The 56360-nt window shown below is 56.7% G+C and carries 57 protein-coding genes (2 of these 57 cut by a window edge); 36 read left to right on the top strand and 21 right to left on the bottom strand.

Annotated elements, in window-relative coordinates:
• Together ACQG0S_RS20785 and greB are read right to left on the bottom strand one after the other, a co-directional pair.
• Positions 1 to 656: the beginning of a Tex family protein gene (locus ACQG0S_RS20785; protein WP_048966618.1), read on the bottom strand. 1675 nt of this gene lie to the left of the window's left edge; only the first 656 of its 2331 coding nucleotides appear in the window; its start codon is at positions 654 to 656; the stop codon falls past the left edge of the window.
• Positions 657 to 743: 87 nt separating this feature from the next.
• On the bottom strand, positions 744 to 1217 hold the full coding sequence (greB, locus tag ACQG0S_RS20780) for a transcription elongation factor GreB (RefSeq protein ID WP_022649631.1): 474 nt from the start codon (positions 1215 to 1217) through the stop codon (positions 744 to 746).
• Positions 1218 to 1445: 228 nt separating this feature from the next.
• Between greB and ompR the strand changes: the two genes are divergently transcribed.
• Complete coding sequence (gene ompR / locus ACQG0S_RS20775) at positions 1446 to 2165, top strand: two-component system response regulator OmpR (protein ID WP_001157751.1); 720 nt, start codon at positions 1446 to 1448, stop codon at positions 2163 to 2165.
• Positions 2162 to 3508 carry a two-component system sensor histidine kinase EnvZ gene (envZ, locus tag ACQG0S_RS20770; protein ID WP_003861615.1) on the top strand — a complete coding sequence of 449 codons (1347 nt, stop codon included), beginning with the start codon at positions 2162 to 2164 and terminating at the stop codon, positions 3506 to 3508. Before ompR ends, envZ begins: the two co-directional genes overlap by 4 nt.
• Positions 3509 to 4038: 530 nt before the next feature.
• Here envZ and pckA read toward each other — a convergent pair.
• The gene (gene pckA / locus ACQG0S_RS20765; RefSeq protein WP_032626808.1) at positions 4039 to 5655 is read right to left on the bottom strand and encodes a phosphoenolpyruvate carboxykinase (ATP); all 1617 of its coding nucleotides are present in this window, start codon (positions 5653 to 5655) and stop codon (positions 4039 to 4041) included.
• Positions 5656 to 6031: 376 nt separating this feature from the next.
• On the opposite strand from pckA, the gene ACQG0S_RS20760 reads away from it, so the two are divergent.
• A complete protein-coding gene (locus ACQG0S_RS20760) occupies positions 6032 to 6880 on the top strand; it encodes a hypothetical protein (RefSeq protein WP_225303530.1) in 849 nt (282 codons plus the stop codon).
• Positions 6881 to 6908: 28 nt separating this feature from the next.
• Positions 6909 to 7778, top strand: coding sequence for a DUF4153 domain-containing protein (locus tag ACQG0S_RS20755; protein WP_225303531.1), 870 nt, complete (start codon positions 6909 to 6911; stop codon positions 7776 to 7778).
• A 122-nt stretch (positions 7779 to 7900) separates the two neighbouring features.
• Here ACQG0S_RS20755 and hslO read toward each other — a convergent pair whose 3' ends face one another.
• The 4 genes from hslO to ACQG0S_RS20735 all read right to left on the bottom strand — a co-directional run bounded on the left by hslO (position 7901) and on the right by ACQG0S_RS20735 (position 12088).
• Positions 7901 to 8785 (bottom strand): Hsp33 family molecular chaperone HslO, encoded by an 885-nt coding sequence (gene hslO, locus ACQG0S_RS20750; RefSeq protein ID WP_162268585.1) that lies wholly within the window; start codon positions 8783 to 8785, stop codon positions 7901 to 7903.
• A gap of 18 nt (positions 8786 to 8803) precedes the next feature.
• Positions 8804 to 9205 carry a ribosome-associated heat shock protein Hsp15 gene (gene hslR, locus ACQG0S_RS20745; RefSeq protein WP_003861618.1) on the bottom strand — a complete coding sequence of 134 codons (402 nt, stop codon included), beginning with the start codon at positions 9203 to 9205 and terminating at the stop codon, positions 8804 to 8806.
• Positions 9202 to 9885, bottom strand: a complete 684-nt coding sequence (yrfG, locus tag ACQG0S_RS20740; protein ID WP_426750740.1) for a GMP/IMP nucleotidase — start codon at positions 9883 to 9885, stop codon at positions 9202 to 9204. Before yrfG ends, hslR begins: the two co-directional genes overlap by 4 nt.
• 64 nt (positions 9886 to 9949) lie before the next feature.
• On the bottom strand, positions 9950 to 12088 hold the full coding sequence (locus tag ACQG0S_RS20735; RefSeq protein ID WP_169440809.1) for an intracellular growth attenuator family protein: 2139 nt from the start codon (positions 12086 to 12088) through the stop codon (positions 9950 to 9952).
• A gap of 327 nt (positions 12089 to 12415) precedes the next feature.
• Here ACQG0S_RS20735 and nudE point away from each other — a divergent pair, with 327 nt between their 5' ends.
• Entirely contained in the window at positions 12416 to 12976 is a 561-nt protein-coding gene (gene nudE / locus ACQG0S_RS20730) for an ADP compounds hydrolase NudE (protein ID WP_003861622.1), read from the top strand.
• Between the two features lie 93 nt (positions 12977 to 13069).
• Here the strand turns inward: nudE and mrcA are convergent, their stop codons facing one another.
• Positions 13070 to 15622 carry a peptidoglycan glycosyltransferase/peptidoglycan DD-transpeptidase MrcA gene (gene mrcA, locus ACQG0S_RS20725; protein WP_048966608.1) on the bottom strand — a complete coding sequence of 851 codons (2553 nt, stop codon included), beginning with the start codon at positions 15620 to 15622 and terminating at the stop codon, positions 13070 to 13072.
• A gap of 120 nt (positions 15623 to 15742) precedes the next feature.
• On the opposite strand from mrcA, the gene ACQG0S_RS20720 reads away from it, so the two are divergent.
• From ACQG0S_RS20720 to trpS, 12 genes are all read left to right on the top strand, one after another.
• Complete coding sequence (locus ACQG0S_RS20720; protein ID WP_426750737.1) at positions 15743 to 16516, top strand: DNA utilization protein HofM; 774 nt, start codon at positions 15743 to 15745, stop codon at positions 16514 to 16516.
• Positions 16516 to 17010, top strand: coding sequence for a PilN domain-containing protein (locus ACQG0S_RS20715; protein WP_023307110.1), 495 nt, complete (start codon positions 16516 to 16518; stop codon positions 17008 to 17010). The genes ACQG0S_RS20720 and ACQG0S_RS20715 overlap by 1 nt, the downstream gene beginning before the upstream one ends.
• A gap of 3 nt (positions 17011 to 17013) precedes the next feature.
• On the top strand, positions 17014 to 17466 hold the full coding sequence (locus ACQG0S_RS20710; RefSeq protein WP_023298776.1) for a hypothetical protein: 453 nt from the start codon (positions 17014 to 17016) through the stop codon (positions 17464 to 17466).
• On the top strand, positions 17456 to 17860 hold the full coding sequence (locus ACQG0S_RS20705; RefSeq protein ID WP_048966610.1) for a HofP DNA utilization family protein: 405 nt from the start codon (positions 17456 to 17458) through the stop codon (positions 17858 to 17860). The genes ACQG0S_RS20710 and ACQG0S_RS20705 overlap by 11 nt, the downstream gene beginning before the upstream one ends.
• Positions 17772 to 19010, top strand: a complete 1239-nt coding sequence (gene hofQ / locus ACQG0S_RS20700) for a DNA uptake porin HofQ (RefSeq protein ID WP_045308978.1) — start codon at positions 17772 to 17774, stop codon at positions 19008 to 19010. The genes ACQG0S_RS20705 and hofQ overlap by 89 nt, the downstream gene beginning before the upstream one ends.
• Before the next feature lie 286 nt (positions 19011 to 19296).
• Entirely contained in the window at positions 19297 to 19818 is a 522-nt protein-coding gene (gene aroK / locus ACQG0S_RS20695; protein WP_003861630.1) for a shikimate kinase AroK, read from the top strand.
• A gap of 57 nt (positions 19819 to 19875) precedes the next feature.
• Positions 19876 to 20964, top strand: coding sequence for a 3-dehydroquinate synthase (aroB, locus tag ACQG0S_RS20690; protein WP_022649622.1), 1089 nt, complete (start codon positions 19876 to 19878; stop codon positions 20962 to 20964).
• A gap of 92 nt (positions 20965 to 21056) precedes the next feature.
• Complete coding sequence (damX, locus tag ACQG0S_RS20685; protein ID WP_046620338.1) at positions 21057 to 22355, top strand: cell division protein DamX; 1299 nt, start codon at positions 21057 to 21059, stop codon at positions 22353 to 22355.
• A gap of 67 nt (positions 22356 to 22422) precedes the next feature.
• Positions 22423 to 23235 carry an adenine-specific DNA-methyltransferase gene (gene dam, locus ACQG0S_RS20680; protein ID WP_022649620.1) on the top strand — a complete coding sequence of 271 codons (813 nt, stop codon included), beginning with the start codon at positions 22423 to 22425 and terminating at the stop codon, positions 23233 to 23235.
• Between the two features lie 39 nt (positions 23236 to 23274).
• On the top strand, positions 23275 to 23952 hold the full coding sequence (rpe, locus tag ACQG0S_RS20675; protein WP_003861634.1) for a ribulose-phosphate 3-epimerase: 678 nt from the start codon (positions 23275 to 23277) through the stop codon (positions 23950 to 23952).
• Complete coding sequence (gph, locus tag ACQG0S_RS20670; RefSeq protein WP_017384158.1) at positions 23945 to 24706, top strand: phosphoglycolate phosphatase; 762 nt, start codon at positions 23945 to 23947, stop codon at positions 24704 to 24706. The genes rpe and gph overlap by 8 nt, the downstream gene beginning before the upstream one ends.
• Positions 24699 to 25703 (top strand): tryptophan--tRNA ligase, encoded by a 1005-nt coding sequence (gene trpS, locus ACQG0S_RS20665; RefSeq protein ID WP_023298773.1) that lies wholly within the window; start codon positions 24699 to 24701, stop codon positions 25701 to 25703. Before gph ends, trpS begins: the two co-directional genes overlap by 8 nt.
• A gap of 135 nt (positions 25704 to 25838) precedes the next feature.
• Here trpS and ACQG0S_RS20660 read toward each other — a convergent pair whose 3' ends face one another.
• The 5 genes from ACQG0S_RS20660 to tsgA all read right to left on the bottom strand — a co-directional run bounded on the left by ACQG0S_RS20660 (position 25839) and on the right by tsgA (position 31975).
• On the bottom strand, positions 25839 to 26009 hold the full coding sequence (locus ACQG0S_RS20660) for a YhfL family protein (protein WP_003861638.1): 171 nt from the start codon (positions 26007 to 26009) through the stop codon (positions 25839 to 25841).
• 146 nt (positions 26010 to 26155) lie between these two features.
• The gene (gene cysG / locus ACQG0S_RS20655) at positions 26156 to 27529 is read right to left on the bottom strand and encodes a siroheme synthase CysG (RefSeq protein WP_023298772.1); all 1374 of its coding nucleotides are present in this window, start codon (positions 27527 to 27529) and stop codon (positions 26156 to 26158) included.
• A gap of 134 nt (positions 27530 to 27663) precedes the next feature.
• Positions 27664 to 27990 carry a nitrite reductase small subunit NirD gene (gene nirD, locus ACQG0S_RS20650; protein WP_022649617.1) on the bottom strand — a complete coding sequence of 109 codons (327 nt, stop codon included), beginning with the start codon at positions 27988 to 27990 and terminating at the stop codon, positions 27664 to 27666.
• Entirely contained in the window at positions 27987 to 30530 is a 2544-nt protein-coding gene (gene nirB, locus ACQG0S_RS20645; protein WP_426750734.1) for a nitrite reductase large subunit NirB, read from the bottom strand. Before nirB ends, nirD begins: the two co-directional genes overlap by 4 nt.
• Before the next feature lie 260 nt (positions 30531 to 30790).
• The gene (tsgA, locus tag ACQG0S_RS20640) at positions 30791 to 31975 is read right to left on the bottom strand and encodes an MFS transporter TsgA (protein ID WP_038416837.1); all 1185 of its coding nucleotides are present in this window, start codon (positions 31973 to 31975) and stop codon (positions 30791 to 30793) included.
• Between the two features lie 277 nt (positions 31976 to 32252).
• On the opposite strand from tsgA, the gene ppiA reads away from it, so the two are divergent.
• The 4 genes from ppiA to argD all read left to right on the top strand — a co-directional run bounded on the left by ppiA (position 32253) and on the right by argD (position 35417).
• Positions 32253 to 32825 (top strand): peptidylprolyl isomerase A, encoded by a 573-nt coding sequence (ppiA, locus tag ACQG0S_RS20635; protein WP_022649614.1) that lies wholly within the window; start codon positions 32253 to 32255, stop codon positions 32823 to 32825.
• Positions 32826 to 32930: 105 nt separating this feature from the next.
• Positions 32931 to 33515 (top strand): putative adenosine monophosphate-protein transferase Fic, encoded by a 585-nt coding sequence (locus tag ACQG0S_RS20630; protein WP_023298771.1) that lies wholly within the window; start codon positions 32931 to 32933, stop codon positions 33513 to 33515.
• Between the two features lie 30 nt (positions 33516 to 33545).
• On the top strand, positions 33546 to 34109 hold the full coding sequence (gene pabA / locus ACQG0S_RS20625) for an aminodeoxychorismate synthase component 2 (protein WP_048966611.1): 564 nt from the start codon (positions 33546 to 33548) through the stop codon (positions 34107 to 34109).
• 87 nt (positions 34110 to 34196) lie between these two features.
• Entirely contained in the window at positions 34197 to 35417 is a 1221-nt protein-coding gene (argD, locus tag ACQG0S_RS20620) for a bifunctional acetylornithine/succinyldiaminopimelate transaminase (protein WP_169440803.1), read from the top strand.
• Here argD and ACQG0S_RS20615 read toward each other — a convergent pair.
• Both ACQG0S_RS20615 and crp read right to left on the bottom strand, forming a co-directional pair.
• A complete protein-coding gene (locus ACQG0S_RS20615; RefSeq protein ID WP_023307103.1) occupies positions 35414 to 37501 on the bottom strand; it encodes a YccS/YhfK family putative transporter in 2088 nt (695 codons plus the stop codon). The two genes, argD and ACQG0S_RS20615, sit on opposite strands and share 4 nt — an antisense overlap.
• Before the next feature lie 57 nt (positions 37502 to 37558).
• Entirely contained in the window at positions 37559 to 38191 is a 633-nt protein-coding gene (crp, locus tag ACQG0S_RS20610) for a cAMP-activated global transcriptional regulator CRP (RefSeq protein WP_000242758.1), read from the bottom strand.
• A 310-nt stretch (positions 38192 to 38501) separates the two neighbouring features.
• Here crp and ACQG0S_RS20605 point away from each other — a divergent pair, with 310 nt between their 5' ends.
• Positions 38502 to 38906, top strand: a complete 405-nt coding sequence (locus ACQG0S_RS20605) for an OsmC family protein (RefSeq protein WP_022649609.1) — start codon at positions 38502 to 38504, stop codon at positions 38904 to 38906.
• 85 nt (positions 38907 to 38991) lie between these two features.
• Here the strand turns inward: ACQG0S_RS20605 and ACQG0S_RS20600 are convergent, their stop codons facing one another.
• The 3 genes from ACQG0S_RS20600 to ACQG0S_RS20590 are packed head-to-tail and all read right to left on the bottom strand — an operon-like array spanning position 38992 to position 41128.
• Complete coding sequence (locus ACQG0S_RS20600; RefSeq protein WP_003861663.1) at positions 38992 to 39861, bottom strand: phosphoribulokinase; 870 nt, start codon at positions 39859 to 39861, stop codon at positions 38992 to 38994.
• 29 nt (positions 39862 to 39890) lie between these two features.
• Complete coding sequence (locus ACQG0S_RS20595) at positions 39891 to 40109, bottom strand: YheU family protein (RefSeq protein ID WP_022649608.1); 219 nt, start codon at positions 40107 to 40109, stop codon at positions 39891 to 39893.
• On the bottom strand, positions 40106 to 41128 hold the full coding sequence (locus ACQG0S_RS20590) for a hydrolase (protein WP_048966613.1): 1023 nt from the start codon (positions 41126 to 41128) through the stop codon (positions 40106 to 40108). Before ACQG0S_RS20590 ends, ACQG0S_RS20595 begins: the two co-directional genes overlap by 4 nt.
• A 228-nt stretch (positions 41129 to 41356) precedes the next feature.
• Between ACQG0S_RS20590 and mdcA the strand changes: the two genes are divergently transcribed.
• From mdcA to mdcH, 8 genes are all read left to right on the top strand, one after another.
• Positions 41357 to 43012, top strand: coding sequence for a malonate decarboxylase subunit alpha (gene mdcA, locus ACQG0S_RS20585; protein WP_023298766.1), 1656 nt, complete (start codon positions 41357 to 41359; stop codon positions 43010 to 43012).
• Positions 43012 to 43869, top strand: coding sequence for a triphosphoribosyl-dephospho-CoA synthase (locus tag ACQG0S_RS20580; protein ID WP_048966614.1), 858 nt, complete (start codon positions 43012 to 43014; stop codon positions 43867 to 43869). The genes mdcA and ACQG0S_RS20580 overlap by 1 nt, the downstream gene beginning before the upstream one ends.
• A gap of 9 nt (positions 43870 to 43878) precedes the next feature.
• Entirely contained in the window at positions 43879 to 44178 is a 300-nt protein-coding gene (mdcC, locus tag ACQG0S_RS20575) for a malonate decarboxylase acyl carrier protein (RefSeq protein WP_000411786.1), read from the top strand.
• On the top strand, positions 44171 to 45004 hold the full coding sequence (locus ACQG0S_RS20570) for a biotin-independent malonate decarboxylase subunit beta (RefSeq protein WP_003861672.1): 834 nt from the start codon (positions 44171 to 44173) through the stop codon (positions 45002 to 45004). Before mdcC ends, ACQG0S_RS20570 begins: the two co-directional genes overlap by 8 nt.
• On the top strand, positions 45004 to 45804 hold the full coding sequence (gene mdcE / locus ACQG0S_RS20565) for a biotin-independent malonate decarboxylase subunit gamma (protein ID WP_003861675.1): 801 nt from the start codon (positions 45004 to 45006) through the stop codon (positions 45802 to 45804). Before ACQG0S_RS20570 ends, mdcE begins: the two co-directional genes overlap by 1 nt.
• A gap of 123 nt (positions 45805 to 45927) precedes the next feature.
• The gene (locus tag ACQG0S_RS20560; protein ID WP_023307100.1) at positions 45928 to 46887 is read left to right on the top strand and encodes an AEC family transporter; all 960 of its coding nucleotides are present in this window, start codon (positions 45928 to 45930) and stop codon (positions 46885 to 46887) included.
• 2 nt (positions 46888 to 46889) lie between these two features.
• Complete coding sequence (locus tag ACQG0S_RS20555; protein WP_048966615.1) at positions 46890 to 47507, top strand: malonate decarboxylase holo-ACP synthase; 618 nt, start codon at positions 46890 to 46892, stop codon at positions 47505 to 47507.
• The gene (gene mdcH, locus ACQG0S_RS20550) at positions 47507 to 48403 is read left to right on the top strand and encodes a malonate decarboxylase subunit epsilon (protein ID WP_048966616.1); all 897 of its coding nucleotides are present in this window, start codon (positions 47507 to 47509) and stop codon (positions 48401 to 48403) included. The genes ACQG0S_RS20555 and mdcH overlap by 1 nt, the downstream gene beginning before the upstream one ends.
• A 102-nt stretch (positions 48404 to 48505) precedes the next feature.
• Here the strand turns inward: mdcH and ACQG0S_RS20545 are convergent, their stop codons facing one another.
• The gene (locus ACQG0S_RS20545; RefSeq protein WP_022649599.1) at positions 48506 to 49438 is read right to left on the bottom strand and encodes a LysR substrate-binding domain-containing protein; all 933 of its coding nucleotides are present in this window, start codon (positions 49436 to 49438) and stop codon (positions 48506 to 48508) included.
• Between the two features lie 15 nt (positions 49439 to 49453).
• The gene (locus ACQG0S_RS20540; protein ID WP_023298762.1) at positions 49454 to 51358 is read right to left on the bottom strand and encodes an ABC transporter ATP-binding protein; all 1905 of its coding nucleotides are present in this window, start codon (positions 51356 to 51358) and stop codon (positions 49454 to 49456) included.
• A 132-nt stretch (positions 51359 to 51490) separates the two neighbouring features.
• Here ACQG0S_RS20540 and kefG point away from each other — a divergent pair, with 132 nt between their 5' ends.
• The 4 genes from kefG to slyD all read left to right on the top strand — a co-directional run bounded on the left by kefG (position 51491) and on the right by slyD (position 54746).
• Entirely contained in the window at positions 51491 to 52042 is a 552-nt protein-coding gene (kefG, locus tag ACQG0S_RS20535) for a glutathione-regulated potassium-efflux system ancillary protein KefG (protein ID WP_003861686.1), read from the top strand.
• The gene (gene kefB, locus ACQG0S_RS20530) at positions 52042 to 53847 is read left to right on the top strand and encodes a glutathione-regulated potassium-efflux system protein KefB (protein WP_003861688.1); all 1806 of its coding nucleotides are present in this window, start codon (positions 52042 to 52044) and stop codon (positions 53845 to 53847) included. Before kefG ends, kefB begins: the two co-directional genes overlap by 1 nt.
• Positions 53848 to 53860: 13 nt before the next feature.
• Positions 53861 to 54061: a YheV family putative zinc ribbon protein gene (locus ACQG0S_RS20525; protein WP_022649597.1), complete on the top strand. Its 201-nt coding sequence runs from the start codon at positions 53861 to 53863 to the stop codon at positions 54059 to 54061.
• A 94-nt stretch (positions 54062 to 54155) separates the two neighbouring features.
• Positions 54156 to 54746, top strand: coding sequence for a peptidylprolyl isomerase (gene slyD, locus ACQG0S_RS20520; protein WP_003861691.1), 591 nt, complete (start codon positions 54156 to 54158; stop codon positions 54744 to 54746).
• A 51-nt stretch (positions 54747 to 54797) separates the two neighbouring features.
• On the opposite strand, the gene ACQG0S_RS20515 is transcribed toward slyD, so the two are convergent.
• Positions 54798 to 55016 (bottom strand): protein SlyX, encoded by a 219-nt coding sequence (locus ACQG0S_RS20515; RefSeq protein WP_023298761.1) that lies wholly within the window; start codon positions 55014 to 55016, stop codon positions 54798 to 54800.
• A gap of 238 nt (positions 55017 to 55254) precedes the next feature.
• On the opposite strand from ACQG0S_RS20515, the gene fkpA reads away from it, so the two are divergent.
• Entirely contained in the window at positions 55255 to 56073 is an 819-nt protein-coding gene (gene fkpA, locus ACQG0S_RS20510) for an FKBP-type peptidyl-prolyl cis-trans isomerase (RefSeq protein ID WP_003861695.1), read from the top strand.
• A 167-nt stretch (positions 56074 to 56240) separates the two neighbouring features.
• Positions 56241 to 56360, top strand: the beginning of a protein-coding gene (locus tag ACQG0S_RS20505) for a helix-turn-helix transcriptional regulator (RefSeq protein WP_003861697.1). Its footprint extends 603 nt past the window's final position; 120 of the gene's 723 nt are visible here — the first part of the coding sequence; the start codon lies at positions 56241 to 56243; its stop codon lies off the right edge, out of view.

Below are 56360 nucleotides of genomic sequence, written 5' to 3'. Positions count from 1 at the left end.
GGCGCGGTAGAAATGGGTTCGTGGTGATCGAAGTAGTCGCGGAATTTCGCGCCTTCGTCCTCTTTGCCGGACACCACGGTGGAGACGATATGGGCGTTCTTCCACAGGTAATCACGCACTTTGGCCAGCAGTGCCGCGTCTTCGGCGAAGCGCTCCATCAGAATGTAGCGAGCGCCGTCCAGCGCGGCTTTGGTGTCCGCTACGCCTTTTTCGGCGTCGATAAATCTGGCGGCTTCGGTTTCCGGATCGTGAGACGGCTCGTTCCACAGCAGGTCGGCCAGCGGCTCAAGGCCGGCTTCGATCGCAATCTGCCCGCGCGTGCGGCGCTTCGGTTTGTACGGCAGATAGAGATCTTCAAGTTCGGTTTTGCTCAGGGTACCGTTAATGGCTTTTTCCAGGTCACTGGTCAGCTTGCCCTGCTCGCCGATAGATTTGAGGATCGCCTGACGTCGGTCTTCCAGCTCGCGCAGATAGCCCAGACGGGTCTCAAGGTTACGCAGCTGCGTGTCATCCAGACCGCCGGTGACTTCCTTACGATAACGTGCAATAAACGGCACGGTGTTCCCTTCATCAAGCAGACGAACGGCAGCTTCTACCTGTTCGGCTCTGGCCTGAATATCACCCGCAATAATGCGGCAGAGCGACTCTTTCATCATGGTCAGTTCATCTTGTGGATCGAAAATCAGGGGGATAGTTATACGGGCTGACACCAAAAAATGCCAGCCGGGGAGGGCGCTCTCGGACTATTTAACATACTCGATTTCGTTGACGTACCAGCTTGCTTCACCCGCGGGCGTCTGGACAACGGCTAAATCGCCCACCTCTTTTTTCAGCAGGGCGCGGGCCATGGGTGAATCGATAGAAATGTAATCCTTACGACCGAAAATTTCATCATAGCCGACGATACGAAAACGCAGGGTGTCGCCGTTGTCGTTTTCAATTTCGACCCACGCGCCGAAGAACACTTTACCTTCCTGCTGCGGGGAGTAATCGACAATTTTGAGATTCTCGAGGCATTTCGTCAGGTAGCGTACCCGGCGATCGATTTCGCGCAGTCGCTTTTTATTGTACTGATAGTCCGCATTCTCGCTGCGGTCGCCCAGACTTGCGGCCCAGGTGACTTTTTTGGTCACTTCCGGACGCTCTTCGCGCCACAGGTAATCCATCTCTTTTTTGAGTTTCTCGTACCCTTCGCGGGTGATCAGAGGCGTTTTCATGGTGCTGCCTTTAATGCCGGTTAACTGTCTTTGCGCACAATACGTAGCGCACAGTGTAACAGACAAGATTAATAATGATTTATGTGATGAAATGAACAGATAAGCTGCTGTTAAATATGCTTTGTAACAATTTCGTCTAGAATTTATACCAGAATTTGCTGGTCGAACCCGTGCACTTTTTTAGAATACGCTGTTCCAGGCTTATCCGAACCTTTGGGAGTACACACAATGCAAGAGAACTACAAAATTCTGGTCGTAGATGACGACATGCGCCTGCGTGCGCTGCTGGAACGTTATCTGACCGAGCAGGGCTTCCAGGTTCGTAGCGTCGCGAACGCGGAACAGATGGATCGTCTGCTGACGCGTGAATCCTTCCACCTGATGGTGTTGGACCTGATGCTGCCTGGCGAAGATGGGCTCTCTATTTGCCGTCGTCTGCGTAGCCAGAGCAACCCGATGCCAATCATCATGGTGACGGCGAAGGGTGAAGAAGTTGACCGTATCGTCGGCCTTGAGATTGGCGCTGATGACTACATTCCTAAGCCGTTCAACCCGCGTGAACTGCTGGCGCGTATTCGCGCCGTGCTGCGTCGTCAGGCGAACGAGCTGCCGGGTGCGCCGTCTCAGGAAGAGGCCGTCATTGCATTCGGTAAGTTCAAGCTGAACCTCGGCACCCGTGAAATGTTCCGTGAAGATGAGCCAATGCCGCTCACCAGCGGCGAGTTTGCGGTACTGAAAGCGCTGGTCAGCCACCCGCGTGAACCGCTTTCACGTGACAAGCTGATGAACCTGGCGCGCGGCCGTGAATACTCCGCAATGGAACGTTCTATCGACGTGCAGATCTCTCGTCTGCGCCGCATGGTGGAAGAAGATCCGGCGCATCCTCGTTATATTCAGACCGTGTGGGGTCTGGGCTACGTGTTTGTCCCGGACGGCTCTAAAGCATGAGGCGAATGCGCTTCTCGCCGCGAAGTTCGTTTGCCCGCACGCTGTTATTGATCGTCACCCTGCTGTTTGTCAGCCTGGTGACGACCTACCTGGTGGTGCTGAACTTTGCGATCCTGCCGAGCCTTCAGCAGTTTAATAAGGTGCTGGCATACGAAGTGCGTATGCTGATGACCGACAAACTGCAACTGGAGGACGGCACGCAGTTGGTTGTTCCCCCGGCATTCCGTCGGGAAATCTACCGTGAGTTGGGCATTTCTCTCTATTCGAACGAAGCGGCGGAAGATGCCGGCCTGCGCTGGGCGCAGCACTATGAATTCCTTAGCCAGCAGATGGCGCAGCAGCTTGGCGGCCCGACTGAAGTGCGCGTTGAGGTCAATAAAAGCTCGCCGGTTGTCTGGCTGAAAACCTGGCTGTCACCCAACATCTGGGTGCGTGTTCCGCTCACAGAGATTCATCAGGGCGACTTCTCACCGCTGTTCCGATACACCCTGGCGATCATGCTGCTGGCCATCGGTGGCGCATGGCTGTTTATTCGTATCCAGAACCGACCGCTGGTCGACCTGGAGCATGCGGCATTGCAGGTTGGTAAAGGTATTATCCCACCGCCGCTGCGCGAGTATGGCGCATCGGAAGTGCGCTCGGTAACGCGTGCTTTTAACCACATGGCGGCAGGCGTTAAACAGCTGGCTGACGACCGTACGCTGCTGATGGCGGGGGTTAGCCATGACCTTCGCACCCCGCTGACACGTATCCGGCTGGCAACAGAGATGATGGGCGAGCAGGATGGTTATCTTGCAGAGTCCATCAACAAGGATATCGAAGAGTGTAACGCCATCATCGAGCAGTTTATCGACTACCTGCGTACCGGGCAGGAGATGCCGATGGAGATGGCGGATCTGAACGCGGTTCTGGGCGAAGTTGTTGCCGCCGAAAGCGGTTATGAACGTGAAATTGCGACCGACCTTCAGGCGGGCGAGATTCAGGTACGTATGCACCCGCTCTCCATCAAACGCGCGGTGGCGAATATGGTGGTCAACGCGGCGCGCTACGGCAACGGTTGGATTAAAGTCAGCAGCGGTACGGAACTCAACCGCGCCTGGTTCCAGGTGGAAGACGATGGCCCGGGCATCAAGCCTGAGCAGCGTAAGCACCTGTTCCAGCCGTTTGTGCGCGGCGACAGCGCGCGCAGCACCAGCGGAACCGGTTTAGGCCTGGCGATTGTGCAGCGTATTGTTGATAACCATAACGGACTGCTGGAAATTGGCACCAGCGAACGGGGTGGTTTGAGCATTCGCGCATGGTTACCGGTGCCGGTTTTACGGGGGCAGGTGAAAGAGAGTTAAAAAAGGGTGGGGCCTGATGCCCTCACCCCGGCCCTCTCCCACGGGGCTGAGGGTTCCCCACAAATTAATGCGAGCACTGAGCAATCCCCTCGCCCCTCCGGGGAGAGGGTTAGGGTGAGGGGAATATACGGCGGTGGTGGTCATTCCGTTCACTTAATGTTCCTTGCTACTCTGTAACGACATGACCGGTGAACGTGCCAGGGTGGCTCAGTCGCCACCACCCTGGCGACCCGGGCTCCCGGCGGTAAATCGCCGCTTCGCGGTGCCCTCGGCTTATTCCTTCCGGCTTATCGGGTACGGGCGGAGGCAACGTCCCTGTAAAGCCGCCCTCTCGGCGCATCCCTGCGCCTCGCCCCGGCCTGCAGGAAACGCCTCAGCGATTTACAGCCGGACCAGGGCATCGCTGACAGCCCTCAGTCATTTAGAAAGCAACTTTATTGCTTCTGCATAAAAAAATTACTGGGGATCCCTCAGCCCACGGGGAGAGGGAGAAAACATTAAAAAAGGCAACTTTCGTTGCCTTTTTGCTTTTACCTTGGTCCCGCACTCACCAGCGCAGCACCCGCCGGGGTGTCGGTATACTTCTCGAAGTTTTCGATAAACAGTTTCGCCAACGATTCTGCCTTCTCACGCCACTGTTCCGGTGAACCATAGGTGTTGCGCGGATCGAGGATACGCGTATCCACGCCAGGCAGCTCTGTTGGGATCGCCAGATTGAACATCGGCAGCGTAAAGGTCTCGGCGTTATCCAATGAACCATCCAGAATCGCGTCGATGATGGCGCGTGTATCTTTGATGGAGATACGTTTGCCCGTCCCGTTCCAGCCGGTGTTCACCAGGTATGCCTGTGCGCCGGATGCCTGCATGCGTTTCACCAGCACTTCCGCATACTGCGTTGGGTGTAGCGACAGGAACGCCGCGCCGAAGCAGGCGGAGAAGGTTGGGGTTGGCTCGGTCACACCGCGCTCGGTACCCGCCAGTTTAGCGGTAAAGCCGGAGAGGAAATGGTACTGAGTCTGGCTGGCGGTCAGGCGGGAAACCGGTGGCAGCACGCCAAACGCATCCGCGGTCAGGAAAATCACCTTCGTGGCATGACCCGCCTTCGACACCGGCTTCACGATGTTCTCGATGTGGTAGATCGGGTAAGAGACGCGGGTGTTTTCGGTTTTGGACGCATCGTCGAAGTCGACAGAGCCATCGGCACGCACGGTGACGTTTTCCAGCAGCGCATCGCGGCGAATCGCGTGATAGATATCCGGCTCTGCCTCTTCAGACAGGCGAATGGTTTTCGCGTAGCAGCCGCCTTCAAAGTTAAACACACCGTCGTCGTCCCAGCCGTGCTCGTCGTCGCCAATCAGACGACGTTTTGGATCGGTGGACAGCGTCGTTTTACCGGTGCCGGAAAGGCCGAAGAACACCGCCACGTCACCTTTTTCACCGACGTTCGCCGAGCAGTGCATGGAGGCGATACCGCGGAGCGGGAGCAGGTAGTTCATGACCGAGAACATCCCTTTCTTCATTTCGCCGCCGTACCAGGTACCGCCGATCAGCTGGATACGCTCGGTCAGGTTGAAGGCGATGAAGTTTTCGGAGTTCAGACCCTGCTCTTTCCACTGCGGGTTGGTGCATTTCGCGCCGTTCATCACGATAAAGTCAGGGGTGAAGTTTTGCAGTTCTTCATCGGTCGGACGAATGAACATGTTCTTCACGAAATGCGCCTGCCAGGCCACTTCAGTGATAAACCGAACGGAGAGACGGGTGTCGGCGTTAGCGCCGCAGAAAGCATCGACGATGAACAGACGCTTGCCGGAAAGCTGATGGGTGACGAGCCCTTTCAGATGCTGCCAGGTTTCAGGAGAGAGCGGTTTGTTATCGTTCTTCCCTTTGCCTTTATCGGCCCACCACAGCGTATCGCGGGTGGTATCATCTCGGACGATGTATTTATCTTTCGGCGAACGGCCGGTAAAAATACCGGTATCGACGGCGATAGCACCAAGATTCGTCAACACACCTCGCTCGTACCCTTCCAGTGCCGGATTGAGCTCTTCCTGATACAGCGTATCGTAATCGGGGTTGTAGACCACTTCCTGGACGTCGTGAATACCATAAGCCTTGAGATCTTGCGGGGTTAAACCATTAACACGCATATCACTGCTCCTTAGCCAATATGTACTGCCTGAAATTGTAGGGTTTTTCTGGGGATGTTAACCGCGACGGGGCTCATAGATTTACGTATCTGGTCAAAACCCTTACTAACGGAAAACGCTGCGACTCCAGTCACAGGGCGGGCAGATTATCGCAGGAATCGCTTTTTGGTTGGGGAAAATGTTCTTAAAAGGTTAATCTCTGGTGAATTTATCCAGAAGAATGTGAATGTAATCGCATACATGAAAGAAAATTACGTAAGAGTTACATTGGGAAAACGATTCAGGTCTCTTGGGTCAGCTATTTTCAGAGTTTGAGGTGGGGGCCAGACTTTTGCCTTGATGAGACAATAGATTTTTCATGAACAAGGGATGAGAAATGGAAAACCGTGAGACGTTATCTCCTTCAACGCGCGTAGCCGTCGTGCTGGCGGGGGCTCTACAGGGCGTAATTTGGTATGTAATTACGTGGTATATCGAGTACGCAAAATTGCCATCGGATACGCTGTGGCTGATGTGTGTAGTACCTGCCACCGTGGTAATGACAACCACGTTGTCTCTTGCCATGACGTCATTCAGAAAGCCATTGTTGTGGCTGTCACTCGGGATGATCGGCGCGGCAGTCGCGGGTATGGGCGGCTGGCTTAAGTGGAGCGTTGCAGGACTCGAAAGCTGGAATCTCAGAGATGAGATGCTCGTTTTCGGCTTTCATCTGCTGCTGATGACGCTGTTCGTGTTGCCATGGCTTCAGCGGCGTCTGGATCCCGTCCCGACTACCTCGTTCTACAGCGACTTTTATCAACGAAACTGGCATAACGCGCTGACGCTGCTCATTATTTTTGTTTCGAATGGTCTCTTCTGGCTGGTGCTTTTCCTCTGGGCCGAGCTTTTCGAACTTATCGGCATCGGCTTTTTTGATCGGCTTTTCTTTCATTCTGACGGATTTATTTCAGTGGCGATTGGCGTGGTTTCAGCCAGTGCGGCCGTGCTCACGCGTATGCAGGTAAGGTTAATCCTTGCCCTGCAAAATCTGCTGACCCTCATAGCCACCGGTCTGCTTCCCCTGATGGCGGCGCTGGCGCTGCTCTTTATTGGCGCGTTGCCTTTTGTCGGCTTTGAATCCATTTCAGCCAGAATATCCGCCGCGGGCTTGCTGACCACCTTAGCGCTGCTGCTGTTATTCCTGGTGACGATAGTGTGGCATCCACAGCGTCAAACGCTGCCTTAATATGCCCCGCTGCGAGGGATGATTCGCCTTGCTGTGGCTATCGTACCCGCGTACCCGGTTCTGGCGGGGTGTACGCATTTCGCAATACGGCTGGTCACCCGAGCGTCTGTACGGGGTATTGATAACCATCGTGGCGCTGGTCTGGGCGGTCGGTTTTTGCGCCAGCGTTCTGATTCAGCGCCGTGAACCGCAGAAGATCCATGCGTACGTCATACCGGCGACCGGGCTGCTTTCCCTCATTTTCCTGGCGTTGATCCATACCTCCGTGCTGGATCCGTGGCGAATAAGCGTTGCAAGCCATATGGCCCGCTATCAGGACGGCAGAATAACGGCGGATCAAGTCAGCCTGTATATGCTCAGTAACGCTGGACGAAAGGGGCGGGAGGCAATGCTCACGCTGCAAAACGATCCGCAGTTTATCTCTAACCCAAAACGCCAGCGTGAAATAAATGGTCTTCTCTCCAGGAACGCTGGCGGAGCAGGTAAGATGACCGCCGCGATGCTGGAAAAACAGGTCCAGCTCGCACCGGGAATGGCTCGTCCTGATAAGGCATTGTGGCAAGCCATGCTCAGCAATCAGTATCGCTTTGAGAGCTGCGATAGCGCCCAGAGTAACTGTTTACTCATGCCGCTGGATCTTAACGGCGACGGCAAGCCTGAAGTCGTGCTATTTCAATTTACCGATCGCACGATCGTGGCTTACACACAAACCAACACGGGCTGGAGGATCGCCGGGGACGCGTGGAAAATGCCGGAGGCATTGACCAGAGAAGAACTTGACCGCGCATTAAGGCAGAGGAAAGTGAAATCTGTCGTGAAGCCCTGGGCGGATATTGAGATTTTTGGGGAGCGTGTCGATATGAGCTACGACAGTTACAATAATGCGCGGCGGCGTTAGTGCTCTTTCTTGCCGGGTGGCGCTACGCTTACCCGGCCTACAATTAGCAATCATATCAAAAAATTGCACAATTCATTGTAGGCCCGTGCAAGCGTAGCGCCGCCGGGCAACAGGCTCAGAGCTTAGTGAACCTGCGGATCCGCCGGAGAGGCGTTATTGCGGATCTCCGCGATATCCATCGAATTGAACACGTAGTGCGTACCACAGTAGTCACAGTGCATATCGATTTCACCGTCTTCCACCATGATGCTGTCGATCTCTTCATCCGGCAGCGTTTTCAGGGCGCCAGCACAACGCTCGCGGGAGCAGGTGCACTTAAATTCCACCGCCTGCGGATCGTAAACCGTCACTTCTTCTTCGTGGTAGAGACGCCACAGCACGTCGGTCGCCGACAGGGTGAACAGCTCTTCCGCTTTGATGGTTTCCGTCAGCGTTGCCAGATGTTCGAAATCATTGGTCTGCGCATCCTGCGCAGGCAGAACCTGAAGCAGCATACCGCCGGCAGCAGGCTGGCCATCCACTTCACCGGTGCGGATGAACAGACGGGTTGGCAGCTGTTCGGAACGCATGAAGTAATCTTCCAGGCAGGCGGCAAGCGTATCGCCTTCCAGACCGACAACGCCCTGATAGCGCTCACCTTCTTCAGGCGAGATCGTGATAACCAGGTAGCCATTTCCGACCAGCGTTTTCAGATCCGCATTTTCAGGGATATCGCCCTGAACGCGCGCCACGCCGCGCATCTGCTGCTGGTTATTGCCGTTGATCACCGCCAGTGACATTGGGCCATCGCCCTGCAACTGGACGGTAATATCGCCAGCGAACTTCAGCGTGGCGGTCAGCAGGCTGGTGGCAACCAGCAGTTCGCCCAACAGGGTTTTTACCGGCAGCGGGTAGTTGTGGTTTTCCAGAATCTGTTTCCAGGTTTCGGATACGGTGACCAGCTCGCCGCGCACGGCGAATTGTTCAAACAGATAGCGGTGTAATTGGTCGTGTTGGGCCATTTTCATCTCTCATGCAGGTGAGGGTTACTCGCTCTCACCGTGTTTAAATTTCATCAGATCGCGGCGCTCTTTTTTATCCGGTCGCCGGTCCGGGTGAGGCATCGTCAGCGCGTTCATTTTGCGCGCCAGCGCGGTTTTCTCGCGCTTCTCTATGCTTTCGGCCGTCTCTTCATACAGCAAAACGGCTTCGGTTGCGGGCCGCCGCTGTTCGGTAATGGCTTTCACCACCACCGTTTTCTCATCGTTGCCCTGGCGAAGCGTTAACGTGGCATTCAGTTCAACCAGCTTGCTCGGTTTGCTGCGCTGACCGTTGTAATGCACCTTTCCGCCGTCAACCATTTCTCGGGCAAGGGCGCGCGTTTTGTAAAAACGGGCGGCCCACAGCCATTTATCCAGTCTTACCCCATCAGAGGGTTTTTCTTTCATGGCGTCTCCTTCACGGTGAGTGAGGGGATCATCCGGCGATAGTCGTTCAGCCCCGGATGTCGCAGATAGCTTTTTTCAGCCAGGCCGGAATCAGGATTGGTCACGCCCAGACAATAGCGAATGCCAAATGCGGCCGCAGAATCCAGAATCGGCTCGCTGTCGTCAATGAACAGCGTGCGTTCCGGCTGTAAACCGGTCTCTTCCACCACGGCATGCCACAACTGCTGATCCTCTTTCGGATAACCAAATGTGTGGGTGGAAAGCAATAAATCAAGGTGCGAAGCAAGACCGGTATGTTCCAGCTTCACGGCCAGGTTATGGGGATGCGCATTTGTCAGCAAAATACGGCGCTTACCGCAGGCTTTCAGCGCGTCCAGGAACGGGACCGTATCTTCGCGCAGTACGGCGCGTGCGCCCTGGGCGGTGGTCATGGCGCAAATATCCAGACCGAGTCGCTCGCTCCAGTAGTCAAGACAGTACCAGTTTAGCGTATGCTGCACCGCGCTATATTGCGAACGAATGAATTCCTGCGCTTCCGCCGGGGAGATCCCCTGCTGTTCACCGTACGTTTCCGGAACCAGCTTTTGCCAGAAATAGTTATCAAAGGCGAGATCAAGCAGCGTGCCGTCCATATCAAGCAGGACGGTATCGACCGCCTGCCAGTCGATATTAAGATGCATAAGGGGGAACTCCAGCCAGAAGAAACGTGCGCGACAGGGTAGCACAACTTGTCGCGCAGGGACGTTATCCGATCAGGCTCTCAGAAGAGGAGATCAGTTTCGGGTTTAGGCAATTTTCGTAGTAGGCCTGGATTTCTGCCAGTCGCGTGCGGGAGCGCTGATAGCGGCGTACGGCCTGATAACCGTTCCAGACAATACACGCCAGCATCGCAATCAGCAGCAGGGATGTCCCTACATAGCGCCACAGGCCAGCGCTATCCGGCATACGGTGCAGGCCAATATGACGCGTGCCGTTGGCGTCGGTAAAGAGGGTAGTGACGATCCCTTCCGCGCTGAATGGCGTCTGCATCAGCATCTGCGCCAGACGCTGGAATTCGCTCCACTGCTCCTGGGCTGGATAGTCATACAGCGAAACCTGCGGATAGGGTTGATCCACCAGGTCGCTGCCTTCATCGCTGGCAATCACAAAACCGCCAGGCGCCGGGCTGTTAAGCGCCTGGGCGGCACGGGTGGTTTCACGCATCACGAAGGGGGCGGTAGAGGTCGCCACCAGGTTATCCAGCGACTCGGCGCTGACCGGACGCAGAAGCACATTCACACCATCGAGGCGTCCCGCTTCGGCGCGTTTCACCAGCGCGTCCCAGTCTTTGCTGTTGCCGAGGTTGACCAGCGCGTTCTTCAGCCGGATACAGTCATCCTGAGCTGAGCAGAGATCTTCTGTTTTCAGGACGATTTCGCCAAAGTCATCCAGCAGCACCATGCCGGACTTCTGAATGGCCGAACGCAGGGCAGGGCTGACGCGAGAATCATCATCCGGTTTTGGATGGAGCTGGCGATTAATCGTCTGGGTGAGCGCGGCAGCCTTATTGACCACATCCGATTCCGGAAGCGGCAGCGGAGAGGCGTCATTCCAGATGATCTGAGAGCAGTCGAACGGCGCGAACGGCGAGTTCTGGCGCGTGTTCCAGGCGCCCGGTGAGTGGATATTACACATCCCGGTGCCTTTCAGCCGCAACGTATCCCCCACGCGTACACCCGCTTCTTCGAGCTGCTGTACGCTGGTGGCTTCCACGGTTTGCGCCCCTTTGATCCATGACAGGGTAAATTTAATCGGCATATCCAGCGGCACGAAAAGCAGCAGCATGAGGAAGATTAACGCGGCGCCACCGGCAATCACCGCGCTGCGAAGCCAGTGCTGAAGCGGGAAGTTTTTTACTTCGTCGTGCAGGGATAAGTAACGTCCCTGGCGTACAACGTGGCGGTCGAGATAGATATCAATATCCGTTTTGTGGCCCAGGTCCTGCGCAATCCACGGCTGCCAGTGGCGCGGATAGATAAGATCGATGATCCCGAGCGAGATATTGTTGATATGTTCCTGATCGTTTTCGCCGAACAGTCCCCAGCGTTTTGGGGTTCCGCGCAGGCAGTGAATTTCGCGTAATGACGTTTTTGCCGGCGGGGCAAATATGCCCCACAGCCCGGCGGCCAGAAGCAGTACTGCGCCGCCCGCGAGCCACGGAACAAACACGTCCGGCGTCAGCAGGCAGATGAAAAAGAGCAGGAACGAGACGACAATCAGCACCGCTTCGCGAATGCCATCCGGGCGGCTCAGGACGTACTCTTCATGCGTTTCCTGGCGGATGTTGAGCAGTTCAATCTGCTCTGTCTCTTCACCACGAATAGAGGCCTGCGTTCCGCTTGCGCGTTCCAGCGCAAAGCGTGGCGCTTCCTGAACATATTCGCTCAGAGTATGACCATTAAGGGAGATAACCAGCGGCAGCGTATCGGTATGGATGAGCTCGACGCTGTTTTCGTCGTTGATATACTGCTCCCAGAAGGGAGGCAGGTGCACTTCAACAGAGTCGAGATAGTAACGCCATTTGTTGGGATCGTCGGTTGTGATGCCGTAGCGGGTAATAGAGCGCGTTACGCACAGAACGGTGTCGCTTTGGGCGTTAAGGTTGAGCGATACGGGGGCGGCGCTGGCGCCGGTAGGGCCAGGCGAAAGCCGGGATCGGTTCAGCGTGTCGAGATACTGCTCAACGGTGCTACGTTCCTCTGGCGAAAGCTTGCGCGTGTTTGCCCCGGCAAACGCGTTCAAAAAGGGCAGCCGATAACGGCGATGTACGCGGCGCCTGAATACCCACACCGCAATCGACGCGCAGGCCAGCACAGCAGCGAGAAAAATCAAAATGGTGCTCATGCTTTCCCCATCTTACTTATCTTCTTACAGGTGTTGTCAGTCGCACCTTTTGTACAATGAATGAGATTCTGTGGTCGGCTATCGGCAAGTATGGAGTCTAACTTGAGCATGTTGACGCGCATCCCAGTGACCGGTAATGATAACAAAGCCTGTTCCGGCGCGATATCAGCAAATTCCTGGAAACTTTTCAACCTCTTGACATTTGTTTTGAAATGAGAATTGCCTACAGTTACGTTGCATAAATGTAAATAAAGAGCAATTGACATTGCCGAAACCGTGCGGCGTATCGCACAATAAAGCCAGTTCACCCAGCAAAGACCCGTCAAGATGACCAAACCCTTACAAAAGCCCACCATTCTGAATGTTGAAACCGTCGCAAAATCGCGTCTGTTTAATGTTGAAAGCGTGGATCTGGAGTTCAGCAACGGTGTGCGTCGTGTTTATGAGCGTATGCGCCCCTCCTCGCGTGAAGCGGTGATGATAGTGCCTATCGTCGACGAGCACCTGATCCTCATTCGTGAATACGCTGTGGGCACAGAATCCTACGAGCTGGGCTTCTCCAAAGGACTGATCGATCCGGGCGAAACGGTGTTTGAAGCGGCAAACCGGGAGCTGAAAGAAGAGGTCGGCTTTGGCGCGAAAGAGCTGACGTTCCTGAAAAAGCTGAGCATGGCGCCGTCCTATTTCTCCAGCAAAATGAACATTGTTGTCGCGGAAGATCTCTATCCTGAATCGCTGGAAGGAGACGAGCCGGAACCGCTGCCGCAGGTTCGCTGGCCGCTGGCCCACCTGATGGATTTGCTGGAAGATCCTGACTTTAACGAGGCACGCAACGTGAGCGCACTGTTCCTGGTGCGGGAGTGGCTGAAGGGGCAGGGGCGTTTGTAGCGCCACCCGTAAAAACGGCAACCGATGGTTGCCGTTTTGCATTACGCTGTAGGCCGGGTCAGGCGTCGCCACCGCCCGGCTTTTTTGTTGGCGTCAGAACAGTTCGTGCGTTTCGCCGTTATCAATGATTTCGGTACCCACCTCATGCACCGCCTGCGTGGTTGGCTGCGTACCCTCGATGAAATACTCGGCACGGCTGTTGCCGCCATTCGCGAGCTGTCCGGTGCTGCGGTCAATATTGATCGTGACAATGCCCGGCGGAGGCGTTAGCGGCTGCTCCGGCACGCCCTCGAGAGCGGCCTTCATGTAAGCATCCCAGGCCGGTTGCGCACTCTTAGCCCCACCCTCGTAACCGGAAATCTGATCTTTAATCGCGCCAGAAGCGGTTGTGCGCCCCAGAGTGCGGCGGTGATCGTCAAAACCAATCCAGACCGAGGTGACAACGCCCGGGCCATAACCTGAGAACCAGGCATCTTTTGAGCTGTTGGTTGTGCCTGTTTTGCCGCCGATGTCGCGGCGCTGCAAATCGCGGCCCGCTCGCCAGCCGGTGCCTTGCCAGCCCGGTTCGCCAAAGATGTTGGTGTTCAGCGCGCTCTTAATCAGGAACGACAGCGGCGTGCTGATCACGTGCGGAGCATACTCCTGCGCGCCACTCTGGGCGACCAGCGCCTGATTGGCCTGTTCCAGCTGAGGCTGCGGCACCGCCAGATTCTGACGTTCCTGAGAGATGGCAACATCTTCCATGTCCTTGTTTTCAAGGACATTGGATTTTGGCGTGTCGCCGTAAATCACCGGAATATCGCATTCAGGGCAGGCAATTTTCGGCTTCGCTTCAAACAGTACGCCGCCCTGATCGTTCTCGATTTTGCTGATGAAATACGGATCGACCAGGAAGCCGCCGTTTGCCATAACCGAGTAGCCACGCGCGACCTGGAGCGGTGTGAAGGACGCGGAGCCGAGCGCCAAAGATTCGGTATGAACGATGTTTTGCGCCGGGAAGCCGAAGCGTTGCAGATACTCTGCCGCATAATCAACGCCCATCGCACGCATCGCGCGAACCATGACCACGTTCTTCGACTGGCCAAGGCCCTGACGCAGACGGATAGGGCCAGCGTATTGCGCCGGAGAGTTCTTCGGCTGCCAGTCAGAGCCCGCACCGGCATCCCATCGGGAAATTGGCACGTCGTTGAGAATGCTGGCGAGCGTTAGCCCCTTGTCCATCGCCGCGGTATACAGGAACGGTTTGATGTTCGAACCGACCTGACGCAGCGCCTGGGTTGCACGGTTAAATTTGCTCTGGTTGAAATCGAACCCGCCAACCAGCGCCATCACGGCACCGTTCTGCGGATTGATGGAGACCAGGGCAGAGTTGACGTCCGGCACCTGTGCCAGCCACCAGGCATCGCCTACCTGACGCACCCAGATTTGTTGTCCGGTTTGTACCACATCCGTCACTTTACGTGGAGTAGGCCCCTGAAGGGTGTCAGAACGGTACGGACGCGCCCAGCGGATACCCTCCATACGCAGCGAAACGGATGTACCATCGGCCATCATCGCCACCGCTTCCTGCGGATCGGCCTGGGTGACCACCGCCGGACGCAGCGGGCCATAGGTCGGCAACGCTTTCAGGGAATCAGTAATTTTTTTGCTGTCCCATGCGCCTTCGCCCACTCTCCACAGCACGTTGGACGGGCCGCGATAGCCGTGACGCATATCGTAATCCATCACGTTATTACGCACCGCCTGCTGGGCAGCCTGCTGCACCTTGCGGGTCACGGTGGTATAAACGCGATACCCGTCTTCATATGCTTTGTCGCCGTAGCGGCGCACCATCTCCTGGCGAACCATTTCCGTCAGATACGGCGATGAGAAAGCAATTTCCGGTGCATGGTAATTGGCATCAATCACATCGCTGCGTGCCCGATCGTACTCATCCTGGCTGATGTAGCCTTCGCTCAACATACGCGATAGCACAACGTTACGGCGCGCGGTGGCGCGGTCCAGCGAATAGAGCGGGTTAAACGTTGATGGCGCTTTTGGCAGGCCGGCAATGGTCGCCATTTCGCTCAGCGTGAGCTGATCGATCGACTTACCGAAATAGACCTGAGCCGCAGCCCCTACGCCATAGGCGCGGTAGCCCAGATAGATCTTGTTGAGGTAAAGCTCAAGGATCTCGTCTTTGCTCAGCAGTTGCTCAATGCGGATCGCGAGGAACACTTCTTTGATCTTACGTATCAGCGTCTTTTCCGGGCTGAGGAAGAAGTTACGCGCCAGCTGCTGGGTAATGGTACTTGCCCCCTGAGAGGCATGACCGGAGAACAGCGCCACGCTTGCCGCACGGAAAATACCGACCGGATCGACACCGTGGTGCTCGTAAAAACGGCTGTCCTCGGTGGCGATAAAAGCCTTCACCATCACGGGTGGAATTTGATTTAAGGTCAGTGGGATACGACGTTTCTCGCCGTATTGCGCCATCAGTTCACCATCGGCGCTAAAGACCTGCATAGGGATCTGAAGCCGCACATCACGAAGTGTGGCGACATCAGGGAGTTGCGGCTCGACATATTTGTACAAACCAATAATCGAGCCTGCTCCCAGCAGAATGCAACAGACTGCAAGGATCAATAAATACTTTACGAACTTCACCGGAGATTTCCCATTTGGTTTAGCCTGGGCAGTTTCTAAACAATCGCGCGGTAGTATAAAGGCAAGCCTGATTCATTGATATAGCCGTCACTCCGACGGGCGATAAGGAGATCGTGAAGTATGGCTTTTAAAACGTGGCAAACAGGCGTTCATATTCAACAGGATAAGGTGATTGCCTTGGCGCTGACCAGAGAGCGGGCCGGCTGGCGTTTACGGCGCTGGTGGGCGGTGCCGCTGTCGGACGGGGTTATCGGTGAAGGCAAAATACTTAAGCCAGAACAACTGGTTAACGCATTACGTGGCTGGCGGAAAACATTGCCGCACTCGCATCGGGTATTTCTCTCATTTCCGGCAACGCGCGTTCTGCAACGCGCGTTGCCCCGTCCATCCGTTACCTTGCGTGACAGCGAACAGCTCACCTGGGTAGGCGCCGCATTAGCGCGTGAGCTGGAGATGCCTCCCGATACGCTCTGCTTTGACTACGCGCAGGATACGTTCAGCAACACTTTTCAGGTTACCGCCGCGCAAAACAGAGAGGTCGATACCCTGTTGTCGCTGGCGAAAGCGCTGCGTTTGCGCCTGGCCGCAATCGTCCCGGATGCCGGCGCACTGGCTAATCTTCTCTCTGCTGTTGCCCCCGTCCGGTGCGTAGCCTGGAGGGATAAACACCAGTGGCTGTGGGCGATGCGTCACCAGTGGGGGCGGCGCTACACCACAGAAGCGGCGACGGTGAATGAGCTGGCGGCGTTGCTTGCGCTTTCTCCTTCTGATATCGCCGTGTTTGATGCTGCACGGGATCCCTGGGAAGCGGTGACGCTGTGTCAGCCGCCGTTGCCAGAATGTGGTGCTAATTACACCGTCGCCCTGGCGCTGGCCATGAGCGAGGCGCCGTAATGAGCATGCCCAATCTTTTACCCTGGCGTCGGCAGCAACGTAATCAGCGCCTGCGTTTTTGGGGGCTGCTGTTTACCGCCTCATTGTTGGTGATGCTGGCGGGAGGCGTCAGCCTTCGGGCGACGCAGACTCTCGCGTCACAGGCGTTGCAGAGCGATCTGGCGGGAACGCGTGCGGTGCAGAAGGTATTGAAAGCCCGTCAGCCGCAGTCTGCGGGGCTGGAACCCCTTTCGCAGCCGCCTGAGACGGTGGCATGGCAACCCGCGCTTGAATCCCTTGCCAGTGCAATGCCCCGGCAGGCGTGGCTGACGGCGCTGCGTTATCAGCCACCCTCGCTGATCCTGACGGGCTATACCACCTCACTCCCGACGCTCTCCGCCATGACCGATGCGCTGAAAAGGGTGACGGGGTTTAACCCCGGACCGGCAGGCGAACTGCAACAGGATAGCCAGGGGCGATGGATGTTCTCTTTTCAACTGCATAGCCGGAGGTAGCCAGTGGGCATCTGGTATCAACGCTGGACAGATGCACGTCCTTCCCGGCGCGTCCTTTGCTGGTTGATCGCGTCGGGGATTGTTGCGTTTGCGATTTGGGGAGCGCTGCTCAGACCCGCTGCTCTGTGCTACGCCGATATTCAGGCGCAGGCCAGCAGTGCGAAGCGAATCAACGCCTCGCTGTGGCCAAAGGCCGGGCGGCGACCTGTGGTTACGCAAGTGAAGCCGGTGCAGCCCTTTTCTCCGCTGGCATTTCAGCGTGAGGACGCAAGGCTGGTGTACTGGAAACCGCAGCAGAGTGGGGGAGAGCTGGCGCTGGATGCCTTATGGGGCGCAGTTCCGGCGCTCTTTTCCCGGCTGGCGCTTGAGAACGTGCGGGTGAGCGCGTTTTCCATCACCCCACAGGGAAAACAGCTACGCCTTAGCCTGCAACTGGAGATCGGTCATGCGCAGTAAAACCCGTTTGCTGATCCTGCTTTCTCCGCTTTTCCTGACCGGGATGCGGGATCCCTTCTCCGTGCCGGAAGAGCGTTGCGCAGCAGGGCAACTCAGCCAGTGGCGGTATCAGGGAGTCGTCAGCGGCAGCAGGGATATCGGCCTTATGCAGGACGGGCAGAACCGCTGGCACCGGGTAAAAACGCAGATGCGGTTACCGCCAGGCTGGCGGTTGAGTGCGATAGATACACAACAACTGACCGTTGATGTCGGCGAGATGTGCGAGCCGAAACGATGGACATGGCAGCGAGAAGGAACGAAAAAAAGTGAAGATATGGATAGGGCTGTTACTGGCGGCACTCAGCCAGCCCCTGTGGGCCGCGACGCCAAAACCGGTCACCCTGCTGGTGGATGATGTCCCGGTGGTGCAGGTATTACAGGCGATGGTAGCGCAGGAGGATCGCAATCTGGTGGTGTCGCCGGATGTCAGCGGTTCGCTTTCGCTGAATCTAACGCGGGTGCCCTGGAGGCAGGCGCTTCAGACGGTAGTGAACAGTGCCGGGCTGGTATTGCGGGAAGAGGGCGGCATTTTTTATGTGCATACGGCGGCCTGGCAGCGGGAGCAACAGACGCGTAAAGAACAGGAGCGGGCCCAGCGTCTGCTCGACGCTCCGCTGCTCTCTCACAGCATTCCGTTTGCTTATGCGGATGCGGCCGAATTGCAAAAAGCGGCGGAAAAGCTCTTAAGCCCGAAAGGCAGTCTCTCCGTCGACAAGCGCACCAACCGTCTCCTGGTCAGGGATAACAAGTCGGTGGTGGATATGCTCCAGCGCTGGGCAGCGCAGATGGATCTGCCCGTCGAGCAGGTAGAACTGGCGGCGCAGATTGTGACCATTAGTGAAAAAAGCCTGCGTGAACTGGGGGTGAAATGGAACCTCGCTGACGCAACGGAGGCCGGTAAGGTGGGTCAGGTCACGACGTTGGGCGCTGACCTGTCGGTGGCCAGTGCAACCACACACGTTGGGTTTAATATCGGGCGCATCAACGGCAGGATGCTGGATCTTGAGTTGTCGGCGCTTGAGCAAAAGCAGCAGGTGGATATCATCGCCAGCCCGCGGCTACTGGCGTCACACATGCAGCCGGCCAGCATCAAGCAGGGCAGCGAAATCCCGTATCAGGTTTCCAGCGGCGAAAGCGGGGCGACCTCCGTTGAGTTTAAAGAGGCGGTATTAGGCATGGAGGTCACGCCGGTGGTGCTCCCGGGCGGCCGCGTTCGACTGAAGCTGCATATCAGTGAAAATATGCCTGGCCAGGTGCTGCAACAGGCGGACGGCGAAACGCTGGCGATTGATAAGCAGGAGATCGAAACGCAAGTAGAAGTAAAAAGTGGGGAAACGCTCGCGCTGGGCGGGATCTTTTCGCAAAAGAATAAAACCGGACGCGACAGCGTGCCCGTGCTGGGCAACATTCCGTGGCTGGGTCAGCTGTTCCGCCATGACGGAAAAGATAACGAACGGCGCGAGTTAGTGGTGTTTATCACGCCACGTCTGGTCAGTATTCATTAATGGGTAACGATCCCCGCAATGATTTTGCATTCAGTTTGTTGCAGATGTTTGACGTGGGGCATGAATTAGCATACAAGGAGTACCGATTTGAGTTGGACTTACGTCTTATTTCCTTATGCGCCGGGAACGGTGATTTAATCAGTTGCCAAACAAGCCGGAGTATTGAGATAATTTTTCGTCTGACTCTCGCTCTATTGCAAATGAGGTTTCAGTTCATGTCCTGCTACGCCGGGTGTCTGCGCAGCGGGGATTACCATTAACGAATAGTCTTAGTAGTACCGAAAAAATGGCAGAGAAACGCAATATCTTTCTGGTTGGGCCTATGGGTGCCGGCAAAAGCACTATTGGGCGTCAGTTAGCTCAACAACTCAATATGGAATTTTACGATTCTGATCAAGAGATTGAGAAACGAACCGGAGCGGATGTGGGCTGGGTCTTCGACGTAGAAGGCGAAGAAGGTTTCCGTGACCGAGAAGAAAAAGTGATCAACGAACTCACGGAAAAACAGGGCATTGTGCTGGCAACAGGCGGCGGCTCTGTAAAATCTCGCGAAACCCGCAACCGTCTCTCCGCCCGTGGCGTAGTGGTCTATCTTGAGACGACCATCGAAAAACAGCTGGCACGCACGCAGCGTGATAAAAAGCGCCCGTTGTTGCAGGTTGAAACACCGCCACGTGAAGTTCTGGAAGCTTTGGCCGATGAACGCAATCCTCTGTACGAAGAGATTGCTGATGTGACCATTCGTACTGACGATCAAAGCGCTAAAGTGGTTGCAAACCAGATTATTCATATGCTGGAAAGCAACTGATTCTGGCTTTATATACACTCGCCTGCGGGTAAAAGCATTTAAGGTGGATGTCGCGTCATGGAGAGGATTACAGTTACTCTCGGGGAACGTAGTTACCCTATCACCATCGCGGCTGGTTTGTTTAACGATCCAGCTTCCTTCTTACCACTGAAAGCGGGTGATCAGGCGATGCTGGTCACCAACGAGACGCTGGCTCCGCTTTATCTCGACCGTGTACGCCACCTGCTTGAGCAGGCGGGCGTGAAGGTCGACAGTGTGATTCTGCCCGATGGCGAGCAGTACAAAAGCCTGACGGTACTGGATACCGTCTTTACCGCACTTCTGCAAAAACCGCACGGTCGTGATACAACACTGCTTGCCCTGGGCGGCGGCGTTGTGGGCGATCTGACCGGTTTTGCAGCCGCCAGCTACCAGCGCGGTGTGCGCTTTATTCAAATTCCAACCACGTTGCTCTCACAGGTCGATTCTTCTGTGGGCGGTAAAACGGCGGTTAACCATCCGCTCGGCAAAAACATGATTGGCGCGTTCTACCAGCCTGCATCGGTGGTGGTGGATCTCGACTGTCTGCAAACCTTGCCAGCGCGCGAACTGGCGTCCGGCCTTGCAGAAGTGATCAAATACGGCATTATTCTTGACGGTGAGTTCTTCACCTGGCTGGAAGAGAATATGGATGCGCTGCTGCGCCTCGATGGGCAGGCAATGGCCTACTGTATTCGCCGGTGCTGTGAGCTGAAAGCAGAAGTCGTTGCCGCAGATGAGCGTGAAACCGGCTTACGTGCTTTACTGAATCTGGGGCATACGTTTGGTCATGCGATCGAAGCCGAAATGGGCTACGGTAACTGGCTTCACGGTGAAGCTGTCGCTGCCGGAATGGTCATGGCGGCCCGTGCCTCTGAACGTCTGGGGCAGTTCAGGCCGGAAGAGACAGCACGTATCATCACGTTGCTTAAACGTGCTGGCTTGCCGGTGAGTGGTCCGCAGGAAATGTCTGCGCAAGCGTACCTTCCCCACATGATGCGCGATAAAAAAGTATTGGCAGGTGAGATGCGTCTGGTACTCCCGCTTGCAATAGGGAAAAGTGAAGTGCGCGGCGGAGTGCCGCACGAAGTCGTACTTGGCGCTATTGCTGATTGTCAGCAGGCGTAACAACTAGAAAGGTCAGGCTGCTGTAACAGGTGGTCGTTTTAGCTTCAGGTAAATGCAGAGTCGTTGGCAGAAGCCTTTGAGTGGGGTGTTAAATGGATGAATTCAAACCAGAAGACGAGCTGAAACCCGATCCCAGCGATCGTCGTACTGGTCGTTCTCGTCAATCTTCAGAACGTGATAACGAGCCGCAGATCAACTTTGACGATGTCGATCTGGATGCAGACGATCGTCGCCCTTCGCGTAGCCGTAACGCGCGAAATGAGCGTGAAGACGAGGAGTATGAATCCGAAGAAGAGTTAATGGATGAACAGCCTGTTGAACGTCGTCCGCGCAAACGTAAAAAAGCGGTAGCGGCAAAACCGGCCTCCCGTCAGTACATCATGATGGGCCTTGGCGTTCTGGTTCTGGTATTGCTGATTGTCGGCATTGGTTCCGCGCTAAAAGCACCTTCTACCCATTCTACCGAGCAGACAGCGTCTGCCGAGAAGAGCATCGACCTGTCTGGTAACGATGCGAGCAACCAGGCGAATGGCGCTCAGCCAGCGCCGGGCACCACTTCCGCAGAGCAGACCGCAGGTAACACCAGCGCCGGTCAGGATATCTCTCTGCCGCCCGTCTCTGCGACCCCAACTCAGGGCCAGGCGCCTGTTACGCCGGAGGGCCAGCAGCGTGTTGAAGTTCAGGGCGATCTGAATAACGCGCTGACGCAGCCGCAGAATCAGGAGCAGGTTAACGCTGCCGTGGTGAACTCCACGCTGCCTACTGAACCTGCCACCGTTGCGCCAGTTCATGGCAGCAATGCCCAGCAGCAAACGGCGGCAACGGAAACCAAACCGCGCCAGACGCCGACTGCGCCGCGTCAGGAGCGTAAGCAGGCTGTGATTGAGCCGAAGCGTGAGACGAAACCGCAGACCGTGGCAAAAGCGCCAGAAACGAAAGCGCCAGCGCAGACAAAACCTGCGGTGAGCCAACCGGTTAAAGCGCCAACGCCTGCGGCAACCGCTGCACCTAAAGCAACGGCGACCACAACCGCGCCTGCTGCAACTGCGGCACCGGCTGCTACGCCAACCGCTAGCGCATCCAGCACCGCGGCAGGTAAAACGACGGGTAACGTGGGTTCTCTGAAATCCGCATCATCCAGCAACTACACGTTGCAGCTGAGCAGTTCGTCTAACTACGACAACCTCAACGCCTGGGCGAAGAAATCGAATCTGAAAAACTATGTGGTTTATCAGACGACCCGTAACGGACAGCCTTGGTACGTTCTGGTAAGCGGAGTTTATGCCTCAAAAGATGAAGCAAAACGAGCCGTCTCCACGCTGCCTGCCGATGTGCAGGCGAAAAACCCGTGGGCGAAGCCAATTCATCAGGTGCAGGCCGATCTGAAGTAATGTTTAAAGCGCAGGATGCTGTCGGAGCTTTCTCCACAGCCGGAGAAGGTGTAATCAGTTAGTCAGCATGAAAAAAAATCGCGCTTTTCTTAAATGGGCAGGGGGGAAATACCCCCTGCTCGACGATATTAAAAAGCACCTGCCGAAAGGCGAGTGTCTTATCGAGCCCTTCGTGGGTGCTGGATCGGTATTCCTGAATACCGATTTTTCTCGTTATATCCTGGCGGATATCAACAGCGACCTTATCAGCCTCTATAACATCGTCAAACTGCGTACCGATGAGTATGTGGAAGAGGCGCGGAAGCTGTTTACGCCAGAGAACAACAACCCGGACATTTACTATCAGTTCCGCGCTGAGTTTAATCAGAGCCAGGACCCGTTCCGTCGCGCGCTGTTGTTTCTTTATCTCAACCGCCATGGCTACAACGGTCTGTGCCGGTATAATCTGCGTGGCGAGTTTAACGTGCCGTTTGGCCGCTATAAGCGTCCCTATTTCCCGCAGGACGAGCTGTATCACTTTGCTGAAAAAGCGCAGAATGCCGAGTTCTACTGTCTCTCCTATGAAGAGTGCATGGAGCTGGCGGGCGTAAACTCGGTGGTCTACTGCGACCCGCCTTACGCGCCGCTGTCTGCCACGGCAAATTTCACCGCCTACCACACCAACAGCTTCAGCCCGGCCGAGCAGGCGCGTCTGGCTGAGATGGCGGAAAAGCTGGTCAGCAAAAGAATTCCGGTGTTAATTTCGAATCACGACACGCCTGATACGCGCGAATGGTACAAAGCCGCGAAGCATTTTCAGGTAAAAGTGCGGCGTAGCATTAGTAGCAATGGCGGCACACGTAAAAAGGTGGACGAACTTCTGGCGCTTTATCGACCCTGAGCCTTTGCCCGCCGGTAAACACATTTCAAGGAGATGCGGATGAAACAGTTTTTGATTGCCCCCTCAATTCTGTCGGCCGATTTTGCCCGCCTGGGTGAAGACACTGCCAAAGCTCTCGCGGCTGGCGCAGATGTCGTCCATTTCGACGTTATGGATAACCACTACGTTCCCAACCTGACCATCGGTCCGATGGTGCTTAAAGCGCTGCGTAACTACGGGATCACCGCGCCCATTGACGTGCATCTGATGGTGAAACCGGTTGATCGCATCGTGCCTGATTTCGCCGCGGCGGGTGCCAGCATCATCACTTTCCACCCGGAAGCCTCCGAACACGTTGACCGCACGCTACAGCTGATCAAAGAGAACGGCTGTAAGGCGGGGCTGGTCTTTAACCCGGCGACCCCGCTGAGCTATCTCGACTACGTGATGGACAAGCTGGACGTGATCCTGCTGATGTCCGTCAACCCGGGCTTTGGCGGCCAGTCGTTTATTCCTCAGACGCTCGACAAGTTGCGTGAAGTGCGCCGCCGCATTGATGAGTCTGGCTATGATATTCGTCTGGAAGTGGACGGCGGCGTGAAGGTCAATAACATCGGTGAGATTGCGGCGGCAGGGGCGGATATGTTCGTCGCAGGCTCCGCCATCTTCGATCAACCGGATTACAAAAAAGTCATTGATGAAATGCGCCGTGAACTGGCGAAGGTAAGTCATGGATAAATTGCAGGCTATTCGGGGTGTAGCATTTGACCTCGACGGCACGCTGGTCGACAGCGCGCCTGGATTAACCCGCGCCGTCGATCAGGCGCTGTATGCCCTTGAACTCCCCGTTGCGGGCGAAGAGCGCGTCGTGACGTGGATTGGTAACGGTGCAGACGTGCTGATGGAGCGCGCGCTGACCTGGGCTCGTCAGGAACGTGCATCTCAGCGTTCTGCGCAAGGGAAACCGAGTGTTGACCACGCGGATATTCCCCAGGATGAGCAGCAGCGTATTCTGCGCAAACTGTTCGACCGTTTCTACGAAGAGACCGTCGAAGAGGGCAGCTTCCTGTTCCCGGATGTCGCTGAAACGCTGAGCGCGCTACATGCGAAAGGCATCCCGCTGGGGCTGGTGACCAACAAGCCAACACCGTTCGTTGCGCCTCTGCTGGAAGCGCTGGATATCGCGAAATACTTCTCCGTAATTGTGGGCGGCGATGACGTGCAGAATAAAAAGCCGCATCCGGAACCGCTATTGCTGGTGGCAGGAAAATTATCCTTAGCGCCTGCGGAGCTGCTCTTTGTCGGGGATTCCCGCAATGATATTCTGGCTGCCAGAGCGGCAGGTTGCCCGTCTGTTGGGTTGACCTACGGCTACAACTACGGTGAAGCCATTACGCTGAGTGAGCCGGACGTTGTGTTCGACCACTTCAAAGATTTGTTGCCCGCACTCGGGCTCTCGCACAGTGAACATCAGGAATTGAATAATGACTAAGCCCATCGTTTTTAGTGGCGCACAGCCTTCAGGTGAACTGACCATTGGTAACTACATGGGTGCGTTACGTCAGTGGGTGAGCATGCAGGATGACTACCACTGCATTTACTGCATCGTGGATTTGCATGCTATCACCGCGCGTCAGGATCCCGAGAAGCTGCGCAAGGCGACGCTCGATACGCTGGCGCTGTACCTGGCGTGCGGTATCGATCCCGAGAAGAGCACCATTTTTGTTCAGTCTCACGTGCCAGAGCACGCGCAGCTGGGCTGGGCGCTGAACTGCTACACCTATTTCGGCGAGCTGAGCCGCATGACCCAGTTCAAGGATAAATCTGCGCGCTACTCTGAAAACATCAACGCCGGTCTGTTTGATTATCCGGTGCTGATGGCGGCAGATATTCTGCTGTACCAGACCAACCAGGTACCAGTGGGCGAAGATCAGAAGCAGCACCTGGAGCTGAGCCGCGATATCGCCCAGCGCTTCAATGCGCTTTACGGCGACGTGTTCAAAGTGCCTGAGCCGTTTATTCCGAAATCCGGCGCGCGCGTGATGTCGCTGCTGGAGCCGACCAAAAAGATGTCCAAGTCTGACGATAACCGCAACAACGTTATCGGCCTGCTGGAAGATCCGAAATCGGTGGTGAAAAAGCTCAAGCGTGCGGTGACCGACTCCGACGAGCCGCCAGTGGTGCGCTACGACGTGCAGAACAAAGCGGGCGTATCCAACCTGCTGGACATTCTCTCCGGTGTGACCGGACAGAGCATCCCTGAGCTGGAAAAACACTTTGAAGGCAAAATGTACGGCCATCTGAAAGGTGAAGTGGCAGACGCCGTTTCCGGCATGCTGACCGAGTTGCAGGAGCGCTATCACCGTTACCGTAACGACGAAGCTTTCCTGCAAAAAGTGATGAAAGAGGGCGCGGAAAAAGCCAGCGCGCGCGCCTCCGAAACCCTGAAAGCGGTGTACGAGGCGATTGGGTTTGTGGCGAAACCTTAAGCCGCTTTGCCGGGTGGCGCTTACGCTTACCCGGCCTACGGGACCGTGTAGGTCGGGTAAGGCGGAGCCGCCACCCGACAAAACTGACGAAAAAAAAACCGGGAAATCCCCGGTTTTTTTACGCCTGAATAACGCTTACTGCTGTGCCGCCGGGCCGCAACCGCCAATGATCTTCGAAATGGAGATCGCCGGGTGAAGCAGGTAATCGTAGCTGCAATTATTTTTAGTATTTTGAACGTGACCGGTGCAGGCCGTCAGAGTTGTTAACAGGCCGACCAGAACGGCAGCTTTTGCCAGTTTGAACATACGCATTCCTTGTCAATAAAATCAAAAAATTGGATGTAACACGAGGGAATAAATGGAAAAGTTCCATTACGCGGGCGGTATGTTATCGACTGAGGTAAGAAGGGAGTAGTCCGCTTCAAGACTACTCCCGGGAGAGAGATTGTGCGTTAGTGGCTGGAGAACCAGTTCAGTTTTTCACGCAGTGCTACCACGCGGCCCACCACGATCAGCGCCGGGCTTTCAACCTGCTGCGCCAGCTCGCCCAGCTGCGTCAGTACGCCATCGACCACGCGCTGCGTAATGGCGGTACCGTTTTCTACCAGTGCGACCGGCATATCTGCTTCCATGCCGTGCTCCAGCAGTTTCGCCTGAATCGTGGCTGCCTGATTTAGCCCCATGTAGAAGACCAGCGTCTGCTTTTCAGCGGCCAGATTATGCCAGTCCAGCTCGCTGCCGGTTTTCAGGTGGCCCGTCACCAGGCGCACGCTCTGGGCATAGTCGCGATGGGTTAACGGAATGCCGGAATAGGCAGAACAGCCGGATGCCGCCGTAATGCCCGGCACCACGGAGAACGGAATGCCCGCGTTGCAGAGAGTTTCCAGCTCCTCGCCGCCGCGACCAAAGATAAACGGATCGCCCCCTTTCAAACGCACCACGCGCTTACCTTTTTGCGCTTCCCGCAGCAGGATCTGGTTGATCTCCTCCTGCGGTACGCAGTGATAACCTGCCCGTTTGCCGACGAATACGCGGTCAGCATCGCGGCGCACCAGATTCATGATGTCATCAGAGACCAGACGGTCATATACCACGATGTCCGCCTGCTGGATCTGCTGGAGACCCTTCAGCGTCAGCAAGCCCGCATCGCCGGGACCTGCGCCCACCAGTACCACTTCACCGCGATGATCCAGCGGTTCAGAGAGGAGTTGCTCGGTCGTCTCTTCAACCGCTTTGGTGTCCTGATTGGCCAGCGACTGCGCCAGCCTGTCGTTGACAAAGAACTTCTCCCAGAAGCGACGGCGTTCGCCCACGGTTGCGAAGGTTTGCTTCACGCGGGAACGCAGCTGCCCGGCGTAATGGGCAATCTGACCAAGGTGTTGAGGCAGCACGGCTTCCAGTTTTTCCCGCAGCAGACGGGCAAGAACGGGCGAGCGGCCACCGGACGACACCGCAATCATCAGCGGCGAGCGGTCGATAATGGATGGCATGATAAAGCTCGCCTCTTTCGGCGCATCCACCACGTTACAGAAGATGCGGCGCGCTTCGCAGGCGTCGCTGACGCGCTGGTTAACGTCATCGTTATCCGTTGCGGCGATGGTCAGCCAGCAAGTATCCAGCAGGGATTCATCAAATTCGCCCTGCACCTGCGTGAGCATCCCTTCCTGCGCCCAGACGTCAAACTGTGGGGCGAAGGTGAGGGCGTTAACGGTCAGTCTGGCGCCCGCCTCTAACAGCAGGCGCGCCTTGCGTTCAGCCACATCGCCGCCGCCCACGAGCAGGCAGTCGCGGTTGCGTAATTGACAAAAAATCGGCAGGTGATCCACGACGTTACCTCACAGCATTCATGGCGGGGGAAGAATTGACGTCAGGATAACAGCAGGAATCGTACAGAACATACGGTTTTTCCTGCCGTTACCCATAAGGGGTCATAAGCCTTTCCTATTGAAAAGGCGAGGGGTTACGCTTTCAGCTGCACCTCGCCGTCCTTCACGCGGACGTCGTAGTGTTTGACCGAGAAGCTTTCATCTTCCATGCAGCGCCCGTCGGTTAAGCGGAAGCGCTGCTTTTTCAGCGGGCTGGCAACCCACAGTTCGCCCTGGTGCTCCGCAATCAGACCGCGGGAGAGCACGCTGGCCTCGAAGAACGGGTCGATATTGCTGATGGCAAAAACCTGTTCATCGTGGCGAGGGCGGAAAATCGCCACCTGCTCGTTGCCCAGCAGGGCACAGACGCCGGTTGCTGGCAGAATGTCGTTAATGTTGCAGATGTTTACCCACTGGCTCATGCGTTTTCCTCCACCAGCATCACCGGAATACGTTCATACGGGGTCGCTGGACGATGCTGTTCGCGCTCCGGCACCACCTGCACGTTCGGGTCGCGCTGGGTGCTGTTGATAAAGTGTTTGAAGCGCGTCTGCGCCGCTGGCGTGTTCACGGTTTCGGTCCACTCGCAGATCACCGCCTCGCGCAGGCGAGTCATCTCGGATTCCAGCTGTTCATTCAGGCCCAGCTTGTCGTCGATAATGACTGGCTTCAGGTAGTCGATGCCGCCTTCGAGATTATCCAGCCAGGACGCGGTACGGGTCAGCTTATCGGCGGTACGAATGTAGAACATCATGAAGCGGTCGAGGTATTTGATCAGCGTATCGCGATCGAGATCGGCAGCCAGCAGATCGGCGTGGCGAGGTTTCATCCCGCCGTTACCGCACACGTACAGGTTCCAGCCTTTCTCGGTGGCGATAATACCCACGTCTTTACCCTGTGCTTCCGCACATTCACGGGTACACCCTGAGACGCCGAACTTCATTTTGTGCGGCGTACGGATGCCTTTGTAGCGGTTTTCCAGCTCGACGCCGAAGCCCACGCTGTCGCCCACGCCGTAGCGGCACCAGGTGCTGCCCACGCAGGTTTTCGCCATGCGCAGCGCCTTGGCGTACGCGTGACCGGTTTCGAAGCCCGCCTCAATCAGCTGACGCCAGATTTCCGGCAGATCATCTTTCTGCGCACCGAACAGGCCGATACGCTGGGAACCGGTGATTTTGGTGTACAGATTAAACTCACGGGCGATACGGCCCACGGCGACCAGCCCTTCAGGGGTAATTTCTCCCCCGGCAGAACGCGGGATCACCGAGTAAGTCCCGTCTTTCTGAATATTGGCCAGGAAGTTATCGTTGGTGTCCTGAAGCGGAGTGTGTTCTGGTTTGAGCACATATTCGTTCCAGCAGGACGCCAGCAGGGAACCGACGGTAGGCTTACATACTTCACAGCCGTAGCCCTGGCCGTGTTTCTCCAGCAGTTCGTCGAAGGACTTAATGCCCTCCACGCGGATCAGGTGATACAGCTCCTGGCGAGAGTAAGCGAAGTGCTCGCACAGGTTGTTGTTCACTTCAATGCCCTGTTTTGCCAGCTCGGCGTTCAGCACCTGAGTGACCAGCGGGATACAGCCGCCGCAGCCGGTCCCGGCTTTGGTTTCCGCTTTCAGCGCCGCAACGGTGTGGCAGCCTTTGTTAATGGCGGAGATCAGCATGCCTTTGGTCACGTCGAAGCAGGAGCAGATTTGCGCGCTGTCCGGCAGTTTATCCACGCCAATGGACGGCTTACCGCTGGAGGCGTGCGCCGGGAGGATCAGCGCGTCCGGGTTTTCCGGCAGCTCAATGGCGTTCAGCACCAGCTGGAGCAGGTTGCCGAAGTCGCTGGTGTCGCCCACCAGCACCGCCCCGAGCAGGGTTTTGTTGTCCTGGCTGACGATAAGACGTTTGTAGACTTCTTTGCTTTCGTCCAGATAAACATAGCTGCGGGAGTTCGGGGTGCGACCATGCGCATCGCCAATACCGCCCACGTCCACGCCCAGCAGCTTCAGCTTCGCGCTCATGTCTGCGCCGGTGAAGGCATTTTCGCTGCCGAGGATATGGTCAACGGCGACCTGCGCCATTTTGTACCCAGGTGCAACCAGACCGTATACGCGGTTATTCCAGCTGGCGCATTCGCCGATGGCGTAGATGTCCGGATCGGAGGTCTGGCAGGTATCGTTGATCATGATCCCGCCGCGCTGCGCAACGGCCAGACCGCACTGAGTAGCCAGCTTGTCGCGCGGGCGAATGCCGGTGGAGAAGACGATGAAATCCACTTCCAGCTCGCTGCCGTCGGCAAAGCGCATGGTTTTACGCGCTTCAGTGCCTTCCTGCACGATCTCTTTGGTGTTCTTGCTGGTGTGAACCTTCACGCCCATGCTTTCGATTTTACGGCGTAACTGGTCGCCACCCATATGGTCCAGCTGTTCCGCCATCAGCATCGGGGCAAATTCGATGACGTGGGTTTCAACGCCGAGGTTTTTCAGTGCGCCTGCGGCTTCCAGACCCAGCAGACCACCGCCGACAACCGCGCCACGTTTGCTTCGACGTGCGCAGGATTCAATGGCGTTGAGGTCTTCAATGGTACGGTAAACGAAGCAATCCTGGGTTTCCGAACCTTTAATCGGCGGGATCCACGGATACGAGCCTGTCGCCATGATCAGCTTATCGTAAAAAACCGTGCGTCCGGCGCTGGAGTGGATCACTTTCTCCTGACGGTTGATGGTGATAGCGCGTTCGCCCACCAGCACTTTTACGCCATGCTTCTCGTAGAAACCTTCGCGCACCAGAGAGAGTTCTTCGGCGGTATGGTGAGAGAAGTAGGAAGACAAGTGCACACGGTCGTACGCCTTGCGGGGTTCTTCACAGAACACGGTAATATCGAACTGGTTAGCATCGGCTTTATCGAGAAGATCCTCAATAAAGCGGTGGCCGACCATGCCGTTACCGATGATAGCGAGTCTGACTTTGCTCATTTTTGCCTCGATTTCTTTTCTATTACTGCCTACCTTAACGATTCAGCAGGGGCACTTATTGATGCAAATCAAATACGCCTTCACCTACCCCTTAGGGGGTATATCTATGATTTGTCAGGATTTTTATAAGTGACGGATATTGTTTGATTTTTGTGCTTGCTTGTTTTTCGCACAATTTTGGTGGGGTTTTTTACCCATCGGCGGGCAGGGCGGGTGAGGAGGGGAAAACCCCTTTGCAGTACGCAAAGGGGTTACGGCGATTAGTGGGTAGCCGTTGCTGTATTGTGCTGGCGGTGACGGGTCACAAAGCCCAGCACGAAGCACATGATGAACACCACGGCGTACAGACCGTTAGCGGTATGCAGCGCCGCCAGCGGGCCGCTGTGCGCCACAATTGGGCCCGTGACCACGAAGGTCAGCATGGTGCCGATGGTGCCGCAGGTCAGCACGAAGTTCACCAGCTTTGGCGAGGCCACTTTGGTCTGAAGAGAGCCAAGGGTGATGATCGAGGTATAAATCGCGCTGGAGAAGAAGCCCAGGGTCAGGATGAACCACGGCATATGCTCCGGGGAACCGTTGATGAACAGATACATCAGCACGGTTGCCAGACCCGCCAGAACGGTCAGGATCCGTTGCAGGTCGAAGAAGCGCAGGATAAAGCTAAACGCCCACATGCCGAACATGTAAGACATCCAGAAATCGCTCACCAGTTTACCCGCGTCGTTCAGACTCATGCCCAGACCTTTCGCATACTCAGGAACCCAGGAGATAAAGCCCAGCTGGCCCAGGATGTAACACAGCGCGGCGATGGAAAGGAACAGCACGCCGATACCCCATTTTTCTTTCGCAACTGGCTCAGACGTGGTCTGCGTTTTTTTGCCCAGCACCGGGAACTCGCAGCCGAAGGTGAGAATAAAGATCGCGACATAGACCAGACCAATGCAGGCGTACACCCAGTACCACTCAATGCTGCGCGCCAGAAGATACGCGGCGACCATCGGGAAAATCATCCCGGCCATGCTGAAGAAGGAGTCGGTAAACAGCAGACGCGCGCCGCGCTGGCGGCCTTCATACATATGGGTGATCAGGAACGTACCGATCGACATGGTGATCCCGCTCACCAGGCCCAGCACGAACATGGCGGCAGAGAAGAGGGCGATGCTGTGGCTCAGCACCAGGCCCGCCACGGCGGCAACCATCAGCACGAAGCCGAAGCGCAGCTGGGTTTTCAGCGGCACGATTTCCATCAGCCAGGCATTAAGGAAAATAGAGATCAGGATCCCCGCGTTCAGGAAAGTGAAGGTATTGCTCATGCTGGAAACGGGCAACTGGAAATAGTCTGCGATATTTCCCATCACCATCCCGGTGACGATCACCAACGCGCCGGTCAGGGCGTAGGAGAAGAAGCTGATCCATGTGAGCTTGATGCGATTGCTGTTAGTCATGTCTGGCCTGTTAAAAGTAAAGAAAAACGCAATGACTGCGTTTGAGCGGGCAGATTTTAGTCGCGAAAGTGATCTAATTAAATCTTTCAGAAAATATTGAGCACAATTGCAGGCTTTAACGTGATGGGGATCACATTATATCGCGGGGTGAACAATCGTTTGCGCGGTAATAATTGTTTCAATTTCGTAAAATTAGGTAAAAGACTGGTCTGGGGTCATACTGCTCTTTAGAATCAAGCCATTCGCTTTTTATACTGCGCTTTGTTAAGGAATTCTCATGCTCAAATCAACACTGGCGGCTGTCGCAGCTGTGTTTGCTCTTTCTGCCGTTTCCCCTGCTGCGCTGGCAGCTAAAGGAGACCCTCACGTCCTGCTGACTACCTCTGCGGGGAATATTGAGCTGGAGCTGGATAGCCAGAAAGCCCCTGTTTCCGTGAAAAACTTCCTCGACTACGTGAACAGTGGTTTTTATAACAACACCACGTTCCACCGCGTGATCCCGGGCTTTATGATTCAGGGCGGCGGTTTCAACGAGCAGATGCAGCAGAAAAAGCCTAACCCGCCAATCAAAAATGAAGCGGATAACGGCCTGCTGAACAAGCGCGGCACCATTTCTATGGCGCGTACGGCGGATAAAGACAGCGCCACCAGCCAGTTCTTCCTCAACGTGGCGGATAACGCCTTCCTGGACCACGGCCAGCGCGACTTTGGCTACGCGGTGTTCGGTAAAGTGGTGAAAGGCATGGACGTGGCGGACAAGATCTCTCAGGTTCAGACTCACGATGTCGGTCCATACCAGAATGTGCCGTCTAAGCCAGTGGTGATTCTCTCCGCGAAAGTGCTGCCGTAATCGTTCCCTCACACGGGCACATCCTGCCCGTGTCTTTCCGCCCTCCCTGCGAAAGCGCGTTTTGCTGCTTATACTTGTGGCAAACGGACTATTCAGGGAGGCGTAGTGAAAAAACTCACCGACAAGCAAAAATCCCGACTCTGGGAGCAACAGCGTAGCGTCAATCTTCAGGCCAGTTGCCTCCTTGAAAAAGGCAAGGGTCCCGCTGAACCCGATATCGAGACGCTGGCACTGGGGCCTTCTGCACCGGGTTTACCCCATCTGTGCCTTATTCACCGCCATTTATTCCGCAACGAAATGAAAGGCGCTGGCGAGCTGCGCACCGCCGATATTTCCAAGGGCGACATTCCATTTTGCCATTTCGAGTACATCGAGAAGGTGGGTAATGAGCTGATGGCTTCGCTGGAAAGCGATAAATATCTGGTGGGCCTTCAGAAAGAAGAGTTTACAGACAGAATCAGTCATTACTACTGTGAAATCAACATGCTACATCCGTTTATGAGCGGTAATGGCGTGGCTCAGCGGATCTTCTTTGAACAGCTGGCGATCCATGCGGGCTACGTGCTGAACTGGCAGGGGATCGACCCGGACGACTGGGCATCCGCCAACCAGAGCGGGGCGATGGGTGATCTGACCGCCCTGAATGCTATCTTTGCCAAAGTTGTGAGCGAAGCGCGGGGATCTGAGTAAAATAGGGCGGCCATTTTTTCAGGAGCCGCCATGATTCTGCTGATTGATAACTACGATTCCTTTACCTGGAACCTTTACCAGTATTTTTGTGAGCTGGGGGCAGAGGTGGTTGTCCGCCGTAACGATGAGATCGCGCTGGCTGACATTGACGCGCTGGCGCCCCAGAAAATCGTGATTTCGCCCGGGCCGTGTACGCCGTCGGAGTCCGGCATCTCGCTGGAGGTAATCCGCCACTATGCGGGCAAGCTGCCGATTCTGGGCGTCTGCCTGGGTCACCAGGCCATTGCGCAGGTCTTTGGCGCCACCATTGTCCGTGCCGCGAAAGTCATGCACGGCAAAACCTCACCGATCACGCACACCGGTACCGGCGTATTCCTGGGGCTAAACAATCCGTTAACCGTGACGCGCTACCATTCTCTGGTGATTGATCCGCCGACCCTGCCCGCAGACTTTGAAGTGACCGCCTGGAGTGCGACCCGGGAAATCATGGGCATTCGCCACCGCGAGTACGATCTGGAAGGGGTGCAGTTCCACCCGGAAAGCATTCTCAGCGAACAGGGGCACGCGCTGCTGGCCAATTTCCTTAATCGCTGAATATCTGTTGCCTTGTTGTGATTTTTTATGCATATTTTGTGATTATATTTTCACAATCACTGTGACATAAAAATGGATGGTCATGACATGGCAACTGAACAACCAGCAATTACCCGCGCGACATTCGATGAAGTGATCCTGCCGATTTATGCACCGGCTGAGTTTATCCCGGTGAAAGGGAGAGGCAGCCGCGTCTGGGATCAGCAGGGCAACGAGTATGTTGATTTCGCAGGCGGTATTGCGGTGACGGCGCTGGGCCATTGCCATCCTGCGCTGGTGGACGCGCTGAAAGCGCAGGGCGAAACGCTGTGGCACACCAGCAACGTGTTCACTAACGAACCGGCGCTGCGTCTGGGGCGTAAGATCATCGATGCCACCTTCGCCGAACGCGTGCTGTTTATGAACTCTGGCACCGAAGCCAACGAAACCGCCTTTAAGCTTGCGCGCTACTACGCAACCACGCGTCATAGTCCGTACAAAACCAAAATCATCGCCTTCCATAACGCCTTCCACGGTCGCTCGTTCTTTACCGTTTCCGTTGGCGGCCAGCCGAAGTATTCCGACGGCTTTGGTCCGAAACCTGCGGATATCATCCACGTGCCGTTTAACGATCTGCACGCCGTTAAAGCGGTGATGGACGATCACACCTGTGCCGTGGTGGTCGAACCCATTCAGGGGGAAGGCGGCGTCACGGCGGCCACCCCGGAATTTCTGCAAGGGCTGCGCGAACTATGCGACGAGCACCAGGCGCTGCTGGTGTTTGATGAAGTGCAGTGTGGGATGGGGCGTACCGGAGACCTGTTCGCTTATATGCACTACGGCGTAACGCCGGATATTCTGACCAGCGCGAAAGCGCTCGGCGGCGGTTTCCCGGTCAGCGCGGTGCTAACCACCCAGGATATTGCTTCCGCATTTCATGTGGGCTCACACGGCTCCACTTACGGCGGTAATCCGCTGGCGTGCGCCGTGGCGGGAGCGGCGTTCGACATCATTAATACGCCGGACGTCCTGAATGGCGTGAATGCGAAACGCGCCCTTTTTGTGAAACATCTTCAGCAGATTGACGAACAGTTTGATGTCTTCAGTGAAATCCGCGGAATGGGGCTGCTGATCGGTGCCGAGCTGAAGCCTCAGTACAAAGGCCGCGCGCGCGATTTCCTGCACGCCGCCGCGCACGAAGGCGTCATGGTGCTCAACGCCGGGCCGGACGTGATGCGCTTCGCGCCGTCGCTGGTGGTGGAAGACAAAGACATCGAAGACGGGTTAACCCGTTTTGCTGCGGCGGTCGCGAAGATCGTCAGAGGCTAATACGCGGTTCGTTTTAACCGGCGCGTTAACCAAATCCCGTGATGCGGACGCTGACGCCATGCCACCGACGAAATGGTGTGCATGGTGTTGAGATGCCCGAGAACGCGCTGTAAATGCTGCTCCAGGGTGCTCATCGGCCCGTGGGTCAGCGTCTCCGGCGCTTCCAGAATGTTCGAATCCCCTGACTCGCCCGGCGCGTCGTACTCCAGACGCTGCTGACAGCGCTGGAGGGCAATTTCACACGACTGCAAATAGCGCTGCGCCAGATCCGGCGTCAGCATGGTGTGCTCGCGCGCCAGCGTGGTCATGGCATTGATGTGTTCGACGATAAACTGGCTGTGCGTGACCCACAGCTTCATGTCTGCCAGATAGTGCGAGTTGAAGCCCGGCTCCTGCATGGCCTGGTTAAGGGAGTTGAACAGGGCATTATGCGCCTGGTTGACCTTCATGCGCTCGTAGGCCAGTGGAGACGGCTGCGGGTCGTCGCTCAGGATCAGGCGAATGGCCTGCTGATCCGCCTCCAGCGCGTCGTGGGCGTTTTGCCTCAGTAATCCACTTTGCCACTGCGGCCACAGCCAGACCATGCCGCCAAAGGCGATCAGGCAGCCAATCAGGGTATCGACCAGGCGGGCAATAATTAACTGATCGGCGTTGAGCGTAAGCAACTGCAGGGTGTACACCGCCGTTACCGTAAAGCCCACCGTCGCCCAGCCGTAGTTTTTACGGATGATCAGATAACTCACCATCGTAATCGCCAGCATGCCGACCAGCGTATACCCTTCCGGCACGTGGAAGTGCAACGTTACGCCCGCGATAATCAGCCCCGCCATCGTGCCGCCCGCCCGATGCAGAATGCGCACCCGCGTGGCGCCATAGCCGTTCTGGGTGACAAACAGCACGGTCATTAAGATCCAGTAGGGTTTCGGCAGGTGCAGGGCCATTCCCATCAGGCTGGCGATGCTGAGCATGACGCTAATTCTTGCGGCGTTGCGCAGGGCGGAAGACTTCAGCGACAGGTAGCTTTTGAGCGCAGGCAGCAACGGCAGTCGTTTTTGCTTATCGGCCATCAGGTCCCGGGCATAAAGCGGGCGCTGGGTGCGCAACACCCGGGCGATGCGGCTGAAATGCCAGGCGGCAAACTGCCCGACCGGGTTATCCGCGTGCTGGCGCGCAATCTTTTCCAGCGCGCCGAGCTGTTTGTCCATGTTAAAGCGCGTCGGATAGCGGTGATAGAGGATATCCTCAGCCAGCACCCGCAGGCGCGCCGCGACGGTCTGCGCGTTCCAGCGGATCACCGCTTCCGCATGGCTGCGCTCCACCAGCTTTTGCACCTCTTCCGGATTATGAAGGCTGACGGAAATATGCTCCTGCAAATCCAGCCCGACCTGGAAGGTACGCAGCAGCCGCTTATATTCATGATTTTTGTTGGCGGCAAGCATGTGCAACTGCTGATAGCACTGGCTGATCAGATCCACCACTTTTTGCTGGCGTGCCAGCAGCGGCGGCAGGGATTTTTCCGGGTCGGTATGTTGCGTGAGCAGGGTGTATTTTGCTTCACAGTATTCAGCAAGCTGCACGTAGAGCAGGCTCAGGGATTCGCGAAGCGGCTGTTCCCGCCACAACCAGAACCAGAACCAGTTAAACAGCCCGTACCACAGCGTGCCGAGGGCGTAGATCAGCAATGGCTCCCACACCGGCATATTGCCCGCAAGGCTTAAGGTGAAGATGGCGGCAATCAGCGACGCGGGAAGCAGGCGGGCGTGCAGCGAGCTGATTTCAGCGGTTACGCCAAGCGTCATCGCCAGCACGGTCAGGATCAGCGGCAGAGGAATGTCGCGGGCCAGTAAGAGTTGCACGGCAAGGCTACAGCCGGCAAACAGGCAGCCGCCAATAATCAGGCGTTTGAAAAAGCGTTTATGCGGGGTGTCCAGACCGGCAATGTTGCAGCAGGCGGGCACGAGAGAAAACAGCAGGCCTTGCTGAAGATGTCCGAGGATCAGGCCCACGGCCACGGGAAGACATAACACCAGCGTTTGTCGCAGTGCGTAGTTAACTTCCGGGTGATAGATCAGCCTGCGCCACATAAGGAGTAGAGACAAAAACGGCGTGCCACCCTGCGGCGGCACGCCGTCTGACCGGAATTAACGGGTCCCGTAAACCACGATGGTTTTACCGTGGGCGGAGATCAGGTTTTGATCTTCCAGCATCTTCAGGATACGGCCCACTGTTTCACGGGAGCAGCCGACGATCTGACCGATTTCCTGGCGGGTAATTTTAATTTGCATACCGTCAGGGTGGGTCATGGCGTCTGGCTGTTTCGCCAGGTTCAACAGAGTCTGCGCGATACGACCGGTCACGTCCAGGAAGGCGAGGTTACCCACCTTCTCAGAGGTCACTTGCAGACGGCGTGCCATCTGGGAAGAAAGACGCATCAGGATGTCAGGGTTGACCTGAATCAGCTGACGGAATTTCTTGTAAGAAATTTCAGCCACTTCACATGCTGTTTTTGCACGAACCCAGGCGCTACGTTCCTGGCCTTCTTCAAACAGGCCCAGTTCACCGATAAAATCGCCCTGGTTCAGATAAGAAAGGATCATCTCTTTCCCTTCTTCATCTTTGATCAGCACGGCCACCGAGCCTTTAACGATGTAATACAACGTTTCCGCTTTTTCACCCTGGTGAATCAGCGTGCTCTTTGATGGGTACTTATGAATGTGGCAATGAGACAAGAACCATTCGAGAGTCGGGTCTGTTTGCGGTTTGCCAAGCACCATGCGCTGTTATCCTCTGTTATAAGCTGTCACCAGAGTCATAAGATGCATCCGGACTCTGGGGTTGCAATCGAATTCTTACCCATACCTGGGAAGTCGGCTGTCGTAACGTTTCGCAGCCAGTAAAGTTTGATGTCCTCTGCATACATGTGTAACGTCAATGTATTACTGTAGCATCCAGAGTGTTTTAGCATAGCTTTCGCCGCGTGTCTCCTGGTGTCTCGCTTCAGCATGACGCAGGTCGCCTTCCGTTGCGAGAAATGTAACGTACACGTAATCTGTCATAAAAAATGCAACGTTGGAGTGAGTGAATATGCAAGCGCGTGTGAAATGGGTTGAAGGGTTAACGTTCCTGGGCGAGTCTGCTTCCGGGCACCAGGTTTTGATGGATGGCAACTCCGGCGATAAAGCCCCCAGCCCGATGGAAATGGTGCTGATGGCGGCAGGTGGATGCAGTGCGATCGACGTGGTGTCGATCCTGCAAAAAGGCCGTCATGACGTGACCGATTGTGAAGTGAAGCTGACGTCAGAACGTCGCGAAGAGGCGCCACGTCTGTTCACGCATATTAATCTGCACTTTATCGTCACCGGCAAAGAACTGAAGGATGCGGCGGTCTCGCGTGCGGTTGACCTGTCTGCGGAGAAATACTGCTCTGTGGCGCTAATGCTGGAGAAAGCGGTAAACATCACCCATTCGTATGAAGTGATCGAGGCTTAATTTTTGGCGGGTGGCGCTTCGCTTACCCGCCCTACAAAAGCACGCCCGTAGGCCCGGTAAGCGCAGCGCCACCGGGCAAAACAACTCACGCGATTTGCTTTCCTTCCATCAGCCGCTGCACCAGTGGCGTCATGATCAGCTCCATCGCCAGCCCCATTTTTCCGCCCGGTACCACTAACGTATTCATGTGCGAAATAAACGAACCTTGTAGCATCGCCAGCAGCCAGGGGTAATCAATGCCTTCCAGGTTGCGGAAGTGGATCACCACAAAGCTCTCGTCCAGGGAAGGGATGCTTTTTGCGGCGAACGGGTTGGAGGTGTCCACGGTGGGGACGCGCTGGAAGTTAATGTGGGTTCGGGAGAACTGCGGCGTCAGGAAGTTGATGTAATCTTCCATGGAGCGCACCACCGAATCCATTACCGCCTCTCGCGAATGGCCGCGCTCGCTCATGTCACGCGTCAGCTTCTGGATCCACTCAAGGTTAACAATCGGCACCACTCCCACCAGCAAATCCACATGGCGCGCCACGTCGTGCTGAGGCGTCACCACGCCGCCGTGCAATCCTTCGTAAAACAGCACGTCAGTCGGTTCCGGCAGCGGCTGCCAGGGCGTGAACGTGCCGGGGACCTGGTTCCAGGGCACGGCTTCATCGTAGGTGTGGAGATACTTGCGGGACTGCCCGGTGCCGCTCTGCCCGTATTCACGGAAGGTTTGCTCCAGCAGGCCGAAGTCATTGGCCTCCGGGCCAAAATAGCTGATGTGTTTACCCAGATCGCGCGCCTTGCGGATGGCCATATCCATCTCCGGGCGCGTGTAGCGGTGAAAGCTGTCGCCCTCTACCTCTGCCGCCCGTAAGTTAAGCTGGGCGAAAATCTTGCGGAAGGCGAGGCTGGTGGTAGTGGTTCCCGCCCCACTCGAACCCGTAACGGCAATAACCGGATGTCTGGCAGACATAACAACTCCCTGACTGGAAAAGTGTAAGATCAGCCATGAAACGCGTTGCGGGGCATGATATTCACCGTCTCATGCAGTTCGGACCATACCAGCACCACGTCGCCGCTTTTAAGCTGGCGCTTCACATCGCTGACCTTTTGTTCAAGCGAACGTTCATGTTCACCATAATCGGTGCCTTCGCGCAAGACAAAGCTTTCAATCAGATTATCGAGCGTGTCGGGAGAGAGATCCTGCCAGGGAATAATCATTTTTTACCGTCCAGATAGGCCGTTAACCAGTCGGGTATACGCGTCTCAAGCCACATTTTTGGCCGACGCAGCGTGCCGCCAACAAAGCCCACGTGCCCGCCGAACTCGGTGAGCTGATACTCCACGTTATCCGGCAGATAGTCAGGGGCGGGGATCGAGTGATGATCCATAAACGGATCGTCTTTGGCGTGGATAATCAGCGTGGGTTTCGTGATTTGATTCAGTAAAGGCATGGCGCTGCACTGACGGTAATAGTCAATCGCATCGGCAAAGCCGTGAATTTTAGAGGTGATCAAATCATCAAACTCGCGCAGGCGCTTCACGCGTTTGAGCTGTTGCAGCGTCACAGGCAGCGTATCCGGATAGGCCTTAAGTTTACGTGCGGCGTTGGCTTTCAGCAGGTTGAGCAGATAACGCTGATAGACCCGCGAAAACCCCTTTTCCATATGATAACTGCACTGCTCCAGCATAAAGGGCGCAGAGACAATCACCGCCGCATCCAGCGGTACGGCGTCGCTCTCCTTCGCCAGCAGGCAGGCCAGCATATTCCCGCCCAGCGAATACCCCACCGCTGCCGTTGGTGCTTCGCCGAAATTGTCTCTTAGCCAGCGCAGGAACCAGGAGCCGTCCTCGGTTTCACCCGAGTGATAAATGCGTTTCTGACGGTTAGGCTCGCCGCTGCATCCGCGAAAATGCATCACCACCCCAAGCCAGCCGCGGGCTTTCGCCGCCTCAATGAGACCGTGTGCGTAAGGGCTGTGCAGGCTGCCTTCCAGGCCGTGAAAAACCACCAGACGGGGTTTATGTCTGGCCCGATCCGGATCTTCGCTCCAGGCGAGATCCAAAAAGTCACCGTCCGGCAGGTCAATGCGCTGCCAGTGGGGGTTGAACTGCACCTTGCGGCGGATCAGGCGCGGCAGCATGGTTTGCAGGTGAGGGTTAGCCACACCGCGCATGGGCACGAACTCTGCGCTCTCTTCGGCTGCAATGTCGAAGTCTGAGGGAATGATTTGGGTCATAAGGGCGATGCTGATTCTTGTCAGAAATTAACTATACCTTCCGAATTGTACCCCGTTTAGCCCGTTTTTCCGAAACATGAACTGATCCCGATCACATTTCTTTACCTTGATTATTACTCTCAGGCTAATGATTACGTCCTACGCTTAATTGATGCCTTTCTCACCAGAGCGCACACTTTACTCAACGTTAAGCAAATCAGAATGATGTGCTGAATCAGGAGGTTAATAATGTTATCTGGGCAAACACCCACCCGGCAATGGAACACCCGACGCAGCGAGAAAGCGCGTCGTCTGGCGTCCGTACCGGTGCAGGGCAAGGTACTGCCAACCGGCGATCTTGTCGCCATGCTGGAAAAACTGATCGCACCAGGCGACAAAGTCGTTCTGGAAGGCAACAACCAGAAGCAGGCGGATTTCCTTTCCCGTTCACTGGCCGAAGTGAACCCGCAAATCGTGCACGATCTGCATATGATCATGCCGAGCGTGGGCCGCAGCGAACATCTGGACATCTTTGAGAAAGGCATCGCCCGCAAGCTCGACTTCTCCTTCTCCGGTACGCAAAGCCTGCGCATTTCGCAGCTGCTGGAGGATGGTCAGCTCGAAATCGGGGCGATTCACACCTACATCGAACTCTACTCACGTTTATACGTCGACCTTTCGCCAAACGTGGCGCTGATTGCCGGTTTTAAAGCGGACCGTAAAGGTAACCTCTACACCGGGGCGAGTACCGAAGATACCCCGGCGCTGGTGGAAGCCGCCGCGTTCCACGACGGCATCGTCATCGCACAGGTGAACGAGCTGGTGGACGACGAGTGCGACCTGCCGCGCGTCGATATTCCGGGCTCGTGGATCGATTACGTGGTGGTGGCGGACAAGCCGTTCTTTATTGAGCCGCTCTTCACCCGCGACCCGCGCCTGATTAAACAGGAACACATCCTGATGGCGATGATGGCGATTAAAGGCATCTACGCTGAACACCAGGTGCAGTCCCTGAACCACGGGATTGGCTTTAATACCGCAGCGATCGAACTGCTGCTGCCAACCTACGGCGAACAGCTCGGACTCAAAGGCAAAATCTGTAAACACTGGACTTTGAACCCGCATCCAACGCTGATCCCGGCCATCGAAAGCGGCTGGGTGGAGAGCGTCCACTGCTTCGGCGGCGAGCTGGGGATGGAAGAGTACATCCGCGCCCGTCCGGACGTGTTCTTTACCGGTGCTGACGGCTCCATGCGCTCTAACCGCGCCTTCTGTCAGCTGGCTGGTCAGTACGCGGTCGATATGTTTATCGGCTCTACGCTACAGGTTGATGGTTACGCTAACTCCTCAACCGTGACCCGCGGCCGTCTCTCCGGCTTCGGCGGCGCACCAAACATGGGCCACGATCCGCACGGTCGTCGCCACGCCACACCGGCCTGGCTGAACATGATCACCGAGCCTGACCCGATGCAGCGCGGTAAAAAGCTGGTTGTGCAGATGGTGGAAACCTTCCAGGCGGGCGTGAAGCCAACCTTCGTGGAGAAACTCGACGCCGTAGACGTGGCGAAAGCCTCCGGCATGCCGCTGGCGCCGGTTATGATTTACGGCGATGACGTCACCCATGTGCTGACGGAAGAGGGGATTGCTTACCTCTACCGGGCAAAAGATCTGGAAGAGCGTCGCGCCATGGTCGCCGCCGTGGCGGGTATCACCGATATCGGTCTGGGCGTTGACGCCAAACGCGTGGCGGAACTGCGCCAGAGCGGCAAGGTTGTGTATCCGGAAGATATGGGCATTCGTCGTACCGATGCCACCCGCTCTCTGCTGGCTGCGGGCAGCGTGGCTGACCTCGTTGAGTGGTCCGGCGGCCTGTATAACCCACCTGCGAAATTCCGGAGCTGGTAATGAAACTTCTGCCCCAGATCCAGGTTGAAGGCGGTGCCGAATGGCTGGCGCGAACCGCCACGCAGTGTCTGATTGACGAAGCACGTTTAAGCCCGAAGCCCGGTCTGGTGGACAGCCGGGGGAACGGCGCGCATCACGATTTATCGCTTGCGCTGATGGAGCGCTCCGCTCACAGCTTGACCCCCACGTTTCAGGCGCTGGCGCAACAGAGCTGGCAGCGTCCGGCGGATATTGCCCTCAGGCAAACCGTTGGCCGCCTGGGTCGTGAAGGCGAACGGCAGATGATGGCCGCTACCGACGGTGTGAACACACACCGTGGCGCGATCTGGGCGCTGGGATTGCTGGTGAGCGCGGTGGCGATGCTGGGCGGCGATGCCCGGGCGCAAACCGTCGCGAACACCGCCGCTCAGCTGGCGAAACTGCCGGATGACGCGGCGCCGAAAGTATTCAGCAAGGGGTTACGCGTCACGCACCGCTACCGTGTACCGGGCGCGCGTGAAGAGGCTCAGCAGGCGTTTCCGCACATCATGCAGCGCGCGCTGCCGCAGCTTCACCTCAGCCGTCTCAACGGCAGCAGCGAAACGCAGGCCAGACTCGACGCGCTGATGGCGATCATGACCTCGCTCACCGACACCTGCGTGCTGTCGCGCGCCGGCATGGAGGGGCTGGATGCCATGCAGAACGGCGCCCGTGCGGTGCTGAACGCGGGAGGATGCGCAACACTTGCGGGGCAGCAGGCGCTGGCGCAGTTAGACCGTCAGATGCTGACGCTTAACGCCTCGCCGGGCGGAGCCGCAGACCTGCTTGCCGCCACGCTGTTTCTTGACCGCGTCGAAACGCCCTATTCAAAGCATTAAGAGGATGTTATGGAAAAAATCACATTGACCGTGCCCGCCAGCCGCGAAGTAAGCGGCAGGGCGCTGGCAGGGGTAGTCGGTTCCGGGGATATGGAGGTGCTTTTCACCGCCGAACCGGGCCAGACCTTAACCATTGATATCACCACCTCCGTCGATAACAGCCGTGGGCGCTGGGAGGCGTTGTTCAATCGCCTGCAAACCGTCAGCAGCCTGCCCGCAGGTAAGCTGACCATCCACGACTTCGGCGCGACGCCGGGCGTGGCACGCATTCGTATCGAACAGGTTTTTGAAGGGGTGAACCATGCGTGATGACAGCAGCTTTATCGAATTAAAAGCGCGCCAGCGTGCGCAGGCGCTGCTCGACGACGGCAGCTACCGCGAACTGCTGGATCCGTTTGAAGGCATTATCTCTCCGTGGCTTGGGCCACAGGGGATTGTTCCTCAGGCCGATGACGGCATGGTAGTCGCGAAAGGGACCATCAACGGCCAGCCTGCAGTGGTGGTGGCGATTGAAGGCACCTTCCAGGGCGGCAGCATGGGCGAAGTGTCCGGTGCCAAAATGGCGGCGGCGCTGGAGCTGGCGGCGGAAGATAACCGCAACGGCATTCCGACTCAGGCGGTACTGTGCCTCGAAACCGGCGGCGTACGTTTGCAGGAAGCCAACCTTGGCCTGGCGGCGATTGCCGATATCCACGCCGCGATCGTTGACCTGCGTCGCTATACCCCGGTTGTCGGGATTGTCGCCGGGACCGTGGGCTGCTTCGGCGGGATGTCTATCGCCGCGGCGCTGTGCAGCTACCTGATTGTGACCCGCGAAGCGCGTCTTGGCCTCAACGGCCCGCAGGTTATTGAGCAGGAAGCGGGCATTGAAGAGTATGACTCCCGCGACCGTCCGTTTATCTGGAGCATGACCGGCGGCGAAGTGCGCTATGAAAGTGGGCTGGTGGACGCGCTGGTGGGCGACGGCGTGAACGCGGTGAAAGCCGCGATGAACGAGGCCATCGCCAAAGGCGTACCGGCGAAACATCGCACCGATAACTACGACGATTACCTGAACCGTCTGACGAATTTCGACACCCGCAAACAGGCCGATGCCGAACAGATTAAAGCGCTTTTTGCCCGGGAGGTGAAATGATGACTAACTCAATTAGCCGTGGCGAACTCTGGCTGGAAACTCTGGCCCCGAACGCGAAACGTCTGGAGGGGTTATGCCCGTCCGTGCAGGCGGCAGACGGCGAGCTGAACGGTGAAACGGTGCGCTTTGTCGCCGTGGTGCCGGACGCCAACAACCACTTCCCGCGCGCGGCGCAAGGGGAAGTGGGGCTGCTGGAGGGCTGGACGCTGGCAAAAGTGGTCAGCGAAACCGTCGCCGCTGACGCAGATAAAGCCGTGAAGCGCCCGATTGTGGCGGTGATCGATGTCCCAAGCCAGGCCTATGGCCGTCGCGAAGAGGCGTTTGGTATCCACCAGGCGCTGGCCGGCGCCGCTGCCGCCTATGCCAATGCGCGGCTGGCGGGGCATCCGGTGATTGGTCTTATCGTCGGTAAGGCCATGTCCGGCGCGTTTCTGGCGCACGGCTACCAGGCCAACCGCCTGATTGCCTTCAACGATAAAGGCGTGCTGATCCATGCCATGGGCAAAGAGTCTGCGGCGCGCATTACGCTGCGTACCGTGGAGGCGCTGGAAAAACTGGCGGCAACCATTCCGCCAATGGCGTACGACATCAGCAACTACGCCACGCTGGGGCTGCTCTCCGACCTGCTGGATATCAGCAACCCGGATGCCCCTTCCGAAAGCGATCTGACGCGGGTGAAAACTACCCTGCAACAGGCCATCAGCGACGCTCGTCAGGACACCACGTTGAAAAACCGTCTGGGTGCTGACAACCGCCGCAGCTCGGCGCTCGTACGTGAACGTATGCGAGCCAGCTGGTAAGTAAAAAGAGACCTGCCAGATGCATTACCCCGTGGGCGCGCCCGTTGCGTCCACGCGGGAACCTGCATCCTGAAAATAATAAACATCGCGCCAGTGCTTAAACTTTTTTACTACAGGTGATTTATGACTTACGTAATTGTTCATGCTCTTGCACCGATTTTCGTCATCATGCTGCTGGGATTCTGGGCCGGTAAAGCAAAGATGGTCGATAACAAAAATGTTTCCCTGCTGAATATCTTCGTTATGGATTTTGCACTCCCTGCCGCGCTGTTCAGCGCCACCGTGCAAACCCCGTGGACCGGCATTGTGGCGCAGTCGCCGCTGATCCTGGTTCTCACCCTGGCGATGTGGATCACCTATGCGGCCATCTACTTCCTCGCCACCAAAGTCTTTAAAAAATCTCCGCAGGATGCGGCCGTACTGACACTAACCGTCGCTCTGCCAAACTATGCGGCGCTCGGCCTGCCGATTCTGGGCAGCGTGCTGGGTGAAAGTTCTTCTACTTCACTCTCCGTGGCGGTCTCCATCGCCTGTGGTTCGGTGCTGATGACCCCGTTCTGCCTGCTGATTCTGGAGCGTGAGAAAGCCCGCGCCGAAGGCAATAACTCCGGTTCAACGCTTTCCATGCTGCCGGTGCTGATGTGGCGCTCCATTAAAAAACCGATCGTGATGGGCCCGCTGCTGGGTGTGATCCTGTCCGCTATCGGCATCAAAATGCCAGAGCTGGTACTGGCGGCGATTAAACCGCTGGGACTGTCCGCGACCGCTGCGGCGCTGTTCCTGACCGGGGTGATCCTCTCCGCGCGTAAGCTTCAGATCAACACCATGGTGATCACTTCCACTATCGCCAAGCTGCTGATCCAGCCAGCGATTGCCTGGGGTATCGTTTTAATCTTCGGTCTGCACGGCTCCGTGGCGATCACCGCCATCCTGATGATTGCGCTGTCTGCGGGCTTCTTTGGCGTGGTGTTCGGTAACCGCTTTGGCGTGCAGTCGCCGGATGCTGAAGCCGTGCTGCTGTTGAGCTCCATACTGTGTATCCTGTCGCTGCCGCTGTTTATCTCGCTGACTTCAGGAATGTAATCATGACCACAACATTACGCCCACACGACCTCATCTGGCTTACCGCGCGCGACGCCCTGGAAGGGATTACCGAATCCTGGGTAGACGCGGCCTGGCATACCGGGCTACCGGTAGTGGTGCGGCGTGATGTTGATAATGAAGGCCGTATTCCCGTTGGCGTGCGCGGATTGCGCCGCGACCAGCGGGCGGCCGGATGGGTGAAGCCTGAGAACGTGTTGCGCGTGGTGTCGCCCGAAGAGTTGAGCGTTGCCGCCGACCTGCTGCGTTCGCCGTTTGTCACTCAGCCGCCGGTTCAGGTGGCGCTTCAGCTTGCGCAGCAGTCGTGGCCGTGGACGTGGGGGATAACCGGCAGTACGGGTTACGCGCTGGCGACCGGCATTCCGGTGATCCACGCCGATAGCGATCTCGATCTGCTGATCCGCGCCCCGCGTACCGTTTCCCCTGAGGCGTTTACTGACTGGCAGGCTCAGCTCAGCCGTGCGTTGTGCCGGGTGGATACGCAGGTGGACACGCCCGAGGGCGGATTCGCGCTGGCAGAATGGTTACGCGACGGCAAAACGCTGCTAAAAACGCAATGTGGACCGCGCCTGGTAGCGGATCCATGGCACAGGGAGGAGTAATGAAAATACTGTTTACCTTTCCGGGGCAGGGCACACAGCACGAAGGTATGCTGCAAAACCTGCCGGGAACGGAGCTGGAGCAGGCCCGTGCTGTGCTGGGGGCGGAAGTCGATACCCTGGACAGCGCATCCTCGTTAACCCACACCCGTGCGGTTCAGCTTTCACTGCTGATTGCCGGCGTGGCTTGGGCGCGCGAGCTGGAACGTCGCGGCGTGTCGCCGGATATTGTCAGCGGTCTGTCCATTGGCGCTTATCCTGCGGCGGTTATCGCAGGCTCGCTGGACTTTACGGATGCGCTGAAGCTGGTGGCGCTGCGCGGTGATTTGATGGAGCAGGCGTATCCGCACGGCTACGGCCTGACGGCGATTATGGGGTTGACCCTGCCGCAGGTGGAAAACCTGATTCAGGGGACTGGAACCTATATCGCTAACCTGAACGCCGAAACGCAGATCGTGATTGCCGGAACCGATGACGGTATGGCGCAGGTGGCGGAGCGCGCGCTGGCGAAGGGTGCAAGCAAGGCCAAACGGCTGGCGGTGAGCGTGCCATCGCACTGCGCGCTGCTGGCGGAACCGGCGAAGAAGCTGGTAGCGGCGTTTGAATCGGTCACGCTTTCCCGTCCCCGCTGCGCGTACCTGAGCGGCAGTACCGGACGCGTGCTCTGGCAGCCGGAGAAAATTGCCGACGATCTGGCAATGAACATGGCGCGAACCGTGCGCTGGCAGGAGGCGGTGATTTCCGCTAACGAGCGTGAAGCGCGGCTGGCGATTGAGATGCCGCCGGGAGGCATATTAACCTGCCTGACGCGGCAGGCAGCGTGGGAAGGCGAATCCATTTCGCTGGAGCGCAGCGGGGTGGACGTGGCGGTGCATCTGGCGGGGCGGTTTCGTGCGTGAGTTTTTTTGCCCGGTGGCGGCTGCGCCTTACCGGGCCTACGGGTTCGGTTGTATTATTTTGTAGGCCGGGTAAGACGCAACGCGTCGCCACCCGGCAAGGCCTCAGGCTCCGTCCTGCAAACTTCTGGCGTACATCCGCCCTTCCGCGGCCAATGCTCGCAGGCTCGGATCCTGCTCGCGGTTGCGGGCAAAGACGATCGCAATCAGCTGCTGCATCTGGTACGGCTGTGCCAGCTTCAGTAGCTGCACCGAATTTTCGTACACTTTCTTCATCCTGCCCGGCATCAGCGTAAACCCGACCCCCGCCTGTACCAGGCTCAGCATTGAGAAAATATCGTTTACCCGCGTCACAATCTCCGGCTCGAAACCGGCAATATGAAACGCTTCCTGAAACCCGGCGTAAGTGGCGAACCCTTCCGCGAGGGCGACAAACTTCTGATCTTTATAGTCACGCAGATCGGCGGGACCGCTGGTATTCAGCGTGGCAGAGGCCGGTGCGGCAAGGAAAATATCGTCATGGAACAGGGGCAGCACTTCGAGGCTGTTACGGTCGATATCGCTCTCGGAGATAGAGATTAAAATCGCATCCAGCGACCCCTCATCCAGCATATGGAGCAGGGTTTCGTTCGAGCCCATCGTCAGATCCATCTCCAGATCCGGACGGCGCAGCTTCATGCCCATTATCAGGCGCGGCACGGTTTCCAGCGTCAGCGAGTAAAGCGTACCGACGCGCAACCGTCCCTGGCCGATACCGGCAATCTTGCGCGACTCTTCCAGCCCGCGCTCCATCACCTGCATCACCTCCTGACAATACTCCAGCAGCGTCCACGCAGAGGGGAGGGCAATCAGGTTACGCCCTTTGTGAGCAAAGAGCGGGCAGCGGACGTTCTCTTCGAGGGTATGCAGCGCGCGGTGCACGCTGACACCGCTCAGGCCGAGCGTTTCGGCGGTACGTGCGATATTGCCCTTGTCCATGAACGTCATGAAGATGCTGAGCTTACGGAATGTAATCTCGCTCGTGGTATCGAAGCCCATAACCCTCCCGGCGTGTTAGTCGGCTTGCAGCATCGCTTCCAGCTGTTCCTGCGCGTCCAGCCATGCCATTTCGCACTCTTCGAGACTGGATTTGGTTTTCGCCTGCGTTTGCAGACAGTCCGTCAGCTCCGCTTTGCGGCTCTGATCGTACAGTTCGCTGTCGCCCAGCTTCTCTTCGACGGCGGCAAGCGTGGCGTTAAGCTTTTCCATCTCTTTTTCGAGACGGGTAATCTCTTTACGCAGCGGCTGAGTCTGGGTGCGCAGTTCCGCTTCACGGCGCTTCTGGTCTTTACGCGCCTGGGCGCTGTTGGCGTTGTCTTTCGCTGACTCTTCCGGCTGGTTTTCCTGCTTCTGCACGTCCGTCAGCCACTGCTGGTAATCTTCCAGATCGCCGTCGAACGGTTCCACTTTGCCGCCGTGAACCAGATAGAGATCGTCGGTGGTGGAGCGGATCAGGTGGCGATCGTGCGAAACGACAACCAGCGCCCCTTCGAACTCGATCAGCGCTTCGGTCAGCGCCTGACGCATGTCGAGATCGAGGTGGTTGGTCGGTTCATCGAGCAGCAGCAGGTTTGGACGCTGCCAGACGATCAGCGCCAGCACCAGACGCGCTTTTTCGCCGCCGGAGAAACGCGCTGTATTTTCAGTCACCTTATCGCCCTGGAAGCCAAAGCCGCCGAGGTAGTCGCGCAGCTTCTGCTCCATCTCCTGCGGCGCCAGGCGCGCCAGGTGCTGGATCGGCGATTCATCGGCGCGTAAAAATTCCAGCTGATGCTGAGCGAAGTAGCCAAGCTTGATGCCCTTCGCCAGCCCGATTTCGCCGCTGACCGGGTTAAGCTCGCCCGCCAGCAGCTTGATCAGCGTCGATTTACCGGCGCCGTTACGCCCCAGCAGACCGATGCGTGAACCCGGCACCAGGTTGAGCTTGATAGAGTCGAGAATAATGCGATCGCCATAGCCCGCGCTCACTTTTTCCATCTTCAGCAGCGGGTTCGGCAGGCTCTCCGGCTCGCGGAAGCTGAAGTGGAACGGGTTATCCACGTGCGCGGGGGCAATCATCTCCATGCGTTCCAGCATTTTGACGCGGCTCTGCGCCTGCTTGGCTTTTGACGCCTTGGCCTTGAAGCGATCCACAAAGCTTTGCAAGTGCGCCACGCGCTGCTGCTGGCTTTCATACATCGCCTGCTGCTGGGCGAGGCGCGTCGCGCGCTGGCGCTCGAAAGAGCTGTAGTTGCCGGTGTACTCGAACAGGCTTTGCTGTTCGATATGAATGATTTTATCCACCACCGGGTCGAGGAAGTCGCGGTCGTGGGAGATCAGAATCAGAGTGCCCTGATAGCTCTTGAGCCACTTCTCCAGCCAAATAACCGCATCGAGATCGAGGTGGTTGGTCGGTTCATCGAGCAGCAGGAGGTCAGAGCGGCAGATCAGCGCCTGCGCCAGGTTAAGGCGCATACGCCAGCCACCCGAGAAATCGCTCACCGGGCGTTCAAGCTGTTCGTTGCTGAAGCCCAGGCCGTGCAGCAGGCTGGAGGCGCGGGAGCGAATGGTCCAGGCGTCGATGGCGTCCAGCTTGCCGTGGACGGTGGCGATGGCGTGGCCGTCGTTGCGTTCGTTGGCGGCGTTGAGCTCCGCTTCGAGCTTGCGGTATTCACGGTCGCCGTCGATAACATAGTCGAGCGCCGGTTCGCTCAGCGCGGGGGTCTCCTGGTTTACCCAGGCGAGCTGCCAGTTGCCCGGGAAGGTAAAGTTCCCGCCATCCGCGCTTATCTCGTTTTTCAGCAGTGCCAGCAGGGTGGATTTACCGCAGCCGTTTTTGCCGACCAGCCCCACTTTCTGGCCCGGGTTGATGGTAGCAGTCGCGTTATCCAGCAGGACGCGCACGCCGCGACGAATTTGTAACGAGGAGAAAACAATCATAGAAGCGCCGTATGTTCCGACTATGTTAATTTGTCATTATGATAATGTAAGGTGTGGGCCAATTTCCCCACCGGGCCGCCATGGTAGCCCAAAACGACAACAATACACAAAAACAGAACCGGGAGGGGAGTGATGTCTCAGACAGCGAAAGTGCTGCTGCTGTATGCCCATCCGGAATCACAGGACTCGGTGGCAAACCGGGTGCTGCTTAAGCCGGCCACACAGCTCAGTAACGTAACGGTGCACGATCTCTACGCGCACTATCCCGATTTCTTTATTGATATTCCTTACGAGCAGGAACTGCTGCGTCAGCACGACGTGATTGTGTTCCAGCATCCGCTTTATACCTATAGCTGTCCGGCGCTGCTGAAAGAGTGGCTGGACCGCGTGCTGAGCCGGGGCTTTTCCAGCGGGGTGGGGGGCAACCAGCTGGCGGGAAAGTACTGGCGGAGTGTCATCACCACCGGTGAGCCGGAAAGCGCTTACCGTCACGACGGGCTGAACCGTTACCCCATGAGCGACATTCTGCGGCCGTTTGAGCTGACGGCGGCGATGTGCCGTATGCACTGGATGAGCCCGATTATTATCTACTGGGCACGGCGGCAGGATCCGAAAGCGCTGGCGAGCCATGCCAGGGCCTATGGCGAATGGCTGGCGTCACCGATTCCGGCGGGAGGACGCTAATGGACGGTTCGAATTTACTCCTCGCCGGGGTGCTGTTTTTGTTTGCCGCCGTCGTCGCGGTCCCCCTTGCCGCGCGTCTCGGCATTGGCGCGGTGCTGGGCTATTTGCTGGCGGGGATAGCCATTGGTCCCTGGGGGCTTGGGTTTATCAGCGATGTGGATGAAATTCTCCACTTCTCCGAGCTGGGCGTGGTGTTCCTGATGTTTATCATCGGGCTTGAGCTTAATCCGTCCAAGCTGTGGCAACTGCGGCAATCTATTTTTGGCGTCGGGGCGGCGCAGGTGTTGCTCAGCGCCGCCATTCTGGCGGGCCTGCTGATGCTGACGCAGTTTTCCTGGCAGGCCGCGGTGATTGGCGGGATCGGTCTTGCGATGTCGTCGACGGCGATGGCGCTTCAGCTGATGCGCGACAAAGGGATGAACCGCAACGAGGCGGGGCAACTGGGCTTTTCGGTGCTGCTGTTCCAGGATTTAGCGGTGATCCCGGCGCTGGCGCTGGTGCCGCTGCTGGCAGGCTCCGGAGACGATCATTTCGACTGGATGAAGATCTCCATGAAGGTGCTGGCCTTCGCGGGGATGCTGATCGGCGGACGGTTTTTACTGCGTCCAGTGTTCCGGTTTATTGCGGCATCCGGCGTACGCGAGGTATTCACCGCCGCAACGCTGCTGCTGGTGCTTGGTTCAGCGCTGTTTATGGATGCGCTGGGGCTGTCGATGGCGCTCGGGACGTTTATCGCCGGGGTGCTGCTTGCGGAAAGCGAGTACCGCCACGAGCTGGAGACCGCCATCGATCCGTTTAAGGGGCTGCTGTTAGGGCTGTTCTTTATCTCGGTGGGTATGGCGCTTAATCTTGGCGTGCTCTATACCCATCTGCTGTGGGTTATTGCGAGTGTCGCCGTGCTGGTGGCGGTCAAAACGCTGGTGCTGTATCTCCTCGCGCGGATTTACGGGCTGCGCAGCTCGGAAAGGATGCAGTTTTCCAGCGTGTTAAGTCAGGGCGGAGAGTTTGCGTTTGTGCTGTTTTCCACTGCGTCGTCTCAGAAGCTGTTCAAAGATGACCAGATGGCGCTGCTGCTGGTGACGGTCACGCTGTCGATGATGACCACGCCGCTGCTGATGAAGCTGGTGGACAAACTGCTGTCGCGCCGCCTGAATCCCGCAGACGATGAAGACGAAGCGCCGTGGGTGGAAGATGATAAACCGCAGGTGATCGTCGTGGGCTTTGGCCGCTTCGGACAGGTGATTGGTCGCCTGTTGATGGCAAATAAAATGCGCATTACGGTGCTGGAGCGCGATATCAGCGCCGTCAACCTGATGCGCAAATATGGTTATAAGGTGTACTACGGGGATGCGACGCAGCTTGAGCTGTTGCGCTCGGCGGGCGCAGAGGCTGCGGAGTCCATCGTCATCACCTGTAACGATCCGGAAGACACAATGAAGCTGGTGGAGCTGTGCCAGCAGCATTTCCCGCATCTGCATATTCTGGCGCGTGCGCGCGGACGTGTTGAGGCTCACGAACTTTTGCAGGCGGGTGTGAAACACTTCTCCCGCGAAACCTTCTCCAGCGCGCTGGAGCTGGGGCGCAAGGCGCTGGTTTCGCTGGGTATGCATCCTCACCAGGCGCAACGCGCCCAGATGCATTTCCGCCGGCTGGATATGCGAATGCTGCGTGAACTGATGCCTGTGCACAGCGACACGGCGCAGATCTCCCGCGTGCGGGAAGCGCGTCGCGAACTGGAGGAGATCTTCCAGCGTGAGATGCAACAGGAACGACGCCAGCTCGACGGCTGGGATGAATTTGAATAAAGGGTAACGAAAGATGGCTTTACGTAAACGCTTTATCGCGGGCGCAAAATGCCCGTCCTGCCAGGCGCAAGATACGCTGGCCATGTGGCGGGAGAATAATATCGATATTGTTGAATGTGTTAAGTGCGGTCACCAGATGCGTGAGGCCGACAAAGAAGCCCGCGATCACGTTCGCAAAGAAGAGCAAGTGATCGGCATTTTTCATCCAGACTAGCGATATGCTCTGAGTTTTTTTAAGCTTAAGGGTACACGGGTGCAGAATTCCGCTACAATCTGCGCCAGCAATTTTCCCACGCTCAGGAGATATCATGAAAGTAGCAAAAGACCTGGTGGTCAGCCTGGCCTATCAGGTACGTACAGAAGACGGTGTGTTGGTTGATGAGTCTCCGGTGAGTGCGCCGCTGGACTACCTGCATGGTCACGGTTCCCTGATTTCCGGCCTGGAAACGGCGCTGGAAGGTCATGAAGTTGGCGACAAATTCGACGTTGCTGTCGGCGCGAACGACGCTTACGGTCAGTATGATGACAACCTGGTTCAGCGCGTTCCTAAAGACGTGTTCATGGGCGTTGACGAGTTGCAGGTTGGCATGCGCTTCCTGGCTGAAACTGACCAGGGTCCGGTTCCGGTTGAAATCACAGAAGTTGAAGACGACCACGTTGTTGTTGACGGCAACCACATGCTGGCTGGTCAGAACCTGAAGTTCAACGTAGAAGTTGTTGCTATCCGTGAAGCGACCGAAGAAGAGCTGGCTCATGGCCACGTTCATGGTGCGCACGGTCACGACCATGACCACGATCACGGCCACGACGGCTGCTGCGGTGGTCACGGCCACGATCATGGTCATGATCACGGCCACGGTAAAGGTGGTTGCGGTAACGGCGGCTGCGGCTGCCACTGATTCCGTACTGCGGAAAATAAAAAAGCGGGATAATCCCGCTTTTTTTACGCCTCAATAATGAGGTGGTGGCGTCTCTTCAGCCTGAGAGGCGATGTGCGACGACTGCGTTGCCTTCACTTTTTCAGTGAGAAGTCGCATCAAATCGCGCATTTTTGCCATTTCAAGCTCATGAGCCGTCACGGTCTGGTTCAGTTCTTCGATGGTGATGTCCTGAAAAGCCAGGCGGCTTTCCAGCTCAGCCAGTCTCGCTTCGATCGTTGTATCCTTCATCATTCACCTCGTTTATCTCTCATGCGCCATAATGGACCAGCGGCGGCGAAGTTTATCTGACTTTTTCCTTAAGTACAGTATCCATCTCCCTGACAAGAAACTTATTTAAACAAAAATAGTCTGAAAAGAAGCGACATTCGGGGGAGTCTGTCTGTAGATTTCTTCCGCAACGTTTTATAGTACGTCACTCATTTACGTTTAACACTGGGGTGAGAGACCTCAGGTCCTGGAGATATGGATGAAATCACTGTTTAAAGTTACGCTGCTGGCGACCACTATGGCTGTAGCGCTCAATGCGCCGCTGTCTTTCGCTGCTGATACTGCTGCGAAGCCTGCTGCGACTACAGACAGCAAAGCGGCATTCAAGAATGACGACCAGAAATCCGCCTACGCACTTGGCGCGTCTCTGGGCCGTTACATGGAAAACTCTCTGAAAGAACAAGAGAAACTGGGCATCAAACTGGACAAAAACCAGCTGATCGCAGGGGTTCAGGATGCGTTCGCAGACAAGAGCAAACTGTCTGACCAGGAAATCGAGCAGACTCTGCAAGCGTTTGAAGCGCGCGTGAAAGGCGCCGCTCAGACCAAGATGGAAGCAGACGCTAAAGATAACGAAGCGAAAGGCAAAGCCTACCGCGATAAGTTCGCTAAAGAGAAAGGCGTTAAAACGTCTTCTACTGGCCTGATCTATAAAGTTGAGAAAGAAGGTACCGGCGACGCGCCTAAAGACAGCGACACCGTTGTAGTTAACTACAAAGGTACGCTGATCGACGGTAAAGAATTCGATAATTCTTATACTCGCGGTGAGCCTCTCTCCTTCCGTCTGGACGGTGTGATCCCGGGCTGGACCGAAGGCCTGAAGAACATCAAGAAAGGCGGTAAAATCAAGCTGGTCATCCCACCGGATCTGGCTTACGGCAAAACCGGCGTTCCGGGTATCCCGGCTAACTCTACGCTGGTATTTGATGTAGAACTGCTGGACATCAAACCGGCGCCGAAAGCGGATGCGAAAACAGACGCACCGGCTGACGACAAAGCCGCAGCAGCTAAGAAGTAATGCTGAAAAAAACCGCCGCCTTTACAGGCGGCGGTTTTTTTATTGTGGGGCAGATATAATTAACACTGGAAAGCGTTATACACGCTGTATTAATTTAGTTGTCCGTGTAGATAATGAGCCTGCCCTGAAAACCTAACGACAGGCTCCTGAAAAGGAGTGTTTTTTTCATGTCCAGGTCGCTTTTAACCAACGAAACCAGTGAACTTGATTTGCTGGATCAACGTCCATTTGACCAGACCGACTTCGATATTCTGAAATCCTACGAAGCGGTAGTGGACGGGTTAGCG

It is taken from the genome of Enterobacter cloacae complex sp. 418I7 (assembly GCF_050030705.1).
GTDB lineage: Bacteria > Pseudomonadota > Gammaproteobacteria > Enterobacterales > Enterobacteriaceae > Enterobacter > Enterobacter intestinihominis.
Note: the sequence above shows the minus strand (reverse complement) of the source record. Positions and strands in the feature narration are given on the sequence as shown.

Bases quoted from the DNA above. Each gene is read 5' to 3' on its own strand.
- greB (WP_022649631.1), bottom strand. From the start codon at position 1,217: ATGAAAACGCCTCTGATCACCCGCGAAGGGTACGAGAAACTCAAAAAA.
- ompR (WP_001157751.1), top strand. From the start codon at position 1,446: ATGCAAGAGAACTACAAAATTCTGGTCGTAGATGACGACATGCGCCTG.
- envZ (WP_003861615.1), top strand. From the start codon at position 2,162: ATGAGGCGAATGCGCTTCTCGCCGCGAAGTTCGTTTGCCCGCACGCTG.
- pckA (WP_032626808.1), bottom strand. From the start codon at position 5,655: ATGCGTGTTAATGGTTTAACCCCGCAAGATCTCAAGGCTTATGGTATT.
- ACQG0S_RS20760 (WP_225303530.1), top strand. From the start codon at position 6,032: ATGGAAAACCGTGAGACGTTATCTCCTTCAACGCGCGTAGCCGTCGTG.
- hslO (WP_162268585.1), bottom strand. From the start codon at position 8,785: ATGAAAATGGCCCAACACGACCAATTACACCGCTATCTGTTTGAACAA.
- hslR (WP_003861618.1), bottom strand. From the start codon at position 9,205: ATGAAAGAAAAACCCTCTGATGGGGTAAGACTGGATAAATGGCTGTGG.
- yrfG (WP_426750740.1), bottom strand. From the start codon at position 9,885: ATGCATCTTAATATCGACTGGCAGGCGGTCGATACCGTCCTGCTTGAT.
- ACQG0S_RS20735 (WP_169440809.1), bottom strand. From the start codon at position 12,088: ATGAGCACCATTTTGATTTTTCTCGCTGCTGTGCTGGCCTGCGCGTCG.
- nudE (WP_003861622.1), top strand. From the start codon at position 12,416: ATGACCAAACCCTTACAAAAGCCCACCATTCTGAATGTTGAAACCGTC.
- ACQG0S_RS20720 (WP_426750737.1), top strand. From the start codon at position 15,743: ATGGCTTTTAAAACGTGGCAAACAGGCGTTCATATTCAACAGGATAAG.
- ACQG0S_RS20715 (WP_023307110.1), top strand. From the start codon at position 16,516: ATGAGCATGCCCAATCTTTTACCCTGGCGTCGGCAGCAACGTAATCAG.
- ACQG0S_RS20705 (WP_048966610.1), top strand. From the start codon at position 17,456: ATGCGCAGTAAAACCCGTTTGCTGATCCTGCTTTCTCCGCTTTTCCTG.
- aroK (WP_003861630.1), top strand. From the start codon at position 19,297: ATGGCAGAGAAACGCAATATCTTTCTGGTTGGGCCTATGGGTGCCGGC.
- aroB (WP_022649622.1), top strand. From the start codon at position 19,876: ATGGAGAGGATTACAGTTACTCTCGGGGAACGTAGTTACCCTATCACC.
- damX (WP_046620338.1), top strand. From the start codon at position 21,057: ATGGATGAATTCAAACCAGAAGACGAGCTGAAACCCGATCCCAGCGAT.
- dam (WP_022649620.1), top strand. From the start codon at position 22,423: ATGAAAAAAAATCGCGCTTTTCTTAAATGGGCAGGGGGGAAATACCCC.
- rpe (WP_003861634.1), top strand. From the start codon at position 23,275: ATGAAACAGTTTTTGATTGCCCCCTCAATTCTGTCGGCCGATTTTGCC.
- gph (WP_017384158.1), top strand. From the start codon at position 23,945: ATGGATAAATTGCAGGCTATTCGGGGTGTAGCATTTGACCTCGACGGC.
- trpS (WP_023298773.1), top strand. From the start codon at position 24,699: ATGACTAAGCCCATCGTTTTTAGTGGCGCACAGCCTTCAGGTGAACTG.
- ACQG0S_RS20660 (WP_003861638.1), bottom strand. From the start codon at position 26,009: ATGTTCAAACTGGCAAAAGCTGCCGTTCTGGTCGGCCTGTTAACAACT.
- nirD (WP_022649617.1), bottom strand. From the start codon at position 27,990: ATGAGCCAGTGGGTAAACATCTGCAACATTAACGACATTCTGCCAGCA.
- nirB (WP_426750734.1), bottom strand. From the start codon at position 30,530: ATGAGCAAAGTCAGACTCGCTATCATCGGTAACGGCATGGTCGGCCAC.
- tsgA (WP_038416837.1), bottom strand. From the start codon at position 31,975: ATGACTAACAGCAATCGCATCAAGCTCACATGGATCAGCTTCTTCTCC.
- ppiA (WP_022649614.1), top strand. From the start codon at position 32,253: ATGCTCAAATCAACACTGGCGGCTGTCGCAGCTGTGTTTGCTCTTTCT.
- pabA (WP_048966611.1), top strand. From the start codon at position 33,546: ATGATTCTGCTGATTGATAACTACGATTCCTTTACCTGGAACCTTTAC.
- argD (WP_169440803.1), top strand. From the start codon at position 34,197: ATGGCAACTGAACAACCAGCAATTACCCGCGCGACATTCGATGAAGTG.
- ACQG0S_RS20615 (WP_023307103.1), bottom strand. From the start codon at position 37,501: ATGTGGCGCAGGCTGATCTATCACCCGGAAGTTAACTACGCACTGCGA.
- crp (WP_000242758.1), bottom strand. From the start codon at position 38,191: ATGGTGCTTGGCAAACCGCAAACAGACCCGACTCTCGAATGGTTCTTG.
- ACQG0S_RS20605 (WP_022649609.1), top strand. From the start codon at position 38,502: ATGCAAGCGCGTGTGAAATGGGTTGAAGGGTTAACGTTCCTGGGCGAG.
- ACQG0S_RS20600 (WP_003861663.1), bottom strand. From the start codon at position 39,861: ATGTCTGCCAGACATCCGGTTATTGCCGTTACGGGTTCGAGTGGGGCG.
- ACQG0S_RS20595 (WP_022649608.1), bottom strand. From the start codon at position 40,109: ATGATTATTCCCTGGCAGGATCTCTCTCCCGACACGCTCGATAATCTG.
- ACQG0S_RS20590 (WP_048966613.1), bottom strand. From the start codon at position 41,128: ATGACCCAAATCATTCCCTCAGACTTCGACATTGCAGCCGAAGAGAGC.
- mdcA (WP_023298766.1), top strand. From the start codon at position 41,357: ATGTTATCTGGGCAAACACCCACCCGGCAATGGAACACCCGACGCAGC.
- ACQG0S_RS20580 (WP_048966614.1), top strand. From the start codon at position 43,012: ATGAAACTTCTGCCCCAGATCCAGGTTGAAGGCGGTGCCGAATGGCTG.
- mdcC (WP_000411786.1), top strand. From the start codon at position 43,879: ATGGAAAAAATCACATTGACCGTGCCCGCCAGCCGCGAAGTAAGCGGC.
- ACQG0S_RS20570 (WP_003861672.1), top strand. From the start codon at position 44,171: ATGCGTGATGACAGCAGCTTTATCGAATTAAAAGCGCGCCAGCGTGCG.
- mdcE (WP_003861675.1), top strand. From the start codon at position 45,004: ATGACTAACTCAATTAGCCGTGGCGAACTCTGGCTGGAAACTCTGGCC.
- ACQG0S_RS20560 (WP_023307100.1), top strand. From the start codon at position 45,928: ATGACTTACGTAATTGTTCATGCTCTTGCACCGATTTTCGTCATCATG.
- ACQG0S_RS20555 (WP_048966615.1), top strand. From the start codon at position 46,890: ATGACCACAACATTACGCCCACACGACCTCATCTGGCTTACCGCGCGC.
- mdcH (WP_048966616.1), top strand. From the start codon at position 47,507: ATGAAAATACTGTTTACCTTTCCGGGGCAGGGCACACAGCACGAAGGT.
- ACQG0S_RS20545 (WP_022649599.1), bottom strand. From the start codon at position 49,438: ATGGGCTTCGATACCACGAGCGAGATTACATTCCGTAAGCTCAGCATC.
- ACQG0S_RS20540 (WP_023298762.1), bottom strand. From the start codon at position 51,358: ATGATTGTTTTCTCCTCGTTACAAATTCGTCGCGGCGTGCGCGTCCTG.
- kefG (WP_003861686.1), top strand. From the start codon at position 51,491: ATGTCTCAGACAGCGAAAGTGCTGCTGCTGTATGCCCATCCGGAATCA.
- kefB (WP_003861688.1), top strand. From the start codon at position 52,042: ATGGACGGTTCGAATTTACTCCTCGCCGGGGTGCTGTTTTTGTTTGCC.
- ACQG0S_RS20525 (WP_022649597.1), top strand. From the start codon at position 53,861: ATGGCTTTACGTAAACGCTTTATCGCGGGCGCAAAATGCCCGTCCTGC.
- slyD (WP_003861691.1), top strand. From the start codon at position 54,156: ATGAAAGTAGCAAAAGACCTGGTGGTCAGCCTGGCCTATCAGGTACGT.
- ACQG0S_RS20515 (WP_023298761.1), bottom strand. From the start codon at position 55,016: ATGAAGGATACAACGATCGAAGCGAGACTGGCTGAGCTGGAAAGCCGC.
- fkpA (WP_003861695.1), top strand. From the start codon at position 55,255: ATGAAATCACTGTTTAAAGTTACGCTGCTGGCGACCACTATGGCTGTA.